At 39.9% G+C, this 57671-nt stretch carries 55 protein-coding genes, 4 tRNA genes and 1 pseudogene (1 of these 60 running past the window's edge); 34 read left to right on the forward strand and 26 right to left on the reverse strand.

The genetic code is table 11. The annotated features are described in order from the left end of the window. From infB to H5159_RS11095, 22 genes and pseudogenes are all read left to right on the forward strand, one after another. Positions 1-2135 (forward strand): annotated as a pseudogene (infB, locus tag H5159_RS10990) (translation initiation factor IF-2); the annotation flags it as partial. Between the two features lie 109 nt (positions 2136-2244). Beyond that, positions 2245-2727 carry a 30S ribosome-binding factor RbfA gene (gene rbfA, locus H5159_RS10995; RefSeq protein WP_002958487.1) on the forward strand — a complete coding sequence of 161 codons (483 nt, stop codon included), beginning with the start codon at positions 2245-2247 and terminating at the stop codon, positions 2725-2727. Then, the gene (gene truB / locus H5159_RS11000) at positions 2711-3670 is read left to right on the forward strand and encodes a tRNA pseudouridine(55) synthase TruB (protein ID WP_002958489.1); all 960 of its coding nucleotides are present in this window, start codon (positions 2711-2713) and stop codon (positions 3668-3670) included. Before rbfA ends, truB begins: the two co-directional genes overlap by 17 nt. Positions 3671-3823: 153 nt before the next feature. After that, positions 3824-4093, forward strand: coding sequence for a 30S ribosomal protein S15 (rpsO, locus tag H5159_RS11005; protein WP_002958490.1), 270 nt, complete (start codon positions 3824-3826; stop codon positions 4091-4093). A 620-nt stretch (positions 4094-4713) separates the two neighbouring features. Continuing rightward, positions 4714-6852, forward strand: coding sequence for a polyribonucleotide nucleotidyltransferase (pnp, locus tag H5159_RS11010; RefSeq protein WP_182780287.1), 2139 nt, complete (start codon positions 4714-4716; stop codon positions 6850-6852). A gap of 141 nt (positions 6853-6993) precedes the next feature. After that, on the forward strand, positions 6994-7872 hold the full coding sequence (gene nlpI, locus H5159_RS11015) for a lipoprotein NlpI (RefSeq protein ID WP_002958493.1): 879 nt from the start codon (positions 6994-6996) through the stop codon (positions 7870-7872). After that, positions 7859-9034, forward strand: a complete 1176-nt coding sequence (locus H5159_RS11020; protein ID WP_182780313.1) for a hypothetical protein — start codon at positions 7859-7861, stop codon at positions 9032-9034. Before nlpI ends, H5159_RS11020 begins: the two co-directional genes overlap by 14 nt. 215 nt (positions 9035-9249) lie before the next feature. After that, positions 9250-12042, forward strand: a complete 2793-nt coding sequence (locus H5159_RS11025; RefSeq protein WP_182780288.1) for a monovalent cation/H+ antiporter subunit A — start codon at positions 9250-9252, stop codon at positions 12040-12042. Further along, entirely contained in the window at positions 12042-12395 is a 354-nt protein-coding gene (locus tag H5159_RS11030) for a Na+/H+ antiporter subunit C (RefSeq protein ID WP_010554685.1), read from the forward strand. Before H5159_RS11025 ends, H5159_RS11030 begins: the two co-directional genes overlap by 1 nt. After that, positions 12392-13909: a monovalent cation/H+ antiporter subunit D gene (locus H5159_RS11035; RefSeq protein ID WP_024595965.1), complete on the forward strand. Its 1518-nt coding sequence runs from the start codon at positions 12392-12394 to the stop codon at positions 13907-13909. The genes H5159_RS11030 and H5159_RS11035 overlap by 4 nt, the downstream gene beginning before the upstream one ends. Continuing rightward, positions 13909-14445 carry a Na+/H+ antiporter subunit E gene (locus H5159_RS11040; protein ID WP_002958499.1) on the forward strand — a complete coding sequence of 179 codons (537 nt, stop codon included), beginning with the start codon at positions 13909-13911 and terminating at the stop codon, positions 14443-14445. The genes H5159_RS11035 and H5159_RS11040 overlap by 1 nt, the downstream gene beginning before the upstream one ends. Further along, complete coding sequence (locus H5159_RS11045; RefSeq protein ID WP_007378493.1) at positions 14439-14708, forward strand: K+/H+ antiporter subunit F; 270 nt, start codon at positions 14439-14441, stop codon at positions 14706-14708. Before H5159_RS11040 ends, H5159_RS11045 begins: the two co-directional genes overlap by 7 nt. Before the next feature lie 9 nt (positions 14709-14717). Next, a complete protein-coding gene (locus H5159_RS11050) occupies positions 14718-15050 on the forward strand; it encodes a Na+/H+ antiporter subunit G (RefSeq protein ID WP_002958501.1) in 333 nt (110 codons plus the stop codon). 130 nt (positions 15051-15180) lie between these two features. After that, complete coding sequence (locus H5159_RS11055) at positions 15181-15678, forward strand: DUF2059 domain-containing protein (RefSeq protein WP_024595964.1); 498 nt, start codon at positions 15181-15183, stop codon at positions 15676-15678. Between the two features lie 507 nt (positions 15679-16185). After that, positions 16186-16629: a MerR family transcriptional regulator gene (locus tag H5159_RS11060; protein ID WP_182693484.1), complete on the forward strand. Its 444-nt coding sequence runs from the start codon at positions 16186-16188 to the stop codon at positions 16627-16629. After that, positions 16619-18865, forward strand: a complete 2247-nt coding sequence (locus H5159_RS11065; RefSeq protein ID WP_182780289.1) for a heavy metal translocating P-type ATPase — start codon at positions 16619-16621, stop codon at positions 18863-18865. The genes H5159_RS11060 and H5159_RS11065 overlap by 11 nt, the downstream gene beginning before the upstream one ends. 20 nt (positions 18866-18885) lie before the next feature. Then, on the forward strand, positions 18886-19239 hold the full coding sequence (locus H5159_RS11070; RefSeq protein ID WP_008134637.1) for a cupredoxin domain-containing protein: 354 nt from the start codon (positions 18886-18888) through the stop codon (positions 19237-19239). 70 nt (positions 19240-19309) lie between these two features. Next, on the forward strand, positions 19310-19525 hold the full coding sequence (locus tag H5159_RS11075; protein ID WP_182755538.1) for a TIGR02450 family Trp-rich protein: 216 nt from the start codon (positions 19310-19312) through the stop codon (positions 19523-19525). 597 nt (positions 19526-20122) lie between these two features. Then, entirely contained in the window at positions 20123-20335 is a 213-nt protein-coding gene (locus H5159_RS11080; RefSeq protein WP_182780290.1) for a calmodulin, read from the forward strand. A 169-nt stretch (positions 20336-20504) separates the two neighbouring features. Then, complete coding sequence (locus H5159_RS11085) at positions 20505-20711, forward strand: hypothetical protein (protein WP_007585537.1); 207 nt, start codon at positions 20505-20507, stop codon at positions 20709-20711. Between the two features lie 80 nt (positions 20712-20791). After that, a complete protein-coding gene (locus tag H5159_RS11090) occupies positions 20792-21007 on the forward strand; it encodes an EF-hand domain-containing protein (RefSeq protein ID WP_182737175.1) in 216 nt (71 codons plus the stop codon). A gap of 220 nt (positions 21008-21227) precedes the next feature. After that, the gene (locus H5159_RS11095; RefSeq protein WP_182780291.1) at positions 21228-22175 is read left to right on the forward strand and encodes a PDC sensor domain-containing protein; all 948 of its coding nucleotides are present in this window, start codon (positions 21228-21230) and stop codon (positions 22173-22175) included. A gap of 36 nt (positions 22176-22211) precedes the next feature. On the opposite strand, the gene H5159_RS11100 is transcribed toward H5159_RS11095, so the two are convergent. Next, positions 22212-23831: a M28 family metallopeptidase gene (locus H5159_RS11100; protein ID WP_182780292.1), complete on the reverse strand. Its 1620-nt coding sequence runs from the start codon at positions 23829-23831 to the stop codon at positions 22212-22214. Between the two features lie 393 nt (positions 23832-24224). Beyond that, positions 24225-24464 carry an RNA-binding protein gene (locus tag H5159_RS11105; RefSeq protein ID WP_182694114.1) on the reverse strand — a complete coding sequence of 80 codons (240 nt, stop codon included), beginning with the start codon at positions 24462-24464 and terminating at the stop codon, positions 24225-24227. 255 nt (positions 24465-24719) lie between these two features. On the opposite strand from H5159_RS11105, the gene H5159_RS11110 reads away from it, so the two are divergent. Continuing rightward, positions 24720-26006: a VCBS domain-containing protein gene (locus H5159_RS11110; protein ID WP_182780293.1), complete on the forward strand. Its 1287-nt coding sequence runs from the start codon at positions 24720-24722 to the stop codon at positions 26004-26006. An 80-nt stretch (positions 26007-26086) separates the two neighbouring features. Here the strand turns inward: H5159_RS11110 and lipA are convergent, their stop codons facing one another. The 13 genes from lipA to leuS all read right to left on the reverse strand — a co-directional run bounded on the left by lipA (position 26087) and on the right by leuS (position 38835). Next, complete coding sequence (gene lipA / locus H5159_RS11115) at positions 26087-27052, reverse strand: lipoyl synthase (RefSeq protein ID WP_002958515.1); 966 nt, start codon at positions 27050-27052, stop codon at positions 26087-26089. Further along, positions 27049-27702 carry a lipoyl(octanoyl) transferase LipB gene (gene lipB, locus H5159_RS11120; protein WP_182780294.1) on the reverse strand — a complete coding sequence of 218 codons (654 nt, stop codon included), beginning with the start codon at positions 27700-27702 and terminating at the stop codon, positions 27049-27051. The genes lipA and lipB overlap by 4 nt, the downstream gene beginning before the upstream one ends. A gap of 19 nt (positions 27703-27721) precedes the next feature. Then, complete coding sequence (ybeD, locus tag H5159_RS11125; protein WP_002958517.1) at positions 27722-28000, reverse strand: DUF493 family protein YbeD; 279 nt, start codon at positions 27998-28000, stop codon at positions 27722-27724. 174 nt (positions 28001-28174) lie between these two features. Beyond that, entirely contained in the window at positions 28175-29338 is a 1164-nt protein-coding gene (locus H5159_RS11130; protein ID WP_002958518.1) for a serine hydrolase, read from the reverse strand. 99 nt (positions 29339-29437) lie between these two features. Then, positions 29438-30202, reverse strand: coding sequence for a septal ring lytic transglycosylase RlpA family protein (locus tag H5159_RS11135; protein ID WP_182695326.1), 765 nt, complete (start codon positions 30200-30202; stop codon positions 29438-29440). Then, the gene (rodA, locus tag H5159_RS11140) at positions 30202-31308 is read right to left on the reverse strand and encodes a rod shape-determining protein RodA (RefSeq protein ID WP_002958520.1); all 1107 of its coding nucleotides are present in this window, start codon (positions 31306-31308) and stop codon (positions 30202-30204) included. The genes H5159_RS11135 and rodA overlap by 1 nt, the downstream gene beginning before the upstream one ends. Then, positions 31305-33173: a penicillin-binding protein 2 gene (gene mrdA / locus H5159_RS11145; protein WP_154903378.1), complete on the reverse strand. Its 1869-nt coding sequence runs from the start codon at positions 33171-33173 to the stop codon at positions 31305-31307. The genes rodA and mrdA overlap by 4 nt, the downstream gene beginning before the upstream one ends. Before the next feature lie 9 nt (positions 33174-33182). Continuing rightward, positions 33183-33653: a 23S rRNA (pseudouridine(1915)-N(3))-methyltransferase RlmH gene (rlmH, locus tag H5159_RS11150; RefSeq protein ID WP_002958522.1), complete on the reverse strand. Its 471-nt coding sequence runs from the start codon at positions 33651-33653 to the stop codon at positions 33183-33185. Positions 33654-33690: 37 nt separating this feature from the next. After that, positions 33691-34008 carry a ribosome silencing factor gene (gene rsfS, locus H5159_RS11155; protein ID WP_002958523.1) on the reverse strand — a complete coding sequence of 106 codons (318 nt, stop codon included), beginning with the start codon at positions 34006-34008 and terminating at the stop codon, positions 33691-33693. 55 nt (positions 34009-34063) lie between these two features. Further along, the gene (gene nadD, locus H5159_RS11160; protein WP_024594705.1) at positions 34064-34699 is read right to left on the reverse strand and encodes a nicotinate-nucleotide adenylyltransferase; all 636 of its coding nucleotides are present in this window, start codon (positions 34697-34699) and stop codon (positions 34064-34066) included. Between the two features lie 17 nt (positions 34700-34716). Next, positions 34717-35754: a DNA polymerase III subunit delta gene (gene holA / locus H5159_RS11165; RefSeq protein ID WP_002958525.1), complete on the reverse strand. Its 1038-nt coding sequence runs from the start codon at positions 35752-35754 to the stop codon at positions 34717-34719. Next, a complete protein-coding gene (gene lptE, locus H5159_RS11170) occupies positions 35754-36245 on the reverse strand; it encodes an LPS assembly lipoprotein LptE (protein WP_024594704.1) in 492 nt (163 codons plus the stop codon). The genes holA and lptE overlap by 1 nt, the downstream gene beginning before the upstream one ends. Before the next feature lies 1 nt (position 36246). Then, positions 36247-38835, reverse strand: a complete 2589-nt coding sequence (leuS, locus tag H5159_RS11175; protein ID WP_182780295.1) for a leucine--tRNA ligase — start codon at positions 38833-38835, stop codon at positions 36247-36249. Positions 38836-39010: 175 nt separating this feature from the next. Between leuS and H5159_RS11180 the strand changes: the two genes are divergently transcribed. The 4 genes from H5159_RS11180 to H5159_RS11195 all read left to right on the forward strand — a co-directional run bounded on the left by H5159_RS11180 (position 39011) and on the right by H5159_RS11195 (position 42729). After that, a complete protein-coding gene (locus tag H5159_RS11180; protein ID WP_002958528.1) occupies positions 39011-39469 on the forward strand; it encodes a zinc ribbon-containing protein in 459 nt (152 codons plus the stop codon). A gap of 77 nt (positions 39470-39546) precedes the next feature. Further along, complete coding sequence (locus H5159_RS11185) at positions 39547-41970, forward strand: Lon protease family protein (RefSeq protein ID WP_024594702.1); 2424 nt, start codon at positions 39547-39549, stop codon at positions 41968-41970. A 2-nt stretch (positions 41971-41972) separates the two neighbouring features. After that, positions 41973-42449 carry an FKBP-type peptidyl-prolyl cis-trans isomerase gene (locus tag H5159_RS11190; protein ID WP_182769092.1) on the forward strand — a complete coding sequence of 159 codons (477 nt, stop codon included), beginning with the start codon at positions 41973-41975 and terminating at the stop codon, positions 42447-42449. A 25-nt stretch (positions 42450-42474) separates the two neighbouring features. After that, the gene (locus tag H5159_RS11195) at positions 42475-42729 is read left to right on the forward strand and encodes a hypothetical protein (protein ID WP_182780296.1); all 255 of its coding nucleotides are present in this window, start codon (positions 42475-42477) and stop codon (positions 42727-42729) included. Positions 42730-42873: 144 nt separating this feature from the next. Here the strand turns inward: H5159_RS11195 and H5159_RS11200 are convergent, their stop codons facing one another. Next, positions 42874-43398 (reverse strand): CIA30 family protein, encoded by a 525-nt coding sequence (locus H5159_RS11200; RefSeq protein WP_182694060.1) that lies wholly within the window; start codon positions 43396-43398, stop codon positions 42874-42876. A gap of 67 nt (positions 43399-43465) precedes the next feature. Continuing rightward, complete coding sequence (locus H5159_RS11205; RefSeq protein ID WP_182780297.1) at positions 43466-44242, reverse strand: hypothetical protein; 777 nt, start codon at positions 44240-44242, stop codon at positions 43466-43468. A 180-nt stretch (positions 44243-44422) separates the two neighbouring features. On the opposite strand from H5159_RS11205, the gene H5159_RS11210 reads away from it, so the two are divergent. The 5 genes from H5159_RS11210 (at position 44423) to H5159_RS11225 (ending at position 48084) form a co-directional block, all read left to right on the forward strand. Beyond that, a complete protein-coding gene (locus H5159_RS11210; protein ID WP_182780298.1) occupies positions 44423-45508 on the forward strand; it encodes an alkene reductase in 1086 nt (361 codons plus the stop codon). A gap of 152 nt (positions 45509-45660) precedes the next feature. Beyond that, the gene (locus H5159_RS11215) at positions 45661-46671 is read left to right on the forward strand and encodes an RDD family protein (protein ID WP_182780299.1); all 1011 of its coding nucleotides are present in this window, start codon (positions 45661-45663) and stop codon (positions 46669-46671) included. Between the two features lie 29 nt (positions 46672-46700). After that, complete coding sequence (locus H5159_RS11220; RefSeq protein ID WP_259398120.1) at positions 46701-47255, forward strand: alpha/beta hydrolase; 555 nt, start codon at positions 46701-46703, stop codon at positions 47253-47255. Further along, entirely contained in the window at positions 47201-47545 is a 345-nt protein-coding gene (locus tag H5159_RS21070) for a hypothetical protein (protein ID WP_259399106.1), read from the forward strand. Before H5159_RS11220 ends, H5159_RS21070 begins: the two co-directional genes overlap by 55 nt. 89 nt (positions 47546-47634) lie before the next feature. Then, positions 47635-48084, forward strand: coding sequence for a hypothetical protein (locus H5159_RS11225; RefSeq protein ID WP_039489341.1), 450 nt, complete (start codon positions 47635-47637; stop codon positions 48082-48084). 480 nt (positions 48085-48564) lie between these two features. Here H5159_RS11225 and lnt read toward each other — a convergent pair whose 3' ends face one another. The 5 genes from lnt to miaB are packed head-to-tail and all read right to left on the reverse strand — an operon-like array spanning position 48565 to position 54023. Next, on the reverse strand, positions 48565-50115 hold the full coding sequence (lnt, locus tag H5159_RS11230; protein WP_182780300.1) for an apolipoprotein N-acyltransferase: 1551 nt from the start codon (positions 50113-50115) through the stop codon (positions 48565-48567). Continuing rightward, on the reverse strand, positions 50096-50980 hold the full coding sequence (gene corC / locus H5159_RS11235) for a CNNM family magnesium/cobalt transport protein CorC (RefSeq protein WP_002958541.1): 885 nt from the start codon (positions 50978-50980) through the stop codon (positions 50096-50098). Before corC ends, lnt begins: the two co-directional genes overlap by 20 nt. A gap of 22 nt (positions 50981-51002) precedes the next feature. Beyond that, positions 51003-51461: an rRNA maturation RNase YbeY gene (ybeY, locus tag H5159_RS11240; RefSeq protein ID WP_002958542.1), complete on the reverse strand. Its 459-nt coding sequence runs from the start codon at positions 51459-51461 to the stop codon at positions 51003-51005. Positions 51462-51465: 4 nt separating this feature from the next. Further along, complete coding sequence (locus H5159_RS11245; protein WP_002958543.1) at positions 51466-52524, reverse strand: PhoH family protein; 1059 nt, start codon at positions 52522-52524, stop codon at positions 51466-51468. A gap of 50 nt (positions 52525-52574) precedes the next feature. Continuing rightward, complete coding sequence (miaB, locus tag H5159_RS11250; RefSeq protein WP_002958544.1) at positions 52575-54023, reverse strand: tRNA (N6-isopentenyl adenosine(37)-C2)-methylthiotransferase MiaB; 1449 nt, start codon at positions 54021-54023, stop codon at positions 52575-52577. Positions 54024-54279: 256 nt separating this feature from the next. On the opposite strand from miaB, the gene H5159_RS11255 reads away from it, so the two are divergent. Beyond that, positions 54280-55449 (forward strand): FAD-dependent monooxygenase, encoded by a 1170-nt coding sequence (locus H5159_RS11255; RefSeq protein ID WP_259399107.1) that lies wholly within the window; start codon positions 54280-54282, stop codon positions 55447-55449. 154 nt (positions 55450-55603) lie between these two features. Next, positions 55604-57187 (forward strand): bifunctional diguanylate cyclase/phosphodiesterase, encoded by a 1584-nt coding sequence (locus H5159_RS11260; protein WP_002958546.1) that lies wholly within the window; start codon positions 55604-55606, stop codon positions 57185-57187. A 41-nt stretch (positions 57188-57228) separates the two neighbouring features. On the opposite strand, the gene H5159_RS11265 is transcribed toward H5159_RS11260, so the two are convergent. The 4 genes from H5159_RS11265 to H5159_RS11280 form a co-directional block, all read right to left on the reverse strand. Beyond that, positions 57229-57303, reverse strand: a tRNA-Gln gene (locus H5159_RS11265). A 40-nt stretch (positions 57304-57343) separates the two neighbouring features. Further along, positions 57344-57428, reverse strand: a tRNA-Leu gene (locus H5159_RS11270). Between the two features lie 71 nt (positions 57429-57499). Then, a tRNA-Gln gene (locus H5159_RS11275) sits at positions 57500-57574 on the reverse strand. A gap of 39 nt (positions 57575-57613) precedes the next feature. Further along, a tRNA-Leu gene (locus tag H5159_RS11280) sits at positions 57614-57671 on the reverse strand (it continues 27 nt past the right edge of the window).

The raw sequence follows: 57671 nt of genomic DNA on the forward strand, positions 1-57671 counted from the left end.
AGTCTGAGAAATATCGCATAGAATCTGAGCGTCCGCAAAAAGAAGCAGAAGAGGCCGCATTGAAGAAAGCTTAATAAGAAGCGAAACGCCAAGCAGTAGAGGCAAGAAATCTAGCTGAAGAGAATTCAGCACGCTGGAAGAAAGAAGAAGAAGAACGTAAGAAACGCGAAGAAACAGCGGATCACCATCTTACGACTTCAACTTATGCACGTGAAGCAGAAGATGTTGCCGATGCTCGTGATGAGCAAGGCACTCGCCGTGCTAAGAAAAAGAAAAAAGCGCCAGCAAAAGATAAATTTGCAGCGTCAAGAGGCCGTAACAAGTCTAAATTAAAAGCACCAGCATCGCTGCAGCATGGTTTCCAAAAACCAACTGTTGATGTTAAAAATGAAGTGCGTATTAGCGAAACAATTACAGTAGCTGAGCTTGCATCACGCATGGCTGTTAAAGGCGCTGAAGTTGTTAAAACAATGATGAAAATGGGTGACATGGTTACTATTAACCAAGTGATTGACCAAGAAGCTGCACAACTAGTTGCAGAAGAAATGGGTCACAAGGTTATCATTGTTAAAGAAAACGAATTAGAGCAAACAGTACTTAACGACCGCCATGAAGATGGTAAGTCAGAGCCTCGTGCTCCAGTAGTAACTGTAATGGGTCACGTTGACCATGGTAAAACATCGACTCTAGATTACATTCGTTCTGCGAAGGTTGCTTCTGGCGAAGCCGGTGGTATTACACAGCATATTGGTGCATACCATGTTGATGTAAACGGCAATATGATTACCTTCTTAGATACTCCAGGACATGCTGCATTTACATCAATGCGTGCTCGTGGTGCTAAAGCGACAGATATCGTAATCTTAGTGGTTGCAGCAGATGATGGTGTTATGCCACAAACTAAAGAAGCGGTACAGCACGCACGTGCAGCTGGCGTTCCTTTAATCATTGCTGTAAACAAAATGGATAAAGAAGGCGCAGATCCAGATCGCGTTAAAAACGAACTAGCTCAGCTAGACGTTATCCCTGAAGAATGGGGCGGCGATACGCAGTACGTTCATATCTCAGCTAAAACTGGTCTAGGTATTGATGACCTTCTTGAAGCCGTACTTATGCAATCTGAGCTTTTAGAGCTTTCTGCCCCTACCGAAGGTATGGCTGCAGGTGTTGTTATTGAATCTCGTCTTGATAAAGGCCGCGGTCCAGTTGCATCAGTACTTGTTCAATCTGGTACGCTTAACCAAGGTGACATTGTATTATGTGGTCTTGAGTATGGCCGTGTTCGTGCAATGCGCGATGAAAACGGTAAAGACATCAAGTCGGCAGGTCCATCTATTCCAGTGGAAATTTTAGGTCTTTCTGGTATTCCAGCTGCGGGCGACGAAGCAACTGTTGTTAAAGACGAGCGTAAAGCGCGTGAAGTTGCTTTATACCGTCAAGGTAAGTTCCGCGATGTTAAACTAGCACGTCAACAAAAAGCTAAGCTTGAAAACATGTTTACTAACATGACTGAAGGTGATGTTTCTGAAGTTAACGTGGTACTTAAAGCAGACGTTCAAGGTTCTATCGAAGCAATCTCTGATTCACTAACTAAACTTTCTACTGATGAAGTGAAAGTGAAGATTGTAGGTTCTGGTGTTGGTGGTATTACTGAGACTGATGCGACACTAGCTGCAGCGTCTAACGCAATTGTAGTTGGCTTTAACGTTCGTGCTGATGCTTCTGCTCGTAAAGTGATTGATACTGAAAACTTAGACCTTCGTTATTACAGCGTAATTTATGCCTTAATCGAAGAAGTTAAGCAAGCAATGTCAGGCATGCTAGCACCTGAGTTTAAACAAGAAATCATTGGTCTTGCGCAAGTTCGTGACGTATTCAAGTCTCCAAAAATTGGCGCAATTGCTGGTTGTATGGTTACTGAAGGTGTTATTAAACGTAGCGCTCCAATCCGTGTACTACGTGAAAACGTGGTTATCTATGAAGGTGAACTTGAGTCACTTCGTCGCTTTAAAGACGATGTTGCTGATGTTCGTAACGGCATGGAATGTGGTATCGGCGTTAAGAACTACAATGACGTACGTGTTGGTGACCAAATCGAAGTATTTGAAACAGTTGAAGTACAACGTACTCTTTAATTGTTAGCTCGCTAAACTAATAAATGGGGGCTTAGCCCCCATTTGTGTATCCATTATTTAATTAGCTTATTATTAAATTTCAATAAGTTATGATTTTAGGACAAATGCAATGAGAGAATTTTCTCGCACTGATCGTGTTGCACAGCAAATCCAAAAAGAAATTGCTGTAATTTTACAACGCGAAATTAAAGATCCACGCTTAGGTATGGTGACAGTGTCAGCGGTAGAAGTATCGCGTGATTTATCTTATGCCAAAATTTTCATCACTGTGTTTAACACACAAGATGAAGATGCAGCTAAGCAAAGCGCTAAAGTACTTAATGAAGCAACGGGTTATATTCGCTCGTTACTTGGTAAGCGTATTCGTGCTCGTATAATGCCTGAGTTAAAGTTTGTAGTTGATAATTCACTGATGGAAGGTATGCGTATTTCTAATTTAGTGGATTCTATTATCCGCGAAGATAACGCAAAGCATGTCGATGAAGATGTAGAAAGTGTTGATGCTGATATTTCAGATAGTGAACAAAGTACTAAGCACGTAGAAGATACAGATAGCGAAGAAGGCACTGATACAGATGGCAAAGCGCAGTAAAGGCCGTGCAGTTGACGGTATTTTGTTGTTAAACAAACCGCAAGGCATTTCATCAAATAAAGCTCTGCAGCAAGCGAAAGGTGTTTATTTTGCACAAAAAGCTGGCCACACTGGGGCTTTAGACCCGCTTGCTACAGGTATGCTGCCAATTTGTTTTGGTGAGGCGACTAAGTTTACGCAGTTTTTACTCGATACAGATAAAACCTATATCGTTCGTGCAAAACTGGGTGAGCGTACAACAACATCAGATTCTGATGGCGAAATCGTAAGCACGAAAGATGTGAATGTGACGCGTGAGCAGTTAACAAAAGAAATTGCAGCTTTTGTTGGAGAGTCAGATCAATATCCATCAATGTACTCAGCACTTAAGTATCAAGGTAGACCATTATATAAGTACGCACGAGAGGGTATTGAAGTCCCTCGTAAATGCAGAAAAATAAATGTGTTTAGCTTATCGTTTGACGAATTTGATGAACAAAACAACGTATTGCAAATGACGGCTCATGTATCAAAAGGGACGTATATTCGTACAATCGTTGATGATTTGGGCGAAAACCTAGGGTGTGGCGCACACGTTATAATGCTTCACAGAACTGCTGTTGGTCAGTATCCGGCAGATAAAATGGTTTCGCTTGATGAAATTGAAGCGTTGCTTGCTAAAGCGAAAGCAGAAGAGCTTGCGCCTTCTACTTATTTAGACTCGTTGTTATTACCTATAGACACTGCTTTAACTGATTTACCTGTTATTGAAATTTCGAAAGAGCAGGGCAAAGTATTTAGTCATGGGCAAGCAGTCGAGTTACCTGAAGCTTTACCTGAGGGGGCAATTAAAGTTGTTGCGGATGGTGTGTTTATTGGTACTGGCGAGCGCAACTCAAGTGGCCATTTAAAGGTTAAACGTGGTCTTGCTAGCCAGCAAGATGATTACGTAAAGCCTGAATAAGCAATTAGTGTGCCCAGCAGTGGCTTATTAGTTGTAGATGGGAATAATTAACTTGTAGTTATTCCCACAGTTGGTAGAATACGCCGGCTTAATCGTTTTGGCTGAATTAGTGATCGGCTAAGACACCTTTTAAATTTAATTTTTGGAGTTACTATGTCACTAAGCAATCAAGAAAAAATCGATATCATTGCTAAATTTGCACGTGCAGAAGGCGATACAGGTTCATCAGAAGTACAAGTAGCATTACTTACTTATGATATCAACAAGCTTCAAGGTCACTTTGCTGATCACAAGCATGACTTCCACTCACGTCGTGGTCTGCTTCGTAAAGTAAGCACTCGCCGTAAACTACTTGATTACCTTAAAGGTAAAGATATCACTAGTTATACTGCACTAATCAAAGAACTTGGCCTACGTCGTTAAGAACTAGATTATAGAAATGGGAGCTTTTTAGCTCCTTTTTTTGTGCCTAAAATTTGTGTTTGAAAATAAAACAAATTTATAAACTTATCGAATTATATTGTAAAACTCCTATTTCATAGCTTATCAAGCATCGTTGTATTTACCCACTCATTAGCCCAGCTTAAATCTAGTAGCTAGTGTGTGTTGACCTTTCGTGATTAATTTTGCAGCTGTATGTTTGGTCTTTAGGCAAGGCAGCGCCTATGTAGTGTGGTTATTCGCCATAAATAGGCGATAACGCAGCATTAATGCCAAACATGCGCTGCCCTGCGGGTTCATCCTAGGGGCGATTAACTCTTTGTTACTCGATTTTTACTTAGCCCACTAGGTTACAAATCTCGCGCCGTGATTAAATCGCCCCTAGATTGAACAAATTTCAATCCACAAAGATCAACACACCCTAGACTCGCATTTTGAAGTAGCTTTGGTATATACTATGCGCGTAGGTAAAAAGGTTTATCTGCAATTATTCACATCATTGCCAATTGTAGTACTTAATTGATTTCCAACTGAATACAATTATGTACTGTAATTGGTACTTTGATGACAACTTATTAGAATACATTTAAGGAATATTTTAAGTGCAAGCAATTATTAAAGAATTCAAACTAGGTCAACATACAGTGACTCTAGAAACTGGTGCAATCGCTCGTCAAGCAGATGGCGCTGTACTTGCAAGCATTGGCGACACTTCAGTTTTAGTAACTGTTGTTGGTAAGCGTGAAGCACAACCTGGTCAAGACTTTTTCCCACTAACAGTTAACTACCAAGAGCGTATGTACGCTGCTGGTCGTATCCCTGGTGGTTTCTTAAAGCGTGAAGGTCGTCCTAACGATGGCGAAACTCTTATTGCACGTCTTATTGACCGTCCAATTCGTCCACTTTTCCCAAGCGGCTTTGTAAACGAAGTACAAGTTATTGCTACTGTTGTTTCTGTTAACCCTGAAATCCAACCTGATATGGTTGCGATGATTGGTACTTCAGCAGCACTTGCTATCTCTGGTATCCCATTCAGTGGTCCAATTGGTGCATCTCGTGTTGGTTACATCAACGGCGAATACGTACTTAACCCTACATTAAAAGAGCTTGAAGAAAGCCAACTTGATTTAGTGGTAGCCGGTACTGATAAAGCGGTACTTATGGTTGAATCAGAAGCTAACGTACTTGCAGAAGACGTAATGCTTGGCGCTGTTGTATATGGTCATGAGCAATCTCAAGCGATCATTACTGCAATCGAAGAATTTAAAGCAGAAGCAGGCAAGCCTACTTGGGATTGGACTGCACCTGAGAAAGATGTTGCACTAGAAGATAAAGTAGCAACTATTGCTGCTGAAAAAGTAGGCGCAGCTTACTTAATCACTGATAAAGTAGCGCGTAAAGAAGCTCTTGGTGAAGCTAAAGATGAAGTTGTTGCAGTATTAACAGCTGAACTTGCTGAAGGCGAGTCTTTAGACAAGCAAGAAATTGGCAAAATCTTCGGTTCACTTGAGAAGAAAATCGTTCGTGGCCGTATAGCTGCTGGCGAAAAACGTATCGATGGTCGTGAACCAGATATGATTCGTGCACTAGACGTAATGACTGGCGTATTACCGCGTACTCACGGTTCTGCTATCTTTACACGTGGTGAAACTCAAGCGTTAGTAACAGCGACACTTGGTACAGAACGTGATTCACAGTTAATCGACGATTTAACTGGTACTCATAAAAACCACTTTATGCTTAACTACAACTTCCCTCCATTCTGTGTAGGTGAAACTGGTTTTGTTGGTTCTCCTAAGCGTCGTGAAATCGGCCATGGTAACCTTGCTAAGCGTGGTATTTCAGCTGTAATGCCTACACTTACTGAGTTCCCTTACTCAATCCGTGTAGTATCTGAAATTACTGAATCAAACGGTTCTTCTTCAATGGCGTCTGTTTGTGGTACTTCTCTAGCACTTATGAACGCGGGTGTACCAATTAAAGCATCTGTTGCCGGTATTGCGATGGGTCTAGTTAAAGAAGACGATAAATTCGTTGTTCTTTCTGACATCTTAGGTGATGAAGATCACTTAGGTGACATGGACTTTAAAGTTGCCGGTACTGCTGCAGGTATTACTGCACTTCAAATGGATATCAAAATCGAAGGTATCACTCAAGAAATCATGCAAATTGCGCTTAAACAAGCAAAAGCTGCACGTTTACATATCTTAGAAGTGATGGATGAAGCGATTTCTGCTCCTTCTGAAGAGCTATCAATGTTTGCTCCTCGCATATACACAATGAAAATCCCACAGAAGAAAATCGCTGAAGTTATTGGTAAAGGTGGCGCAACTATTCGTCAGCTTACTGAAGAAACTGGTACAACGATTGAAATCGGTGACGACGGTACAATTAAAATTGCCGCTACAGATGGCGAAAGTGCAGCTAATGCAATTAGCCGTATTGAGCAATTAACAGCTGAACTTGAAGTAGGTACTATCTACGAAGGTAAAGTTGTACGTATCGTAGACTTCGGTGCGTTTGTAAACATTCTTCCTGGTAAAGATGGTCTAGTACACATTTCTCAAATTAGTACTGAGCGCGTTAATAACGTGGCTGATCACCTTTCTGAAGGTCAAGAAGTTAAAGTTAAAGTACTAGAAGTAGATCGTCAAGGCCGTGTACGTCTAAGTATTAAAGAAGCAATGGAATCAGCAGCACCTGCAGCTGACGCGCCAACTGACGCGCCAACTGACGCGTAATTGCTAACTTATTAATCTAGTTATATTAGCTAGATAGTAAAAAAGGGGCTGTTTAGCCCCTTTTTTTATGCTTTAATGAAACCTTATTGGACAAGGTCTGTCTTATATTAATCGCGATATATCTTGGTATTAAGGATTTTAATGATACTCAAACATTTAGCTTTGGCATCTTTTGCTATTTTGTCTTTAAGCGCTTGCCAAACTACAACAGAATCAGAACCAACCCCGATTGTTAATGTGCCATTTACTGCACCTTTAGCTTCTGACTTTAGAAGTGAAATTGCTATTGCACGCTACTCAGAGCTATTAAATAGAGCCGACTTAAGCGAAGAACAACAAGCTAAGCTTTATTACGACCGTGGTGTACTTTTTGATAGTCTAGGTATGACAACTCTTTCGCGTATTGATTTTAATCGCGCAGTAAAGCTTAAGCCTGATTTAGCTGAAGTGTATAATTTTTTAGGTATTCAACATACGCTTATGCAGCAGTATGAAAAAGCCTATGAGTTTTTCGATTCTGCCCTAGAACTTGATGAAGAGCATGAATACGCCTATTTAAATCGTGGTATCGCACTGTATTACGGCGACAGAGCAGGCCTTGCTAAAAATGATTTTAATGAATTTTTAGCTCGCTCTCCAAAAGATCCGTACCGAGTTTTATGGGTTTATTTAGCACAAGCACAAGAGGATAAAGCCGTTGCGCTTGATGCACTTAAACAAAATGCCACTGCGCTTGATGAGTCACAATGGGCGTACCAGTTAATTTCTCTTTATACGGGGGATATGAGTGAACATGCATTTTTATCTGGCATTAGTGATGGTGTTAGAACTGAGCAAGAATATGCGCAGCGTTTATGCGAAGCTTATTTTTATTTAGCTAAAATGCATCAAGCAGCAGGTGAGCTGTATTTAGCATCAGACTATTTTAGGCTTGCGCTAGCAACTAATGTACACGAGTTTATTGAGTACAAATATGCGCGTTTAGAGCTTGAGTTGATGCAAGGTGTTGACGCAAGTTAAGCGTTTTAAATTAATAGGTGTATTACTATGTTGTTTGTTAGTTACAGGCTCGAGTAATCACCTAGGCGCTATTGGCTTTTGGCATGTTTTAAACGCAAAAGCTAATGTGCTACAAAGTTATTGGAAATCACCTGGTTATTTTTCTGATCATTTAGAGCAGTTACCAAATACCTCTTTAGCTATACTAGCCCGCAGTAAAATTTCTTCAGCCCAATATATGTATTCTCTTAAGCTTATAAAAAACAGTCAGAGCGATACTGCAAAACAATTTTGGCTCACAGCATTAAATGACTTAACAATCCCAGAGCGTAAAATATTAGCAACAAAGTTACTTGAGCACTCACGTTGGAGCGATTTAAAGTTACTCGCTAGTAAAAACAAATTACCAGCAGGGGATGTGCTAAATCATTTAAAACTTCAGTTAAAAACACCACAGAGTAAAGTATCTAGTGAGTTTATCCACGCCCTTGGTTTTTCATCTTTAATAAATATAAGTAAACCTAATAAGCAATGTATGTTTAACGTGCTGGCTATGAGCGATCATCGTAGTGGCTTATATAAACTCACAGAGTTTATTAATGCTTATAATAAACAGCCAGAGCCCCGTGAAAATATTTTTTGCTTTTCAAAACCAGTTTACGTTGCAGGTATGCTTGAGTGTAAAAGTAGCACTAATCAAATAGCAAAGTGTGACTGGCAATCAGCTAAACTAAATAACCAGCTTCCTAACAATTTTGATTTTATAGTAATGATGCCAAAAGATGGAACGGCTAATGTTACTAAAGGAACAATGCTAATAAACTCAAAAGCAAAATACAGTGTGTTTTTGCATGAGTTGATGCATTTTAACGGTTTTGAAGATGAATATGCTTTGCCTAAAACTAAACAAGCATGGTTGTGTGCAAAAACAGGTTTTGTGGCACCTAATTTATTTATTTCTCATGATGAGTCGCCCCCAATAGGCTGGCATAAAGCAAAGAGTTGCCAGATAGGTGGTGTTGCATATAAACCTAGTGAAAATTGGTCTATTATGCAATATCAGCAGTTAGGGCTCTCGGCGCAGTATAGAGAGATTTGGTTGAAGCATTTAGATATGACCAATGGTAATTCTTATCGCCACTCCAGCGCGCTTACATTTGCAAATAAGGCCATATTAAATTAACAATTATCACTATTAATTAATTGTTTTTGTAGGCTTAATAAATTGTTAGTTCATGTTTAAAAAACACCCATACAGAACCGCTTTTTATAGACAAAATCAGTGTTTTTCAGTATAACTATAGTCATTAATGTCGTTTAAAAACAGGCAGTAAAAGCATCCCTTAGTATTAAAAAGAGATGCCCTGATAAACTTATGATTATAAAAGGCCCTACATTATGACTTTGCTCTGGATACCCTTGTTATCCTTAATTGGCAGTGTTATTTCTGCATGCACAGGTAAGTTATCCCGCAATTTAAGCACTAGTTTAACGGCTCTTGCGCCTTTAACGGCTTTGGGAATAACTTTATACCATGCACCTGCAGTTTTAGCGGGCGAAACCATTCGTTACTCTTTCGCTTGGATCCCGTCAATAGGGCTCGACCTATCTCTGCGGTTAGACGGCCTCAGTTTATTGTTTATGTTTATGATTTTAGGCATAGGCTTGCTCGTTATCCTCTACACGCGTTACTACCTCAGTGCCAACGACTCAATGGCTAAGTTATATAGTTATTTAATGCTGTTTATGACCGCAATGCTTGGCATTGTTATGTCTAACAATGTTATTCAGCTGTGGTTGTTTTGGGAATTAACGAGCATCAGCTCATTTTTATTAATTAGTTTTTGGTGGCATAAGTCTGAAGCGCGAAAGGGTGCTCGTATGGCTCTTGCTGTAACAGGCGCGGGCGGCTTAGCGTTACTTGCAGGCTTAATGCTATTAGGTGATATGGTTGGTAGTTATGACCTAGATGTTATCCTAGCGAGTAAAGCGATAATTCAATCTCACGATTTATACGAAGTAGCATTAGTATTGGTGCTATTGGGTGCGTTTACTAAATCGGCACAATTTCCATTTCATTTTTGGCTTCCTCATGCAATGGCAGCGCCTACGCCAGTGAGCGCGTATTTACATTCTGCAACCATGGTAAAAGCCGGTATATTTTTATTAGCACGTTTTCATCCTGCTTTAGCTGGCACCGATACGTGGTTCTTACTTGTTGGGTTAACAGGTTTAGCTACGCTGTTGTTTGGTGCTTACATAGCATTATTCAAACACGATTTAAAAGGATTGTTAGCTTACTCAACAATAAGCCATTTGGGTTTAATAACGCTATTACTCGGGCTTGATACTGAGCTTGCGACTGTTGCTGCTATATTTCATATAATTAACCATGCAACGTTTAAAGCGTCGTTATTTATGGCCGTTGGTATTATCGATCATGAAACAGGCACGCGTGATATGCGTAAATTAAATGGTATGTGGCGATACTTACCATACACTGCAACGCTTGCAATGGTCGCGGCGGCTGCAATGGCAGGGGTTCCATTGCTTAATGGTTTCTTGTCTAAAGAGATGTTTTTTGCAGAAACGCTGCATCAGCAAGTGCTTGGTTCTATGTCGTGGTTAATTCCAGTACTGGCAACGGTTGCAGGTGCATTAGCTGTTGCGTACTCCGCTCGCTTTATTCATGACGTGTTCTTTAATGGTGAACCAATTGATTTACCTCGCACGCCGCACGAACCGCCACGTTATATGCGTGTACCAATAGAAATATTAGTTGTGATTTGTTTGCTAGTGGGTATGTTCCCACACTTTACAATTGATGGCATTTTGTCTGCGGCCTCTTTAGCTGTACTTGGAAAAGAAATGCCAGTTTACGAATTGGCTATTTGGCACGGGTTTAACTTGCCTCTACTAATGAGTGCAATGGCGATTGCTGGCGGTTTATTTATTTATATTAATCGTAAATATCTATTTCAGTTTCAAGCATCATTACCACCTTTAAATGCTAAAAAAACGTTTGAACGTGTAATTTTAAGTGTTGTTGCCTGGTGTCAGTCAAAGGTAAGCAGTATCGAAAATGGATCGCTGCAGCGCTACCTAGTAATTATGTTAGCGGTAGTCTTACTGTGTGCCGGTTGGCCATTATTTGAAATGCAACAACTTGCTGGCAGCATGCCACTTACCCCTGTTGATGTGCACAATGCAATTGGTGCGGGCTTATTGATTATTGGTGCTCTTGCTACCGTTATTTGGCATCGCTCTCGAATGGTATCGTTGTTAATGCTCTCAATCGTAGGGTTAATGGTATCGGTTGTGTTCACACGTTTTTCTGCTCCAGATTTAGCGCTTACACAGTTAACTGTTGAGGTTGTTACTATTATTTTACTTATGCTGGCATTGTTTTTCTTGCCCCAGCATACGCCAAAAGAATCAAGTTCATTACGTGTACTTCGAGATTTAGGAATTGCCTCTACTTTAGGTGTAGTTATAGCGAGTATCTGTTATGCATTACTTACACGTCCATTAGATTCAATCTCAGACTTCTTTATTGCTAACGCTAAAATTGGTGGCGGTGGTACTAATGTAGTTAACGTTATTTTAGTCGACTTTAGGGGCTTTGATACGCTTGGTGAAATTACCGTATTAGGCATTGCCGCATTAGGTATATTTAAAGTACTTTCTCGAATCCCATTATTTATGCCAGCAAGTGACAGCGAAGGGCGCCCATGGGCACGAGAGCGCCATCCAATCTTACTGGCGAGTATTTCACAAAGTTTATTACCGCTTGCGTTATTGGTTTCTGCATATATTTTCTTACGCGGACATAACTTACCTGGCGGTGGCTTTATTGCTGGACTGGTAACGTCAATCGCGTTTATTTTGCAATACATGGCGCATGGTACAGCATGGATAAACGGACGTTTTGATGTTAATTATCGTAAAATCATAGCTTCAGGCATTGGTATTTCACTGTTCACTGGTGTGGGTAGCTGGTTCTTTGATAAGCCATTTTTAACAACTTGGTTTGACTACTTTGATATTCCGTTTGTCGGTAAAACAGAGCTTGCCAGCGCGATTGCATTTGACCTAGGTGTTTACTTAACGGTTGTAGGCGCTACGCTAATGATTTTGGCAAGCTTAGGTAATATGACGGCAGATACCCAGAAAAAAGAGGTAAATATTTAATGGAATTATTGTACGCATCTTGCGTTGGAGTATTGGTCAGTTGCGGTGTGTTTTTACTGCTAAGAGCTCGTACGTTCCCTGTAGTACTTGGGCTTACTATGATTTCATATGCTGTTAACTTATTTTTGTTTTCAGCAGGTCGTCTTACTATTAATAAAGCGGTAGTGCTTGGTACTGGTACAGAATACGCCGATCCTCTACCTCAAGCTTTAGTGCTTACAGCTATTGTTATTGGTTTTGCGATGACCGCATTCGTGGTTATTTTGGCAATACGTGGACGCGCCGATTTAGGTAGCGACCATGTTGATGGTTATGTGCCCAACACCTCTGCAGATAATAAGGAGCAAAAATGATCCAACATTTAGCTTCGCTCCCTATTTTATTACCTATGCTGACGGCTGTTATTTTATTGCTGCCACCATGTGGTAAAAGCGTTAAAATTCGCCGCTTAGTTTCAATTGTAATGGCAATAGCTACTTTTGCCATTAGTGTGCTTTTACTTGTACATGTTAATAATACAGGTATTAACGTTTACGCTATTGGTAATTGGTCTGCACCATTTGGAATAGTCTTAGTAGCCGATATGTTGTCTACCTTATTGGTTACGTTAACTTCATTTTTAGGTTTGGGCGCTATTTTATATGGTAGTGCTGGCGATGATGAAAAAGGCAGCTTTTATCACCCACTTGTTCACTTTTTGATATTAGGTGTAAATGGCGCGTTTTTAACTGGCGATTTATTTAACCTATTTGTATTTTTTGAAGTGCTACTGATTGCATCTTATGCATTGTTAATGCACGCAGGTGATAAACAAAATACTCGCGCGGCATTGCAATATGTAATATTGAATTTAGTTGGCTCAAGCGTATTTTTAATTGGTTTGGGTATTTTGTATGGTGTGCTTGGTACGCTTAATATTGCAGACATGACGCAAAAGGTATCACTACTTACAGGTGATGATGTATATCTAGCAAAAGCAGGCGGCTTACTGCTATTAATAGTATTTGCTTTAAAAGGCGCACTATTACCTCTGCATTTATGGCTTCCAAATACTTACGCAAGTGCTAAACCTGTGGTTGCTGCATTGTTTGCGATTATGACTAAAGTAGGCGTTTACGCTATGCTTCGTGTTTATACGGTGATATTTGGTGAACAAGCCGGAGCGCTTGAACACATGGCGCAACCTTGGCTTTGGGGCTTAGCAATTGCGACCATTATAGTAGGTGCAATTGGTGTGATGGCAGCACAAGACTTACGTAAACTCACCTCTAACTTAGTATTAGTATCGGTAGGTACGCTGGTTGCGCTAATAGCATTGCAAAATGTAAATGCCACTGCTGCACTTTTATATTATTTAGTGCATTCAACACTTGTTAGTGCCGCACTATTTTTACTAGCAGACTTAGTTTCAATCCAGCGCGGTAAAGTTGGCGATAGACTAGTAGCAGGTCGCTCTGTAAAACAGCCATTTTTATTAGGTGTGTGCTTTATTATTGCGTCTTTAACGGTAGTTGGTATGCCACCACTGTCAGGCTTTGTAGGTAAAATTTGGATACTTAAAGCGACATTAAACAGTGAGCAAGCTTTACTATTTTGGCCAGTATATTTAGTAACAAGTTTTGCGTTGTTAGTTGCGCTTTCGCGCGCTGGCACAACTTTGTTCTGGGAGCATAGAAGCAAAAGTAGCGAAAATGCCGATTGTGCAAGTGCACACCCGTTGCAGGTAACTGTAATTATAGCTTTACTTGCATGTTCGCCATTGCTCGTTATTTTGGGCGGACCAATAAGTGAATATATGCTAAATGCTGCTACTCAGTTACATGATCTAAGCGGCGGTATTAATGCTGTACTTAAAGGAGGCATGTGATGAGATTACAAGCCCGTTTTCGTTGGTTACCAACGCCATTTCGTAGCTTATTTTTGTTTATGGTTTGGTTATTGTTAAACAATAGCGTATCGGTAGGGCACTTAGTATTAGCGACTATTTTTGCGATACTTATCCCTATTTTAAGTTTTTCGTTTCGAGACCCTCAGCCACTGATTTTAAAGCCAGGCTTGGCGCTTAAGCAGTTACTTATAGTGCTGTACGATATTGTTGTTGCAAATTTACAAGTGGCTTTACTTATACTTGGACCATCAAAAAAATTGCGTCCGGCATTTATAAAAGTACCGATAGATTTAACACACGACATGCCAATTACCATATTGGCCAGCTGTGTATCGCTTACACCTGGTACTGTGAGTGCAGAGGTTTATCCAATTGCTGAGTCGTTACCTGAAGGTGAAGAGCCAACGCAACGCTACTTATTAATACATGTGCTTGACCTTAAAGATGAAGAAGCACTTATCAAACAAATAAAACAACGCTACGAAGCTCCACTAAAGGAGATATTTCAATGTTAGATACTGTATTACTCATTGTTTTTTCGATGATTGGCTTATCATTATTGCTTAACTTATGGCGATTGATCATCGGTCCGTCAGTGCCTGACCGTGTTTTAGCGCTCGATACTATGTACATTAACGTCATCGCACTGATTATTTTATACAGCATTAGTATGGATACAGGGCTTTATTTTGAAGCTGCACTGCTTATTGCCATGCTAGGTTTTATAAGTACGGTTGCAGTGTGTAAGTATTTACTACGTGGCGATATAATTGAATAAGGTGAAAACATGATCAGCGAATGGGTTGTATCAATATTATTGTTATTTGGTGGTACGTTTATTTTAATTGGCTCAATAGGTTTAATTAAACTACCTGACTTTTTTATGCGTTTGCATGGACCAACTAAAGCAACCACGTTAGGCATGGCGAGTATGTTAATTGCGGCTATGGTTTATTTTGCAAGTTCAGAGCATGGCCTAAGTGTTAAAGAAATACTCATTACTATATTTTTACTAATTACAGCACCGATTAGTGGTTACATGCTAATAAAGTCAGCTATTCATCATAAGCTAAAAGCCAAAGAAGGCACTAAAGGCCTAGATAATGTAGAAGACGACTAACGCAAAAAGTAATTTATAAAAGGCCGAATAAATTTATTTTATTCGGCCTTTTTAATGATTGCTTGTACCCTTTACAATACAAACTATTCATGTGACTATAAATTAATTATTTATATGAAAGGATATTATTATGGGTAAGGTACTACTTTTATCATTACTGATTTTTTCTAGTAGTTTATATGCTGAACAAAATACTAAGCAGCAAAAAATAGATGAACTCATTAGTGTAATGAATTTAGATTCAATGGTTGATTCTATGTACGGCCAGGTTGAAGGTATGATGAAAGGCATGTCAGACCAAATGGGTGTTAAGCCTTCTGAGCAAGCAATTTTTGATAAGTACTACGGCGACATGACGACGGTATTAAAAACTGAGATGAGTTGGGCTAAAATGCAGCCAATGATGGTCAATGTATACGACAAGCATTTTAGTGAGCAAGAAATTGCCGATATGTTAGCGTTTTATAAAACAGATACAGGGCAAAAAATACTCGAAAAAATGCCTGTTGTAATGCAAGAGTCTATGCAAATGTCACAAAGCTTAATGAAAGATGCTATGCCTAAAATACAAACTTTGGCGCAGCAACTAAGCGACGAATTAGAGCAAAGCCGTAGCGAATCAAACTAGGGCAGCGCATGTTTGGTATTTATGCTGCGTTATCGCCTGTTTATGGGGGATAACCACACAACATAGGCTCTGCCTTGCCTAAAGACCAAACAGTCTGCATAAATTAAATCACCAATGATTAACACGCCTTAGATTAATACGCGCCTTACTTAGGCGCTTCTCTGCTAAATTACATCCCCTTCAGATAATACACGGCCAATATCAGCTTAAGTTAATTATGTTTGTGTCATTATGCCAATGAGCAACAATACTTAATCAATTTGAGGGATTAAGTACGGCGCTAACTGCGTTAAACATTTTTGAGATACGACTGCATGGATGCAGGGGCAATTAATAATAACAACTAAATAACGAAACCTTTGCTCTGTTATCCACTCGATTTATTGTCTTAAATAGAGCACTTAATTAAGCCAATTAGTATTATTTTGTTACTTTCAAAATAGCCATTGACCTATGTGTTGCACCTAGGTTTATTATGAAGCTATTGAAACACGACGGAGCTAAATTATGTATGTTAAACAACTTGCCAAGTTAATGGGCGTGACTGCAGATACTGTTCGTCATTACACACGAATTGGGTTACTTCATCCAATACGCAGTGAAGAAAATGGTTATCAAGAATATACAAAGCAAGACCAGCAGCGTTTAAAGTTTATTATTAGCTCTCGTCAACTTGGTTTTTCACTCAAAGATATTCAACAAATTATAGGCGAGTCTGAGCAGGGGAATTGTCCTTGTCCGTTAACGCGTAAACTCATTACTAAACGCCTAGAAGAAACCGAAGCACTATTTCAAGAAACATTAAAATTACGAAATAGAATGCATGCAGCTCTGGCGCAATGGGATACATCAGCCGATGGTGCAAATGCCAGTGACGTGTGTAGTTTAATAGAATCTTTTGTTGATCCAATAAACGATTCTGCAAATAAGGAGCAGCGTAATGACGACTAATACAAAAGACACCGCGCAAAACTTTATTATTGAAGGCGCTAATTGCGGCAGTTGTGTGGCTAAAATTGAAAAAGCCCTTAATAGCGTGCAAGGTGCGCAAAATGTAGAAATGAACTTTGCACAGCGTACAGTACGTGTAGAAGGTAAAGCCCGCGAAAGCACGCTTATTAAAGCAGTCGAAAACATTGGTTATTCAGCTAAGCCAATGAGTAACGAGTCTGATCAAGATGCACTTGATGAAAAAGCAAAATCGGATGAGGCACATTACAAAAAGCTAATGCGTAATATGATATTAGCGTTAGGGTTCGGTGCACCGTTAATGATATACGGGCTTATTTTTGATATGAGTGTGACCACCGACACACAACGAATAGCCTGGTTTTTAGTGGGTATAGTCACGCTTGTGGTTATGGCTATATCAGGTAAACAATTTTACAACGGTGCATGGCAGGCATTCAAAAACCATGCTGCCAATATGGATACATTAATAGCGCTTGGTACAGGTACTGCGTGGTTGTATTCAATGTTTGTGGTAATAGCACCAAACTTATTACCACAAGTCGCAAGACACGTATATTTTGAAGCATCATCGATGATCATCGGTTTAATTAGTTTAGGGCTCGCTTTTGAAGTAAAAGCACGTGGGCGCACCTCACAAGCAATTAAACGCTTAATTGGCCTGCAACCAAAAACTGCACGCGTAATTCGTGATGGTCAAGAGCAAGACATCGACATTAGTGATGTTGTAAAAAATGATGAAGTACGCGTACGCCCGGGTGAAAAAATCCCTGTGGATGGCGATGTTATTGAAGGCAGCAGTACGGTTGATGAGTCAATGCTTACTGGTGAGCCAATGGCTGTAAGCAAAAAAACGGGCGACAAAGTCGTTGCCGGAAGTATTAATAAAAGTGGCACTTTATTATTTAAAGCCACGCACATTGGTAGCGAAACCACACTTGCCAATATTATCAATATGGTAAAGCGTGCACAAAACTCAAAGCCATCAATAGGGCGCTTAGCTGATGTTATATCAGGAATATTTGTACCAACAGTCATGATTATTGCGGTGCTTGCAGGCCTTGTATGGTTAAACTTTGGACCTGAGCCATCAATTGCTTATGCCGTTGTTGCAGTTACCACTGTACTTATTATTGCTTGTCCTTGTGCGCTAGGACTCGCAACCCCTATGTCGGTTATGGTGGGTATTGGTAAAGCTGCAGAGTCAGGAATATTAATTCGAAATGGTGAGTCGCTGCAAACAACATCTAAAATCACCACCATGATTTTAGATAAAACAGGCACTATTACTCAAGGCACACCGCAAGTTACCGATGTAGTTACCTTTAATAACAGTGATGAAAATACAGTAATGCAACTTGTTGCAAGCCTTGAAAGTAGCTCAGAGCATCCACTAGCCCAAGCAATTACGGCACACGCTAAAAAGCAGGGCTTAGCTTTAAGTAAATTAGCCGACTTTAATGCAATTACAGGTAAAGGTGTCACTGGCAGTGTTGACGGGCAAACATTGTTGTTTGGCAATAAAGCGCTAATGGATAAATACAACGTGGCCGTTGATGATGCCACCGAGCAAGCTCAAACACTTGCCAGTGATGCTAAAACGCCCATGTATTTTGCAAGTAATAATAAGCTCCACGCTATTATTGCAGTAGCCGATCCAATTAAAGAGGATTCAGTTGAAGCTATTAAACGCCTGCAAGATAAAGGTATCCACCTAGTTATGCTAACAGGTGACAACAAAGCCACTGCACAAGCCGTTGCTAAACAAGTTGGTATTGATGACTTTATTGCAGAAGTAATGCCCGATGACAAAGTAAACGAAGTAACAAAACGCCAAGCAAATGGTGAAATAGTGGGTATGACAGGTGACGGTATTAACGATGCTCCCGCACTTGCACAAGCCGACGTAGGATTTGCAATTGGTACAGGTACCGATGTTGCAATAGAAAGTGCAGACATTACCTTAATGCGTGGTTCGTTACATGGCCTTGCTGATGCAATTGCAGTGAGTAATGCAACTATTTCAAATATTAAACAAAACCTATTTGGTGCCTTTATTTATAACGTGGCGGGTATTCCGATTGCAGCCGGCGTGTTGTATCCATTTTTTGGCATCCTACTTAACCCTGTTGTTGCAGGTGCAGCTATGGCACTTTCATCGCTTACAGTGGTAAGTAACGCTAATCGCTTACGTTTTTTCAAACCAAATAAATCGTAATTTAAGCTAAGGAGTACATTATGTTGATGATTAATATAGGTGGTGCACTGTTAATAGCTGCAATTATTTATTGGTTTTGGCTATACAAACCAGAGCAAACACAAAGTGATGACAACAAAGAAACAATAGTCGTTGATAACGGTGTTTATAAGCCAGGACACATTAAAGTGGCAGCCAACAAAGAGGTTGTACTTACCTTTGATAGAAAAGACAGCGCGCCGTGCGCCGAAACAGTGGTATTTCCACAGCTTGATATAAGTAAAACGCTGGCAATGGGTGATGGCAATACGGTTAAACTACCTGCGCTTGAAGCCGGTGAGTATGACTTTCATTGCCAAATGCAAATGTACAAAGGCAAGCTAGTTGCAGAGTAGTCTGAACTAAGTAGGTGTTGGGGTCGTATAGTTGCCTTATATAAGCTATGAGTAGGAGTGGTTACATTAAATGAATAAACTAAACCCTAAAAAATTATTGAATAGTAAATGGACCGCAATACCTGCTATAAATAAAGAAAAACACTTCATTATTGTTGAGGTGGAATTTGATGAAGACGGCAATGTAATTGAATGTATTACTGAGGCTGTTATGTCAAAAAATCAATATCCAATTAGTTGGCGAGATTTAAAAGATAACCAAAAGTGGCTGCAAGGGTGGAAGTAGTTTAAATCTATATAATTTACTTCACTCCAATAGCTGGCACACGATGTAGGTTTGCTTAATTTAAGCGAACCTGTGCTTTACAGCGCATTAAATTAGGAGTTGAATGCTACAACTTAGCTTTAGCATTGAAACCTTCCTAAATAAATTCGCCATTTGGCAACAAAACAGTTAATTTCAAAATATCTTTCCAAAATTTTTATAATAAATTTCAAAAACAATATAACTTACTGATTATAAATAAATTAATTATTTAATAGCCGGAAATAAATCCTATGTAATTTCCATGTTCATATTCAGTTTATTTTGAAGGCTAACCTAAACGCCCCCTTATTGGCTTTTTAGCAAAAGTGTGTCTTTTTAATTAAACTTAACCAATTGATTTATAATGGTTTATTATTTTTAGTTAAATGACTGTTGCTAAATAGCAACAATAACACCTCCGCAAATTAAGCTTTTCTCGCTTTATATCATTTAACACATTGTTTTTAAATAATAAATAAAAAGTGGCACCGAAGTTGTAATACCTACAGTGTATTAAGCAAAACGTGATGAAAGCCAAAGGCCTTAATCGCAACAACCCAATGAAGGAATACTATTATGAAAACATTTCAATCAACATTAGTACTAATGGCGCTAGCTTCTTCATCAGCGGCTTTTGCAGCAACAGATTTTGATACGCTAGACGTAGATGGTAATGGCGCAATCAGCCAAGCCGAAGCTTCAGTAGATGCTGAGCTTTTAAGCAAATTTGAAGAACTCGATATAAACCAAGATGGTGAGCTATCTGAAGATGAGTTTTCTAAGGCCTAAAATTAAAGCCTTAAGCAGTTAATGCTCTGTGATGTTATCTAAATTCTGAGTTGCCAAAGACAACCTAAGTAGGCAAGGGAGCCTACTAAAAAGAATAACCAGGAAGTGACTAGAGAGCACTATAGAGCAAATTTATTTAGGACACCGCATACTTTTGAAGGATTAAATTATGAAAAAGCTACAATCAACATTTGTACTTATGGCTATTGTTTCTTCGTCAGTAGTATTTGCAAACACAGACTTTGAAACACGCGATGCAGACGACAACGCTTCAATTAGTCGCTCTGAAGAATCGGTGCAAGTGATAGAGCAATTTGACGAGCTGAATGTTCAAAGTAGCGGTGGTCCGACAGAAAATGATTTTTTTGAATATTAATTTATAGACATTTTACTCCTAAAGGATCTTTGAAAAGGACTTCTTACCCCTAATCAGGCCCAAAGCCTAAGGAAACGATTATGAAAACATTACATAAAACTCTAGCTCTTGTAGCCCTAGCTTCTTCTTCAGCGGCGTTTGCTGCGGTAGATTTTGATTCTTTTGATACAGATGGCGACGGCGTAATTAGCAAAACAGAAGCCCAAGTAAACTCGCAACTAGTACAGCTTTTTGAACAATTAGATACAGATGGAAATGGCGAGTTATCTAAAGAAGAGTTTTCGAAGGTTCAGTAATAAGCTCTATGTAGAACCTTACCAGTCATACTCACAAAGCAGCTAAGTAATTAATACTTAGCTGCTTTTTTGTGCATTTAATTTAATATATTACTATTTAGTCACCAAAGTAGTGCAAAACTTGAGTTTGAATAGTGTCAAGTTACTGATTGTTAAGTTATTTTATTGTTGGTTTTAAACTTGCAAATCTATTTATAACTTAGGTTAATGAGTATTTAAAATGGCGCGAATGAGTTATATCAGTAGTGTTGAGCGCTACCACGAATATGAGCATGTAATACACAGTTTACTTGAATCTATTTTAATGAGTATTGAGGACGGATTAACTAAAGAACGTGATACTCGCTATCTGATTAAGCAGTACCCATTTTTAGAATTACAATATTGTTTAAATGCAGAAGGTTTGCAGCAGGGTAATAACGTCTGCTTTAAACGCGCATACAGCAAAAAATTAGGTGAAAGTGGTAATCAACAAGATTTAAGTGAGCGACCCTATTTTTTGAACGCTAAAGCAAGTGATAAAGTGTGCTTTACTGATCCCTATATTTCTATAGCGACTAACCATTTATGTATATCGGCGATTAAAGAGCTAAAAAAACCAATTAATAATCAAAATTACTTGGTTGTTGATGTGAGCTTAACGCAGCTTATTGAGTTTGTAATGGGTGATACTGCGCGCGCTAATATGTCGCCTTACTTCAAGGCGGGTTACGGTATTATTGTGGCGTGCTTATTTTGCTTAGTATTATTTTTACTAAATATCGTTTTTAGTGATATATACGCTCTATTAACTCATGTAGATACCTCATCAGACCCACTTGAACCCTTTAGTATCATTATTTACATCACCCTAGCATTAGCAGTATTCGATTTAGGTAAAACAATACTCGAAGAAGAAATCCTGATGCATAAGGATATTTTTAGGCACTCGTCTACGCGGCGCACTATTACACGGTTTATCTCTACTGTGTTGATTGCTATATCAATTGAGGCGCTGTTAACTATGTTTAAAGCGGCGTTGGGGCAATCGGAATATTTAATGCCTGCCATAGCGATGATGCTGGCAGTGGTAGGGCTTTTAATTGCACTGGCTATTTATGTTTATTTAGGGGCAAAGGCCGAAACGCTATTAATGCGCGCTCGTTTAAAACAAAAATCCTCCAAGTAGGAGGATTTTTATATTACATAACTATTTAATAGCTATTTATTGCTTATCTTGTGCGCGTTTGGCTTTAAAGTCAGACTCGCTCGTCCACTTTGGCCAATCGCCATTATTTGCAAGCTGTGTGGCTATATTAACAATAAGATCTATATCTTGCTTAACACCACCTAACGACCAATCAGCTGAGTAGTCGTCTGCTTCTTTATGGTATTTATGCGCAATGTACTCAGGATCGGTATCACCCAGACTCATAAATAATAAACTAGGCACGCCTTGCTTAGAAAGCGAGAAATGATCTGATCTAAAAAACAAGCCATTTTGCGGGCGAGGATCCATTTTAACAACACGGCCTTGTGATTTTGCAGCCTTTGCTAAATAGTTTTCCATTGTCGATAAATCTTTACCGTATTGTAAAATGTAGTCAGTGCCATCAAGCACGTTCATGCCATCAATATTTAATAGACCGACCATTTGTTTTGTAGGTACAACCGCACCTGATGCAAATTCTTCAGAACCAATTAACCCCGTTTCTTCTGCTGTAAAGTTAGCAAAAATAATTGAGCGTTTAAATGGTTTTTGCTTGTTCATTTTGCTCATTATACGTGCTATTTCAAGCGTGGCTGCAGTGCCTGAAGCGTTATCTACCGCGCCGTTATAAATCTTAGGGCCGGTATCAGTTTGTTTAGTACCAAAATGGTCCCAGTGAGCGCTAATAACAACGTATTCGTCAGGTGATTCGCTACCTGTAATTTGTGCAACTACGTTATGCGATTTGGCATGTGATACTTCGTTTTTAAAGGCAAGGTTTGCTTTTAAGTTAAGTGGCGTCGCTTTAAAGTCATCATTTAATGCTGCTTGTTTTAAATATTGGTAGTTAAGCTTTGCGGCGTTAAACATTTTCTCAGTCGCATCAAGTGTTAGCCAGCCCATAACCGGTAATTTAGACGCGTTTAAATTGTTATCCATTAACGTGTATTTAGTGCCGGTGTTTGAACTTTCAACTACGCCCCAAGGATATGCCGCAGGTGCTGTTTCATGAACAATAAATACAGCCTTTGCACCTTGGCGAGCGGCTTCTTCATATTTATAAGTCCAACGACCGTAGTAGGTCATTGCATTACCAGTAAAAAGGGCGTCGTTTTGAGTAGCAAAGCCTGGATCGTTAACTAGCACAACCACAGTTTTACCAGTTACATCGATATTTTTATAGTCATTCCAGTTATATTCTGGTGCATTAATACCATAGCCAACAAATACAACGTCAGAATTGCGTACATCAATTAATGGCTGAAGTTGCTCGGTACGTGCGGTAAAGTCTTTACCTGATTCAAAGCTTAAATCACCTACCTTTAACTGCATATCCTGATTAGCTGTCACCATTGCCATTTTTACAGGCTGTAAGTATTTACCTTTATAAGCACCGGTTAAACCCAGCGCTTTATATTGCTCGCTTAAGTAGCCTACGGTTTTTACTTCACCATGAGTAAGCGGGCCTCGGCCTTCAAAGTCATCAGAGGCTAGCGTTTTAATATGCTGTTTAATATTGCTAAGGCTTACACCTGCTGTATTTTCTAATGGAGTTTTCTCGCTTGCAGGCTCTGAGCAGCCAAAGAGTGCAACTAGCAAGCTCAGGCTAGCGCTTTTTAAAAGAGTAGATGCCATAGTCTTCATATTGTTATTTAATTAGGCTTTCAATATAAAGGAAGCACCGCAGCGATGTCGAATTTTTATAGAGAACTTTTCATTCAATTGCAGATTGATTTTATAAGGCGTATAAATAACGAACAATCTAAAGGAGCACATAATGGGCCAATGTAAAAAAGTGGGTATTTATAGCTAGTGGCATTGCATTTTTTACTGCTGCAATATTAGCTGAGCAGGAGACATTTTTTGTGCTGTCTGCTTCTTTTATAATACTGGGCACTATAAGTATAAAAAAAGCGATTTAATAACCGCTTAGTTTTTTTAGCTAAATATAAAGCTTAAATACAATACTTGGCACTAAAAGCAAAAAACCAGCATTAGCTGGTTTTTTCGCATAGGTTGCAGTTAGCTTTATGCGTCTGCAAGTTTTACGCGGATCTTACTTTTATCAACATTAGATTGGTTAAGTGCAGTAATTGCGCTTTTACTTTCTATGTCGTTTGGCATTTCTACAAAGGCAAAACCTTTAGATTGGCCAGTTTCTTTATCAAGTACCAAGTTACAGGTAGTCACTTTACCGTGCTCTGCAAATAAAGTACGAAGCTCATGCTCAGTGGTAGCACGAGACAAGTTACGAACTAATAGTTTCATAATGAACCTAAATAATTATGTCAGTATTAATTATCTCAAGTAACTCAGGTTTAACCTAATTTTATTTTAAAACAAATATAAATAAACACTCTATAGAAATATTTTTATGTATCACTTTGAAAATAATAGATTTTATAATTAAATTTAAAATATCATTAAATTGGTAATGTTAATTGGTAATTGAATTGTGGTTATTTGCACAATAAATTGGTAAATTCATATTTAATTAACTTACTATTAACCACAGAACTACTCATGTCTAAATATACCCTTAAACCCTGTAATACAGTTACAGCTATACTTCTATCTTGTTTAGTTACTGGTTGTGGCAGCTCAGGCTCTGATCCTACGGCGCAAAATAATGAAGCGATTTCTTCACAAACTCCTGCAACAATTGCTGGTAACACTCTAGGTGAAGTTATTAGCGATAGTAATGATGCAATAACAGGCTCGTTAACTATTACGGATCAACAATCAGGTGAAGCTGCTTTTGTAGCACAAGAAAATAGCGCTACAAGCTATGGTTTTTTTAGCTTAAATGCTGGTGGAGATTGGTCATACACACTTGACGATTTAAACGCATCAATAACATCTTTAAGTGAAGGTGAAACACTACAAGATACAATAACAGTAAACTCTGTAGATGGTACTAGCGCACAAATTATCATAACAATTGTAGGTGCACCAATAGCTCAAGCTGATGGCTTTGAGAAAATATCACACGTTTTATTGCGATCAGATGGCGTTAATTCGGGGTTTGACGCATACACACTTATTGAAAATGCCTTCGGCGAAGGGTCAATTGAATCTCCAGACCTATATGCTGGCAATCATCAAAGTGTTGTCCATATTCTTGAAGATACCGATACGATAATTGGTAACCATTTTGTCTTTTTAGCTCACCGAGATGATGACCAAGATAAAGACAAAGGCGTAAGTGATAGACAACGTAACGAAATAAAGACCTACGATAAATCACCACAAGAAACACTGGCGTTTGAGGGTGAGACATTTCAATATAGCTGGAAATTTAAAGTAAGCAGCGAGCTTGAGCTTACGAGTAAGTTTAGCCATTTTTTTCAAATAAAAGCCCGAAATGATAGCAACGACAACACCAATGGTAATGACGACCAGCCTATTATTACGCTCTCTGGGGCTCAAAAAAACAGCACAGGTAATCAGTTGCAAGTGCGATATAGTGCAGGCTTTGATGAAAACGGTAACAGCACAGGGCTTGATAAAAACCTCATTGAAACCGACTGGTCACTCATTACAGATGAATGGGTCGAGGTATTTGTACAAGCTACATTTAGTGAAAATGGCAAGTTTGATATGACGTTAACGCGCTTAAGCGATAATGCAGAGATATTTAATATAAGCGAGCAAAACATAGATATGTGGCGCGGCTTTAGTGATGATGATTTTGCTCGTCCTAAGTGGGGAATTTACCGCTCAATTGTTGAAACCGACAGCCTTCGCGCTGATGAAGAACGTGTTAGGTTTGCTGATTTATCTATTACAAAAGGTAAGATAGCGCAGTAAGCTATTTTATCAATTAGCATGAAAAAGCCGTTAATGATTATGCATCATTAACGGCTTTTTTAATTTTTTGATAAAAGTGATTACTTCACTTCTTTACCCGCTGCTTGTTGATCAGCATGGTAGCTTGAACGTACAAACGGGCCAGAAGCCGCGTGAGTAAAGCCAATTTCGTCTGCATACGCTTTTAAGCCGTCAAACTCTACTGGTGGCACGTAGCGCTTAACCGGTAAGTGATGCTTAGAAGGTTGTAGGTATTGGCCTACAGTTAGCATGTCAACGTTGTGAGCACGTAAATCGCGAAGTACTTCTTCAATTTCGCTAATTTCTTCACCTAAACCAACCATTAAGCCTGATTTAGTTTTTACTTCTGGGTGAGCTTCTTTAAAGCGACGAAGTAACTCTAATGACCATTTGTAGTCAGCACCTGGACGAGCTAGTTTGTATAAACGTGGCGCAGTTTCAAGATTGTGGTTAAACACATCTGGTGGCGTCTCGATTAATATCTCTAGTGCGCGGTCCATACGACCACGAAAATCAGGTACTAAAATTTCGATAGTGATAGTTGGATTATGTTTACGAATCTCGCGAATACAATCTGCAAAATGCTGTGCACCACCATCACGTAAATCATCACGGTCAACTGAAGTGATTACAACGTAGCTTAGCTTCATATCTTTAATAGTAAGTGCTAGCTTTTCAGGTTCAGTGGCATCAGGTTTTAATGGGCGACCGTGAGCAACATCACAAAATGGGCAACGACGAGTACAAATAGCACCTAAAATCATAAAGGTAGCTGTACCGTGGTTAAAACATTCAGATAGGTTAGGGCACGAAGCTTCTTCACATACCGAGTGTAAGCCATGCTTACGTAGCGCTTTTTTAATACCGTCAATACGATCGGTTGATTTAGGTAAGCGAATTTTTAACCATTCTGGCTTACGCAACATTTCAGTTTTTTCTGTAGGTAAAACTTTTACTGGGATCAACGCCATTTTTTCTGCGTCGCGTAGTTTTACACCTGGTTCCATTTTGACTGGTTTATTCATTCGTTTTCAAACCCTTCAGTATGCTTAATCTGTGTTGCATTAAGCTTCTTGATCATGTGTTTCACCAATCCTTCACCCGCACTTTCTAGGTTTTGAGGACCATCTAATTCTTTAGTTTGCACCATATTCATGCCCGCATAACCACATGGGTTAATGCGTAAAAATGGACTTAGGTCCATGTTAACATTTAATGCTAAGCCATGAAACGAGCAACCACGACGAACCCTTAAACCAAGGGATGCAATTTTACTGTCATTAACGTATACACCTGGTGCATCAGCTTTAGCATAAGCTTCAATACCATACTCGGCGAGTGATTCAATAATGCACTCTTCAAGCCAAGTAACCAGTTCACGTACACCAATCTTTAAACGACGTAGATTAAATAATACATACATCATTTGCTGGCCTGGGCCGTGGTAAGTTACTTGCCCGCCACGGTCAACTTTAATCACCTCAATGTCGCCAGGAGCTAGTAAGTGTTCGTCCTTACCAGCCTGACCTTGGGTGAATACACTCTCGTGCTCTACAAGCCAAATTTCATCTGGCGTATTTTCATCACGGGTGTCGGTAAAGTCCTGCATTTTTTGCCAAATTGGCATATAACGCTGACGACCCAGTTGGCGTACGATCAAAGTGTTTTCGTTCACAACAAATCTCAACTATGGATTAAAGCATGTGGCGTACGTCATCAATATTGCTGATCACGTTGTAAATTTCTTCAATGTGTTTGCCACTAGTAACTGTTGCTACAAGGCTTACTGACTCGTAATTACCTTTGCTGCTTGGTTTTACTTTAGGGGCGTAATCGCCAGGTGCTATTGGTTGTAACTTAGCTAAAATTTGATCAGTTAAGTTTACGTTAGCTAAACCCATTATTCTGAATGTAAATGGGCAAGGGTACTCTAGGTACTCATCAAATTTAGTATCTTTAACAGGTTGAACCACGACGGTGACTCCTCATACAAAAGTGTGGACTCTATGCAAGCTTGAAGCTTAATACAGATAGGCAATTAGCAGTCTTGCTTATATGGGGCGCATTCTAACATTTTTCAAGCAAAAAAAAACGCCTCACAGTGGAGACGTTTAAATTAGTTACCTAGTTAATAGGGGAGATATAAATTACTGCATGATCTGTAAGCGTAAGTAATCATAAATTTTGCTAAAGAAGCTGCCTTCTTCCACTTCTTCAAGTGTAACTAGTGGGTATTGAGCAATATCTTCGCCCTCTAGTTGTAAGAATAACGTGCCTACTTTAGTACCTTTAGCAAGTGGTGCTTCAAGCGTATTATCTAGCTCAAAGTTAGCTTTAAGGTTTTTATGCTGACCACGTGGGATAGTAATTGGTGTATCTTCTAAAATACCTAAAGATACGTTCTCTTTGTTACCCATCCAAATACGTTGTTCTGCAAAGCTATCGCCTGCTTTGTACGGAGTAATTGTTTCATAAAAACGAAAACCATAGTTAAGTAGCTTTTTACTTTCTACTTTACGAGCTCGTTCGCTTGAAGTACCCATAACAACAGCAATTAAACGCATATCGTTTTTAGTAGCTGAGGTAACTAGGCTGTAACCAGCTTCTGATGTATGCCCTGTTTTAATGCCGTCAACATCTAAGCTTTCATCCCATAATAATGAGTTACGGTTATATTGCTTAATGCCGTTATAAGTAAATGACTTTTGCTTATAAAGTGCATATTCATCTGGCACATCACGAATAAGAGCAGCACCAAGTGTCGCCATATCGCGTGGAGTTGTGAAGTGCTCGTCAGTATCAAGGCCGTGGCTGTTGATAAAGTGACTGTTGCTCATGCCTAATTTAGCAGCATGGGCATTCATTAAATCAGCAAATGCGCTTTCGCTTCCAGCAATATGCTCAGCCATTGCTACACATGCATCATTACCTGATTGAATAATAATACCGTGGTTAAGCTCATCAACACTAATTTGTTTACCTACTTCAATAAACATCTTTGAAGATTCTGGAAAGTTTTTAGCCCATGCTTTTTCGCTTACCGTTACCATATCGGTAGTGGCAATATTACCTGCTTTAATTTCAGTACCAATTACATAACTGGTCATCATTTTAGTTAAACTTGCAGGTGCTAGCTGTGTATCGGCTTCACCTTCAGCAATAACTTTACCAGTTGTAAAGTCGACTAAAAAATAACCTTTCGCATTAACTTGAGGTGGTGCCGGAATAATTTGGGCGCTGGCTGAGAATACGGCGGCTGTACAAACTAGGCCGCATACACCTTTGAGGATTTTATGTTTAATAGATTTCATCATACTCATTAATGGTTAAAGTTAAAGATTCGCGTTACGCCATTTTATACCCAAACTACCCCGAGATGCGAGCATCTTGGGCTGGTTTGGGTATTAGTCTTACTGAGTGTAAAGCAAGAACGCGTTTTGAAATTGATTTTGTTTTAATTTTTTTAATACTTCGTCTGCATGAGGGGTGTCTTTTATTGGCCCTAAATGCAATCTGTAAATATCGTCTTTTTGCACAATATTTGTTGGTAATTTGTATTGCTCTCGCAATGTGCTGGCAAGTGCTTCAATATTAGCAAGTGTACTACCTGCAGCTACCTGAATATAGGTTTGACGCGCAGTTGCGCCCGCAAGCGTAACGGCCTCTAGCTTAACCTTTGCTGTACCATGGGTGTAGTAGCCAAGCTTATAAGCGGCTGCGTACGAAAGATCAATTATTCTATCGTCATGAAATGGGCCACGGTCGTTCACGCGTACGATTACCGATTTACCATTTGCTGTATTGGTTACTTTAACAAAGCTAGGTAGTGGCAGCGTTTTATGCGCTGCGGTCATGGCAAACATATCATACGTTTCACCATTTGAGGTGTGATAACCATGAAATTTACGACCATACCAAGAGGCAATGCCTTCCTCACTATAACCCGTCTCATCAAGCATGGGCGAATAGCTTTTACCAAGCACTGTGTATGGGCGGCTAGCGCTAGCACTTTTAGTGGTTTCGGTAACTATAGCGTCTTGCATCTCAAGTGTAGTTGGAGCTCTTAATGGCGCTGCATCATGACGCATACTATAACGGCTACTTGGCCCACTACTACAAGCACTTAAAAGTAAAATTAATAATGTAGTAAATATAAACTGATTCGTGTGTCGCATTATTTTAAAAGCATCCTTTTATCTGTCGCGATTGACATAATAATGCCAAATCCTGCCATGAGCGTTACCATTGATGTGCCGCCATAACTAATCAGTGGTAGTGGTACGCCTACAACAGGTAATAAACCCGATACCATGCCTATGTTTACGAATACATATACAAAAAAGGTGAGGGTGAGTGCGCCTGCGAGCAATTTACCAAATGCATCTTGTGCATTAACAGCAATGTATAAACCACGACCAATAATAAATAAGTACAGGCTAAGTAAAACACATACGCCGAATAAGCCAAATTCTTCGCTTAAAACCGAAAATATAAAGTCGGTGTGGCGCTCTGGCAAAAACTCTAATTGCGATTGTGTACCAAGCAACCAGCCTTTACCTTCTATGCCGCCTGATCCAATAGCAATTTTCGATTGAATAATATGATAACCCGAACCAAGCGGATCGCTCTCAGGATCTAAAAAGGTGAGTACACGTTGTTTTTGATAATCGTGCATACCGTAGTGCCAAAATGGCCATGCAGCAAGCGCTACAATCGAGCTTAAAAACCCTATTAAACGCCAACTCAACCCAGACAAAAATAATACAAATATACCTGAGCTTGCAATAAGTATAGCGGTACCTAAATCGGGTTGTTCTTTAATTAATAATGTAGGGAGCATTACAATCATAAAACCAATAATTAAATGTAGCGGGCGAGGTGGTAAGTGATTTCTACCTATATACCAAGCTACCATCATCGGGACTGCCAACTTCATTAATTCTGCAGGTTGAAACCGTGTCACCCCTAAATTGAGCCAACGCTGCGCGCCTTTTGAGCTTACTCCAAATAAAAGTACACCGACTAGCATTAATAACCCAACACAATAAAGTGGGATCACTAACCGCTTTAACGTGGCAGGCGAAAACTGGGCTAAAACAATCATAGCAACAATCGCACCGCCCATGCGGGTCATATGCCTAATCATCATAGAAGACTCTTGCCCGCTTGCGCTGTAAACAACCATTATGCTGCCAGCCATCATTATAAGTAGTGCAATAAGCAGCGGTAGGTCGAGGTGCATACGCATCCAAATAGAGCGTTTATCGTGCAAAGCGGTCATGGTGTCTCGTTCCTTGCAAGATTAACAGGGTTGGCTGCAAAGTAGTAATCCATAAGTTGGCGAGCTATTTGAATGCCGCCGTGGTTGTTTTCTAATACAACAGAAACCACAATTTTAGGATCGCTATAAGGTGCAAAGCCTACATAAATTGTATTATCGCGTTGGCGTTCTTTAAGAGATTCTGCATCGTAACGCTCACCTTGGGCAATACTAACTACTTGCGCGGTACCGGTTTTACCAGCCGAGTCGTAGTTAGTCCCTTTAAATGCTTTGTGGGCTGTGCCTGATATTTTTTGTACTGTATTATGCATTGCATCTAACGATACTTGCCAATGGCGCGGATCTTTTAAAATAACAGGAGGTTTTTCTTCGTTGTTAATTTGCGTTATGTCGCTATCTTTTTTTATTACTTGCACCAAATGAGGGGGATGATTAATACCACGATTAACTAATATGTTAGTTGCATTTGCAATTTGAATTGGTGTGGCAGTCCAGTAACCTTGGCCAATGCCTACAGAAATTGTGTCACCAGGCCACCAAGACTCTTTAAAGCGTCCTTCTTTCCATTCTTTTGAAGGTAGAATAGCAGTAGTTTCTTCGTGAATATCAATACCTGACAAATCACCGTAGCCAAAACGGGCCATAAAATCGCTTATTTTAGTAATGCCTAATCGATAAGCCGCATCGTAAAAATAGGTATCGCACGACTCTTCAATGGCTTTGTATACATCTACATGACCATGGCCCCAACGTTTCCAGTCACGCCATTTATGCTCTACGTTTCGTATTTCAAAAAAGCCTGGATCCCACATTGATGTTGTTTCATTTACTATATTTTCTTCAAGCGCTAATACAGCCATTAAGGGCTTTACCGTAGAGGCCGGCGCATAACGACCTTGCGTAGTACGGTTTATTAATGGCCGGTCTTGGTTAAGCAGCGCTTTATAATTTTTGCTGCTAATGCCGTGTACAAATAAGTTTGGATCGTAACTTGGGTTTGAATAAAGTGCCAGCACGCCGCCATCTTTGGCGTCCATAACTACAACAGCGCCACGCATATCTTTAAGCGCATGTTGTGCTATTTGTTGCAAGCCCACGTCTAAAGTAAGTACTAGGTCGCTACCAGGTTGCGGTTGGGTCATGCTCAGGGTGCGTATTACACGGCCACGGTTATTAACTTCTACCCGTTGTGAGCCTACTTTACCGTGCAGTGTTTCTTCGTAATATTTTTCTATGCCGAGTTTGCCAATGTCGTGCGTAGCGCGGTAATTGGTTGCACGGTCTTCTTGTTCTAATTGGTTTAGCTCTTTTCTATTAAGCTTGGCAACGTAACCGAGCGCATGCGTTAGTGTGTCGCCAAATGGGTAGTAGCGTGCAAGGCGTGCCTCAATGCTAAAACCAGGGAATTTATGTTGATTAACCGAAAACTTCGCCACTTCTGTTTCGTCTAAGCGAGCTTTTAATACTTGTGATTTAAAACGACGGGTGTGTTTTATATCTTTTAAGAAGTCTTGTTTGTCTTGCTCTGTAATCGCAATTATTTTACTTATTTGATCAAGCGATTCGTCAAGGTCGTCTACCTCTTCGGGGATGACCTCAAGGTTGTAAACAGGTTTGTTTTCAGCAAGTAGCACACCGTTACGGTCGTAAATTAAACCACGGTTGGGTGCAATAGGAATAACTTTAATGCGGTTATCGTTGGAGCGGGTTTGGTAGTCTTGGTGATCTTCGACCTGAATAGTATAAAGATTAGAAAGCAATACTGCGACTAATCCTAATACAAAAACAAAACCCACGAATGCTCGCCTAGCAAATAAGTTTGCTTCTGCGGAGTGGTCACGAATAGTGGGTCTATGTTTTAGCATGGCAAGGGGTTACTCGCGATGATAAGGATGGTTGTTATTTAAGCTCCAGCCTCGGTAAAGGCTCTCTGCAACAATTATACGCACCAAAGGATGCGGCAATGTTAAATTAGATAACGACCATTTTTGCTCAGACGCTGCAATACACTCTGGAGCAAGTCCTTCAGGTCCGCCAATAAGTAAACTTACATCGCGGCCATCGAGTTGCCATTTTTCCATATTTTTAGCAAGTTGGTGAGTATCCAGTGCTTTCCCTGTTACCTCTAACGTTACAATACGATTGCCTTTTGGAATAGCCGCTAATGTTTTTTCACCTTCAATGTGTAAAATACGCTTTATATCTGCATTTTTACCACGTTTACCGGCTGGAATTTCGATTAACTCTAGCGCCATATCCTTAGGGAAACGGCGCTGATATTCTGCAAATCCCGTTTCTACCCATGCTGGCATTTTAGTACCAACAGCAATCATTTGTATTTTCACGTATTACTTCCAAGCATTGTCTAAAATGAGTGAGCGTTTAGCCCCACAGTTTTTCTAGATCGTAATAGCTACGTGCTTCGTTTTGCATCACGTGTACAACCACATCACCTAAATCAACCAGTGCCCATTCGCCGTCGCCTTCACCTTCATAACCTAGTGGCTCTGAATCTGCATGACGCGCTTCTTTTGCTAAGTGATCGGCAATTGACTGTACGTGGCGTTTAGAAGTACCAGAACAAATTACCATGTAATCTGTAATATCTGATGTTTCAGTTACGTCAATATGAACGATGTCACGCGCTTTCATATCGTCAATTTTGTCCATAGCAAAGGCGAGTAGTTGTTTTGAATCCAAGGTTTTGTCTCAATTTAAAAATTTAATGGCGCGCATTTTAACACGCTAGGAGTTTTTAAGCATCAATTTGATAGAGCTGATGCACTTCTATGTAATGACTCACTGCATCGGGCAATAGTTCATTCTTTTTATTACTTTTTTTTAGCTGCTTGCGAATTGTACTTGAGGCCGCATCGAGCATTTCGCCCGGTAAAAAATAAAGTTTACCTGCAAGTGAGTGTTTAAGTGCCGCTACTTCGCCAGCATTTGCGTGTTGCATATAGCTTTTGAGCTCACCTTTTACAGTGCAATGTTGAGCTGGGCGCTGGTACACCACAATATGGCAAAGCTGTGTTATTGCCTTCCACTCAAACCACTTATCGAGATTGTTAAACGAGTCCATACCAATTAAAAATAAAATAGGTGTAGTGGGGTGCTCTTTACGAAGTTCTTGCAAACTAAGTAGCGAATACGATGGACCAGCTCGGTTAAGCTCTCTTAAATCGAGTTCAAAATGAGGATAAGGTGCAATAGCTGCGTTGAGCATATTAATACGGTGCTGCGTACTAATTCCCGGAGCTGCTTTATGTGCAGGGAGTGCACAGGGCATAAAATAAAGCGTATCTAAATTAAACGCATTAACGCATTGCTGCGCCATATTTAGATGGCCTAAATGGACGGGGTCGAAAGTGCCACCAAAAATTGCGATCATTTAACACCCATTATTTATTAATTAACCGCGTGGCACGGCATAGGAATGTTGAGCGGCTGGCAAAATTTAATACAAATATGAGCAAGCGCTTGGTAAGGTGCAATTAAATTACCTTGCTTGTAACTGGCATCAAACAACGCAACATCACTGTTTATTTGTTCCAGTGTGTGCATATTTAAACGGTTAATTGCGTTTTGAACTGGACCTTGTTGGTTTTTCCAAATTGCTTTTTGTTTAAATAAATTTGCTATGGGTTCGCCATTTAATAAACCAAGTTGCACACTTATAAGTGTATTAAGCTCTTTGGTTATAGCCCACAAAATACTCACCACTTCGGTGTTATCGCTGGCAAGTTTGTTTAGTACTTTTATAGCTTGTTTAGCGTGGCCATTTAATAGTGCATCGCTTAAATCAAAAATATCAAACTTGGCTTGATTTAACAGCCCTTGCATAACTAGTTGCTGAGTAATTAATGCATTGCCGTGTAGTAGCGAGAGCTTTTCAAGCTCCTGAAAACAGGCTAATAAGTTGCCTTCAGTGGCATTTATTAAGCTTACTTTGGCGTCGCTTTGCATATTAAGTGATAAACGTTGGCATTGCTCATCAAGCCATCGTTTTACATGAGAGCCGGTAAGTGGGTAGCAAGGTACGAACACGCCTAGTTTATCAAGGGCTTTAAACCATGCACCACGTTGTACTTCTTGACTGGCTTTAGCGCCTTTAACAATTAAAATAGTATCGGGATTAACCAGCTCAACTACTTTTTTAAAGGTATTGCTGCCAATAACGCCAGGCTTTTGTTGGTTTAAATCAAGCTCAATAATAGTGCGGGCGCTAAACAGCGACATGCTCTGATACTGGGCTATGATTTCTTGCCAATCGAATCCTTGCATTAAAGTAAACTTAATTACTTCATCAAAACCTTGTTGCTTAGCACAGTCGCGAATTTGTTGTACGCACTGCGCTTCTTGAAAAGGCTCTTCACCAAATACTAAATAAAAGGGCTTTAGCCCTTTATTTAATTCACTCGGTAGTTGATTAGCGTAGCAGCGCATTATAGTTGCGACAGCTCTCTAACAATACGACGACTGGCTTGCTCACGAATCTCGCTAATGAGTAGCTCAAGCTCTTTTGCTTTTGCTAATGCATGATCCGGATCGTCTTGGTAATTACGGTAAAGCTCAAAACGTTTTTCTATCGCTTTTTCGCCTGGGAGTTTAACTACATACGACACGCCATAAGCAAGTTCGTATTCAGCAACCTGACCATTTTGAAACAGCGAAAGAGTTTGGCGTTCAATACTTTCTTTGCGTAAATACAATTGGGCTTTATCTTTAGCTGACGATACTAGCTCTACGTTACTGGCTTTAAGCTCTTTTTTAAGCTCAGTAAATAAAGTCGATTTTTCATCATCGCCTACAAGTGTTAGCTGTTTTAAGTTATCAGGCAAGCTAGAGGCTTTTTTTAAATGAAAGCCACAGCTTGATAACAAAAAACAGACTAGCACTAAGGCTAGTCCATTTTTAATGGCGTTAAATGCAGCCATATTAGTTAGCTACCACGTTAAGTAGTTTACCTGGAACGTAAATGATTTTACGAATAGTTGCGCCATCCGTAAATTTAGTTACGTTAGATTCTGCAAACGCAAGGGCTTCTACTTGCTCTTGAGTGGCATCAGCTGCCACTGTTAACTTAGCGCGAAGCTTGCCGTTTACTTGTACGATGATTAGTTTTTCATCTTCAACAAGAGCCGACTCGTCAACTTTTGGCCACTGCGCATCTAAAATCTCGCCTTCTTTACCAAGCTCTTTCCAAAGCTCATGTGATAAATGCGGAGTAATAGGTGCAAGCATAATAACTAATGCTTCAAGTGCTTCGTTAGCAATCGCTACATCTTGTTTGTCGCTCAGTGGTGCTTTTAATAACTTATTAGAAAGCTCCATAATGGCTGCAATAGCGGTGTTAAAGGTTTGACGACGTTCAACATCATCAGTCACTTTAGCAATTGCTTTGTGTAAGTCGCGACGTAATACTTTTTGCGGGTTAGTGAGCGCTGATTTATCAAGTGCTTGGTAACCTACTGTTTTAACGTCTACTGCGTATTTCCATACACGTTTTAAGAAGCGATGTGCGCCTTCAACACCTGAGTCTGACCATTCAAGCGTTTGCTCTGGTGGTGCTGTAAACATCATAAATAAACGCACTGTATCTGCACCGTATTGGGCAATTACTTGTTGTGGGTCTATACCGTTGTTTTTAGACTTCGACATTTTACTCATGCCTGATGAGAATACCGGCTCACCGTCTTCTTTATGCCATGCTTTAGTTACGCGGCCTTTGTCGTCGGTTTCGGTATTTACATCGCTTGGCGAAATCCATACATCGCCGCCTTTTTCATCTTTACGATAAAATGTTTCAGCAAGCACCATACCTTGACAAAGTAAGCGGTCGAACGGCTCGTCTGAATTTACTAAACCAAAGTCACGTAATAATTTATGGAAAAATCGCGAGTACAATAAGTGTAAAATAGCGTGCTCAATACCACCAATGTATTGGTTTACTGGTAACCAATAGTTAGCAGCCGCTGGATCTAGCATGCCTTCGTCGTAGCGTGGGCTACAGTAGCGTGCGTAGTACCAAGATGATTCCATAAAGGTGTCAAACGTGTCAGTTTCGTGAAACGCAGGTGCGCCATTTACTGTTGTTTTAGCCCATTCAGGGTCTGCTTTAAGAGGTGACGTTACACCATTCATTACCACATCTTCTGGTAAGCGAACTGGTAGCATATCTTCTGTTGCTGCAAGTTCTTTGCCTTCTTCGTCGCTAAGCATTGGGATTGGAGAGCCCCAATAACGCTGACGGCTAACACCCCAGTCACGTAGACGGAAGTTTACTTTACGCTCCCCAACACCGAGTGCTTCAAGCTTGTCGGCAATGGCTTTAAACGCGGCGTCAAAATCAAGACCATCAAATTTACCTGAATTTACAAGTACGCCTTTATCGGTAAATGCTTCTTGCTCAAGGTTTACTTCAAGACCTGAGCCTTCAACCGGTGCAATTACTTGTTTAATATCTAGGCCGTAAGCCGTTGCAAATTCAAAATCGCGTTGGTCGTGTGCAGGTACCGCCATAACAGCGCCTGAGCCGTAATGCATTAATACAAAGTTAGCGACCCAAATTGGTACTTGCTCGCCCGTTAATGGGTGAGTTGCGTAAAAGCCTGTTGCTATGCCTTTTTTCTCCATTGTTGCCATGTCTGCTTCGGCAATTTTGGTGTTTTTGCATTCTTCAACAAACATTGCAACAGCATCGCTATTTTTAGCGGCTTCTTGTGCAATAGGGTGACCACCAGCAACAGCAACATACGTAACACCCATAAAGGTGTCTGGACGAGTTGTGTATACACTAAAAGTTTCGTCGTTATCGGTGCGTTTAAATTCAATATCACACCCTTCAGAGCGGCCAATCCAGTTACGCTGCATTGTTTTAACTTGCTCTGGCCAATCTTCCAACTTGTCTAAATCGTCAAGTAGTTCTTGTGCGTAGTCGGTAATTTTAATAAACCACTGTGGAATTTCTTTTTGCTCAACCACAGCGCCTGAACGCCAACCGCGACCGTCAATAACTTGCTCGTTAGCTAATACTGTTTGATCCACTGGATCCCAGTTAACCGTCGACATTTTTTTATACACTAAGCCTTTTTCGTAAAGCTTAGTGAAAAACCACTGCTCCCACTTGTAGTATTCTGGATGACACGTCGCTATTTCGCGATCCCAGTCATAACCAAAACCTAATTGCTTAAGCTGTGTACGCATGTAGTCAATATTTTCGTATGTCCACTTAGCAGGTGCTGTTTTGTTTTTAATAGCAGCGTTTTCTGCAGGTAAACCAAACGCATCCCAACCCATAGGTTGCATTACGTTTTTGCCTTGCAGGCGCTGGAAACGAGAAACAACATCACCAATGGTGTAGTTACGTACATGACCCATATGCAGTCGACCACTCGGATAAGGAAACATAGAAAGGCAATAATACTTTTCTTTGCTCTCATCTTCAGTGACTTTAAATACCTGGTTTTCTTCCCAGTAGCTTTGTACTTTTGACTCTATATCTTGCGGGTTATATTGCTCTTGCATCTATGGTTCCAGACTTCTTGCAAACTAATAAAAAATTGCCATTAGGATACCCCAAATAAAGTGCTATTCACAGCGTCAAAAACGCGGTTTTGATAAATTCTAACCTTCAGTTCAGGTTAACCTATACTTATCTAAGTTATAGGGTGATTTAACAGCAATTTTGAAGGAGTAAAAAATGGCAGATTATAAAGCATGGCTTGGCGATTTAACCAAATGGCTAAAAGATGTAAAAGATCATGAAGTAAAAGACGCAGTTACTCGATTTGTTGAATCTGAGCAGGCACTTAAAGATTTAGGGCAAGAAAGATACGCTTTATATAAAAGTTATTTACAGCGCGATATAGAACATGTCCAAGAAAACGAATCGCACTATAATTCGCTTGCATGGCAAGAGCTTAAAGAGTCCTTATGGTTTGAGCTTTCGCACATAGAAGATAAAACTCAGCTTGAGTGGCAATCTCTTAGTCAAGATTTTAAGCACAATGGTGTGTATCACGCAGGCGAATGGATAGCCATGGGCACATTAGTATGTAAGAATTGCACCCATAGTTACGATGTTTATCACGCGACACAAATTACACCGTGTATTGAATGTGATGGAATCTATTTTAGTCGTAAGGCGCTGCACCCTTAAATATAATTATTAAGTGGCTGCGGGCCACTTAATACGCCCAAAGGCCAGCGAATATGTTGGTAAAAAAAGAAGTTAGAATGACGAAAAAATTGCTGCCACTATCTGTTTCAAAGCTCGCACCGAGTATTTCTACTAATCACGTACATACGTGTATGAGCAATCCATACCCCGAGCAACTAACATTTATAGGCCAACAACGCGCCCAAAGTGCCTTAGATTTCTCTTTAGGGATGGAACTACCTGGTTACAACGTTTATGTAATGGGCGAGGCTGCCCATGGGCGCTTTACGCTTGTTAAAGATAAACTTAAGCAACACGCAAAAGACCGCCCAACCCCAAACGAATGGCTATACGTAAATAATTACGATGACCACAGAGAGCCTATCGCGCTGTTTATGCATGCAGGGCAAAGTAAGCAACTTAGTGACGACATAGATTCATTTTTAGATGAAGTGCTCGACACATTTCCTGCTGCATTTGATAACCCAGGATACCAACGCAAAAAAAAATCAATCGACCGTGAATTTAACGATGCCTACGACAGCGCTATTACTGCAGTAGAAATTGCGGCATTTGAGCAAAGTGTTGCATTAGTCGAAGAAAAAAATTCAGTTGGGTTTGCACCGCTTGTAGATGGTAAACAATTAAGCGATAGCGAATTTGGCGAACTTGAAGAAACGTTACGCGAAGAGTTTTTTGAAAAAATTGAAAAGCTAGAAGATGCATTAATAGAAGCGTTAATTGAGCTGCCACGCTGGAAGCGCGAATCAAAAGAAAAACAGCGTAATCTTAAAAAGTCGACTGCAGAGCAGGCCACCAAACCGCTTTTAAAAGACTTAGAACATAAATATGCAACTCATATTGGTGTACTGCGTTATTTAAAAGATATACGCGTTGAAATTATAGACGCGGTACTTGAGTGGCTCGATGACGAAGACGAAAGCGAAGAAAGCAAAGAAGACTTTGATCGTAAAGGCATGCTTACCGACTTTTTTGCACCTAATATTTTAGTTGAGTTTAAAGAAGACGATGCAGCACCCGTTGTGTACGAGCCCAATCCAACATTTGGTAATATATTTGGTAAAATTGAGTATTCCACATCGCAAGGGTCTTTAATTACCAGTTATCGCTCTATTCAGCCGGGAGCATTGCACCGTGCTAATGGCGGTTATTTAATTATGGATGCTGAAAAGGTGATGGCTAACCCTCAAGTGTGGGATGGTTTAAAACTTTCGCTTAAAACGCATCAAATTAAAAACGACTTACCGTATCAAGATAGCTCAGTAGGCAGTAGTTTTACACTTCGCCCGCAGCTTATACCGCTTGACGTGAAAATTATTTTATTAGGCTCGCGTGAACTGTATTACACCATAGGTGAATACGATGAAGAGTTTGCAGAGTTATTTAGAGTATTAGCTGACTTTGATTACTACTTACCAAGTAGCGATAAATTACAGTACCAATTTATAACTAAAGTTACCGAGTACTGCGAGCAAACATTAAAGTGCACTACCACGCAAGCTGCTATGGTGCGTTTACTTAAGTTTAGCTACCGCCAAGCAGAGCATCACAATAAGCTTTCTGCGCGCTTTGCTGATGTACTTGAATTAGTTGCAGAGGCAAGTTACTACGCAAAACAAGATAAATTAACTGTTGTAGATGCGCATCATATTGATGAAGCCATTGAAGGTAAGCAATACCGTACCGGCCAAATTAGTGAAAACATGCTAAGCGATATAAAAGAAGGTCACACACTTATTGCAACCGACGGCCAAGCCATTGGTAAAGTAAATGGTTTAACCGTATTACACATTGGCGATACCTCATTTGGTACCCCTGCGCGTATCACGGCAACGGTTTATGCTGGCGCCGATGGCGTAATAGATGTTGAACGTGAAGCCGAGCTTGGTAAAGCAATTCACTCAAAAGGGGTAATGCTACTTACCGGTTATTTAGGTAATAAATACGCGCAGCACTTTAGCTTAACGCTTAGCGCTAATATCGCTATTGAGCAAAGCTACGGTTATATAGATGGCGATAGTGCATCTTTGGCAGAGTTGTGTGCGCTTATTTCGTCTATTACAAGCCTACCTATTAGCCAATCAATTGCACTGACAGGCTCTATTAACCAACATGGTGATGTACAGGCTATTGGTGGCGTAAATGAAAAAATAGAAGGCTTTTTCAAACTGTGTAAAATGCGTGGCTTAACAGGTTCGCAAGGCGTTATCATTCCTAAATCAAACCAAGTTAACTTAGTGCTTGATGATGAAATACTTAATGCAGTTGAAGCGGGTAAATTTAATATTTACGCAGTTGAAACCGTAGACCAAGCGCTTAACCTGTTAATGGATATAGAAGCTGGCGATATTATTGATGACCAGTATCCAGAAAACTCAGTAAACGGAATTGCGCTTGCTCGCCTTAAAGAAATTGCCGACATAGTTAATGGCGATAACGATGACGAAAAAGACGAAGAACTAGATAACGAAAAAGGTTAATAATGATCAATATAATTTTGGCGGTGGTTATCGCCATTTTTTGTTTTTTAATATTTCAAAATAGTAAAAAAGCAAAACAACAAGCAGGCATAAATGCACAAATAGGGGCCGATTACTTAGCCGCTAACGCAAAAGTAGAAGGTGTAGTAGAAACAGCTTCTGGCTTGCAGTACAAAATACTGCATAAAGGTGAGAGTGAAAACACACCAAGCCCAACAAGTATGGTTAACGTGCATTACCACGGCACACTAATCGACGGCACTGTATTTGACAGCTCAGTAGAGCGTAAAACACCGATTAGCTTTGGCTTACACCAAGTGATTAAAGGTTGGACTGAGGGCTTACAACTGATGAGCCCAGGTGATAAATACATTTTTTATGTACCGCACCAATTAGCATACGGCGAAAAACGTGTAGGGAGTATTCCTCCTGCCTCAGTACTTATTTTTGAAGTAGAGCTACTGGCAATTGAGTCTTAGTGATTAAATAACAAGGAAGTAAATTATGAATAAAGATGAATTACTTAAAATAGCCAAAGGTGATATTAACTTTACCTTTCAATCTATTATTTATGCATTAGCGCTATGCTTACTAGTTGCAGCTGTTTTTTTACTAGAGATGAGCGTTAACCTACAAATGGGTTTAATAGTTTGTATTATCGGTGTGTTTGGAATGACTATTTATAATAATTTAAATACTCGTCTAAATGCGGCGCTTGTACTTATTGCGCTCTCACAAGATAACCAAAGCACTAAGTAAGCAATGAGTTAGTTTAATAAATTGGTATAAGCCCTACTTTAATAAAGTGGGGCTTTTTGCTAGTAGGGCTAAATAGTACACCGAAAGTAGCGCAACCATTCGCGCTCATGATTACACCGCTCAATGCCAAAGCTTGCTGCTTGATTAGCTTTTAAACTCAATTTTACCCACTTCAAGTTTAAACTTACCTTCTTGCTTACCTGCAATCATAAAGCCTAGCTGTTTTATATCGTCAAAATCAATAATCGGTTGTTGCTCAAGCACGCGGCCGCGATACGTTAAAGTAAAATCACTCGGAGCAAAGTTTATATCTACCCATTCATTTTTTACTGTTTTAAATGAGTGAGTGTACGCTGCGCCATCAAGGTAATTGGTAGTTCTGAGCCTAAGCTGATAGATTTGTCCATCACCTTTAACACGCAGCGCTATAGCTTTAGTATTTTGGCTTTGTGTACTTAGCTCTGTACGTATTGATGCAAAACCGCCGTTATTATCAAGCGAAACATTGCCTGTAAAAAGCAAACTTTCTTGAGTTTGTGTTACTTGGCTATTAGATACACCGCCCATTACTGAGTCGTTAACAACGTACCAGCGCTGGTTTGCATTAGCTTGTGCACTTACAACTAATAAATTAAATACAAAAAGTGAGGATAGTTGTTTGGTGATCATGGCTTACTCCTAATTACTTTAAGCTTATCAATACGGATAAACATATTATTTGTTCACTTATTTAAAGTTAATTATTTTTACGGCTCCATTTTTTCATGATTTTTTCAAACATAATTTCTTTATCAGTTTTATCCTCAGGACAGGGTTTACCGCTACCTTGAGGCATGCCATTACTACCAAATACGGTTGAAGTATCAATTAAATAGCATTTACCGTTAAATTTTTCTAATCGTCGTGTGCCTGTTGTATTTTGGTTAATAACTTCTGAATTATCAGATTTTACTGGTGTTTTAATTGTGGGCTTATTGTTTATCTCTTCATTTTCAGAGCTTTTATCTTCACCAAAGGAGACCATTTTTTTATGAGTCATATTATTTACAGGAGAGCCAAATAGCGGCGCGTATGGATTTAGCTTTTTAAATGTTTGAGAAGCTTTTGTCGTAGGCTCTGAAGGCGCCGCTACCAGGGTTTCAACAGGTTTTACAGGGTCTTTTTTAAGCTCTGTTTGTGCCTTTGGTAACGTGATGGTTTTGGCTTGCGTTTTTTTAGTTACCCTTACTTTGGCTTTTGTAGAATCTTTTTTTATAGGTGTAGTGTTAGAGGTTGCTGAATTTGGTGCATCAGTTTTAGTGTTTACAGGTTTTATATCAGGCGCATTGGTTGTTGTAACAACTGAGCTTGGCTTAGGTAGGCTTGCTAAATTAACCGTAACATAGGCCTGTATTATTGCGTTTTTTTCCTCCTTTGGCGGCGCAACTTTAATAGATTGCGAAAACAAAAAGTACAACACAATAGCGTGTATACACAACGAGATAACCCACGGCCATGCATTCCCTTTATTCACATCAAACCCTCAACTTAATAGTGCTGTTAAGAGTCAATAAAATACATTTAGTTCACCTAAAGTTAATGTGTTTTACTTTGTGGCTTTATTGCAGATACAACAAAACTATTTTGCAGTTTTTGTTGTTTTTGCATGTGCTTGGTTACGTTATTATGAGCGCAATCAAACTTAGGAGGCATTATGACATTACTTTTTGAACCAATAGAACTTGCAGGTAAAACATTAAAAAACCGTATTGTTATGCCCCCAATGACTCGCTCGCGTTCAACACAGCCTGGCGATATAGCTAACGACTTAATGGCAACATATTACGCACAGCGCGCAAGTGCCGGGCTAATTGTAAGCGAAGGCACACAAATTAGTCAGCTTGGTAAAGGTTACGCTTGGACTCCGGGTATTTATTCAAATGAGCAAGTTGCAGGCTGGAGTAAAGTAACAAACGCAGTACATAGCGCTGGTGGAGTGATGTTTGCTCAGCTTTGGCATGTTGGCCGTGTTACCCACAGTGACAACACTGGTGGCGTGCAGCCTATTTCTGCATCGGCCATTGCCGCAAAAGACGTAAAAGTATTTGTAGATACAAACGGCGCACCGGGGTTTGTAGACACCCAACTCCCACGCGAAATGAGCAAACAAGATATTACGCATGTCATAGGCGAATTTCGCCAAGCAGCTAAAAATGCAGTTAATGCAGGGTTTGATGGCATAGAGCTTCATGCTGCAAATGGTTACCTTATTAATCAATTTTTAGACTCAAAATCAAATGCTCGCACCGATGAATATGGTGGCAGTGTGCAAAACCGTATACGCTTTTTAATTGAAGTGGTACATGCTGTTAGCGACGAAATTGGTAGCAGCAAAGTAGGCGTAAGACTTGCCCCGTTAACAACTCTTAATGGCACAGTAGACGAAAACCCTGAAGAAACTTACTTAGCGGTTTCTGAGGCACTAAATAAAGCCGGTGTAGGTTACATGCATATAGCCGAAGCCGATTGGGATGACGCACCTTTAATGAGTGTTGAATTTAAAAAATCGATTCGCAAAGCCTACAGTGGAGTATTAATTTACGCAGGTAAGTACACCAAAGAGCGCGCAGACAAAGCACTTAGCGAAGGCTGGGCCGACATGATTGGCTTTGGTCGCCCGTTTGTATCAAACCCAGACTTACCAGCACGCTTAAAGCAAGGCAAGCCACTTAACAGCCACAACCCCGACACTTTGTTTGGTGGCGCAGAACAAGGCTACACCGATTATCCAACGGTATAATTGCTAGTAAGTAATTAACATTGAGTAAAAACATGAAGGGCTGCATTTTATGCAGCCCTTTTTTGTGCATTGATTCTAATAGCTTTACCTTGAGCAAAAAATAAAAAACGCGTAAGTTAACCGGGTTACCTATTTTAATAACAAGAAAATAAATGAAAGCCAAAGAGATAGAACAATTAGAATTATCAAATTCTGAAACCCGAGAAGTTATTACACCCTACGCCTTTAAAATTGACAGTGCTTTACTGGGCTTGCCTTTAGCTACACCTATTCAGCGTGCACTAGCGATTATTATTGATGTTGCACTGATATTTTTAGCAGCCAAACTCAGCGCGGCTTTAATAGCATTTGTTGCTGCAATGGCTTTTTATAAAGGTACAGCTCAGCAATACCTTCCGAAAATGTCGAATGTGTGGCGAAGAATCTTAAAAATAACGGCAGCAAGTATTTTATTTGTAAGCGCACTTACTGTGCTTTCAATTGGCATTGATTACCTAGAAGACGATAACACTGTTCAAGGTTTAGCTGTTCAGGGCGTAAAAATACAAGATGAAATTCAGCTTACTCCCACAGAAAAACAACAGGTAAATACTTATTTAGCGCAAACAGCCGATGACAGCTGTGAGCAACCTTGCCAACAAAACGCGCTTGATAATTTAATTGGGCAAGTTCCCAAATTAGCAGAAATGGATGACCTACAAAACCCACAACTTGCTACCGTACTTTTACAATTATTAGTGCTCAGTGAAAATAACGAAATAAAGCCTGCACAGTTAATAGAAGAAAAACCTGCACAAACAAGCACAAATAGTATTTTGCAGTGGAGCAAAGGCATTATTCAAGACTTAGGCTTAGGTTTTGGCTGGGCTGCTGTTTACTTTACGTTGTTCTCGTTACTTTGGCGCGGCCAAACACCGGGTAAAAAGGTATGTAATATTCGTGTGGTTGCCTTAAGCGGTGAGCCATTAGGTTTATTAGATTGTTTTGGTCGCTACGGCGGCTACGGCGCAGGCTTTGCCACAGGCTTGTTAGGGTTTTTACAGATATATTGGGACCCAAACAGACAAGCCATTCAAGATAAAATATCAGCAACAGTGGTTATTAAAGGCAACTTGAATCAAGTTGTAAATTTTGAAACGGTAGAAGAGACTGTAAAAAGTTAAGTTTGCTCTTATTAATTACAAGGATGGTTATGAAAGCTTTATTAATGGCGTTTAGTTATCTGTATTTTATTACTGCTTCGTATGCGTCAGAAAATATTGTGTTAGCAAAAAAACATCAGCTTAAGTCTATTATTTTAGGTGAGCAGCGCAGTTATAGTGTTTATTTACCGCCAAGCTACAAGCAAAACCTCGAACTAGTATATCCTGTTATTTACTTGCTTGATGGCGACCCAACCCATTTAAAAGCCTTAGCGGGGCTTGTTGAAGCACTCAGTACTGAGCGGCTAGAAAAACAAATTCAACAAGCAATTATTGTCGCTGTTCCTAATAGTAAAAATGCGATAAGAGAGCGCGACTTTACCCCTACCAATGTCGATTGGACTTTTAACGGCAAGCTACTCGAAAAATTTGAAAACATTGGCAATGCCGCAAACTACACCGCTTTTTTTGAAAAAGAACTTATTCCCTTCATTAATAAAAATTACCGTACATCAAATAAGCAGGTATTAATTGGGGAATCTTCGGCGGCTTGTTCGCAAGTTATGTTTTACTTACCAATCACTCTTTATTTACTGATTACTTAATTATTGATGCAACCTATCTTTGGGATAATAATTATCTCAATCGTTATTTTGACGAGCAACAGCTTATAAATAAGCAGCTTAAAGGCAATGTATATTTTACTTTTGCTAATAATGCAGCTTTTGGTGAAATTGGAGAGGCTAATTATAAATGGGGCTTAGAGCTTGCTAAAAAAATAAAAGCGCACCCGAGTAACAGTTTATATATAAACTGTTACTTTGAAGAAGAAACTCATGGCACGGTGGCAGCGCTTAGTTGGTACTATGGTTTAAAAAGCTTATTACAAAAATAAGTCTTAATTTATATACTAGGTTAGTGAAAGGAGTAATTTTGGGTATATTGTTAACGAAATTTAGTAGTGAAAAATTAAAAGGGAATTAAATGAGTAATAATTTTAATGAGGCTATAAAGGGCTTTTTTTGGGGGATAGGGTTTGTAATAGCAACACTCGGTGGTATCAGTGTGTACGCGCTAACAATAGCCGCAGAAGTTGATAGTGGCTTTAAAGAGCAGGTATCAAATAAAGCATTGGAGGGCACTGACGACTTAAATAGTGATTATAAACTTACCCTTTCTGATATCTTTAAAGAAAATGGGCGAGTAAGAATAACTGCCGAGTTAAAAAATATCACCAATGAAAGCATATATGCAGGTGGTGTTATAGCATCTACATTCGATAAAAACGGAAAGTTTGTTGGTAATTGTTTAGGTAAAAGCGATGATATTTTTATAGAACCAAATAAAAGTAGCTATATTGATATTCATTGTAATCTACTGAGGCCACAGGTGAGCAGAGTACACTCAGCAAAGCTAAAGTTTAAGTGGTTTTGATAGTTGCTGTAAACTACCCCCATAGAAAGCAAAAAGCATAACGAGTAGTTATGACTAAAAAGTTATTTAGTTGGGAGCGAGGACGCCAATAGTCGGGTTACGATAAAATGTTACTATGCTGTATGCTAACCTCATTTAAATTTGATACTTAATTAAACTCCCGCAAGTAAGTGAAATAAAGTCGCATACCGATAAAGTTAAAGTCGGTCGGCATTTAGGCTCAATCTCAATATTGTATTGATGTACGCCGTTAAAGGTGGTGAGTTTATCTGTGAAAATCCAATTATAAATTACAGTCGAGTTTAACTTTTTAAACCTGATATTGAGCAACACCAAGCATTAAAAATAGAACAAAGCTCGTTATATTTTTAGCATAGGCTAGATTAAAAAGTAAATTTGCGTAGGTTGGGTAGAGCGAAGCGAAACCCAACAATAAACACTTTTTTAAATAGCTGTCCACCGACAGCTATTAATTTTAATTCACTTTCTCAACCTAACCCCAAACCCAACAACTCCCATCAACAACACAAATCCCCACACAAACACATTGCCGTATTGGCTGTACACGCTGTCGCCTTTTATAAGCTTAATGTTGGCTTTCAATATGGTAGCTTCAAACTGAGGCATGGTTTGTTGTGTGTGGCTTATAGGGTCGTATACGGCGCTTACACCATTGTTAGTAACACGCACTAGAGGGCGTTGTAGTTCGAGCGCGCGCATACGGGCTATTTGCATGTGTTGCAAAGGCCCAATAGAGTCACCAAACCAGGCATCGTTACTTACTGTAAAGAGTAGGTCGGAATCGCTTTTGTAATTACCGCGTACTAAATCTGCAAAAACAATTTCGTAGCAAATAGCAGGGAGTAGGTTATAGCCATTGGCGCGCAAGTTGTTTTGCACTTTGTCGCCACGGGTAAACGATGACATAGGCAAATCGAATAATGGGGCAATAGGGCGCAAAAAGTCTTGAAACGGTACAAATTCGCCAATAGGTAGTAGCTGGTGTTTTTGATAGCGGTTTTTATCAAGGTAATGGTAATGCCCATGCTCGTCGCCACGTTCTTTATTACCGACCACAATAAGTGTGTTGAATATATTTTTGGTGTCTCGCTGGTAGTCAACAATACCGGTTACAAGGGCGGTTTGATTAAACGAGGCGGCACTGTCTAAATTGGCTAGGTAGGAATCGGCAAGCATTTCTATTTCAGGCACTGCGGCTTCTGGCCATACTATTAAGTCGGCATCCCAATGTGGACGTGTCATGTCTTGGTATTTGCTCATTGTGGTCCAAAACTCACTTGGCTCAAAGCGCAGGTGTTGCTGTATGTTCCCTTGTACGAGCAATACTGACATGTTTTTATCTGTGTAATGAATGCTGCCTGTGGTATTTGCACCTGTAAAAATAAGCGCAACAGCTGTCGCAGTAACCGCCGGGGTTTTAAAATCTTTTTGGGTAAGTTTATATAGTGCAAAGCCAATAGCGATACACACGAGGGTTAAGCCAAACTCGCCAATATAAGGGGCGAGCAGCCTTAAAGGTCCGTCGGTTTGTGTGTAGCCAAAGCTTAACCACGGGAAACCGGTAAGTACGGTGCCACGTAAATACTCACTAATTGCAAAGCAGGCAATTAGTAATGCGCCAAAGCTTTTAGGGCCACTAGCAAAGCGTGTAGTTGCCCAAAAGGCAAGTGCGGGAAATAATGCTAAGTATGAGCACAAAAAAGCCATTAACGAGAGCGACGCTATAAGCGGCATACCGCCAAAGGTGGCAATAGAAACATGTACCCAGCTTATACCTGCACCAAACCAGCCTAGGCCAAATATAAAGCCATATTTAGCGGCGGTTTTTGCGTGTGCTTTACCGGTATTATTGGGATTAATGCAAAAAATTATGGCGCCAAGACTAATAAATACGATGGGCCAAATTTCAAAAGGGGCATAGCCAAAAGTTAAAACAAGGCCCGCAACGAGTGCGAGCCATGCTTTTTTATCTTTTGCTAATAGGGTAAGTCTAGTTAGCAGTTTCTTCACTGTCGTTATCATCAGCCTTAGGAACGGTGACTTGCAGTTGCAAAATACGACGATTGTCGGCGTTGGTTACTTTAAATTGGTAACCTTCTATGTCAATCGTTTCACCACGGCTTGGCATATGGCCAAATGCGTGCAGTACAGTTCCGCCAATAGTATCGGCTTCGTCTGTGCTGTAGCCTGTTTTAAAATGCTCGTTAAAGTCATCTACAGGTGTGAGTGCTTGCACTACGTGGACATGTTTAGCAAGTTGACGAATATCTTGATGTTCTTCTTCTTCGTCGTGCTCATCTTCGATTTCGCCAACAATTATTTCAAGAATATCTTCAATCGTTACTAAGCCCGATACGCCGCCGTATTCGTCAATAACAACAGCCATATGGTAGCGTTGCTGACGGAATTCGTTTAGCAATGTATCAACACGTTTGCTTTCAGGTACTACCATTGCTGGGCGTAAATAATCGCGTATTGATGGTAAATGCTCGTCTTTATTTAAGATCAGTGGCAATAAATCTTTAGCGAGTAAAAAACCTTCTACATGATCTTTGTCTTCAATCACAACTGGAAAACGTGAGTGAGTTGAGTCAACCATCATTGGAATTAGTTCTTCAAGCGGGCTGTCGATCTCAAGAGTGATCATTTGTGAGCGCGGAACCATTATGTCTCGCACTTTAAGCTCAGACACGCCAAGCACACCTTCTATCATCTCTTTTGTTTCTGGATCGATTACGTCTCGTTCTTGCGCATCGGCAATAACTTCGACCAGCTCTTCTCTATTCTGGGGTTCCCCTTGCAACATTTGGGCTATTCTGCCCAACCACGTTTTGCCAGAAGAACCCTGGCTAGATTGCGAGTTACCGTCGCTCATTGCGTCTAATTGCTCCGTTAATTTAAATATCGTCCCGGTATGGGTCTGCTATGTTTAGCTCTGCAAGTAATTGCTTTTCGATGCTTTCCATCTCTAAAGCATCGTCACTCTTTATATGGTCAAATCCAAGCAAATGCAAGCATCCGTGAATAACCATGTGAGCAAAGTGGTCATGAAATGACTTCTCTTGCTCAATTGCTTCAGCTAATACAATGGCTGGGCAAATAATTAAATCACCAACCAAGGGAATATCTATGCCTGGTGGTGCTTCAAATTCGAACGACAGTACGTTGGTCGGTTTATTTTTACCGCGATAGTCGTTATTAAGTTGTTGCGATTGCGCTTCGTCGCTAATAACGATACTGAGTTCGGACTCGTCACGGTATTGGCTAAGGGCTTTGTCGGCCCATAGTGCAAATTGTTCTTCGCTTGGGAGGTTGTCAAACTCACAGGCTATTTGTAAATCAAGTTCGGTTGTCAAAGTATTACTCTTTAGTAGTAGGCTGTTGAAGAGCAGCGAGTGCGTCTTTTGCATTTTGCTTTTCAATGCGCTTAAGTCGCTCGCTTTCGTCGTTACGCTCGTAGGCTTCAACTATGCGTGCTACAACAGGGTGGCGTACTACGTCGTGGGCTTTGAAGTAGTTAAAGCTAATTTCGTTTACGCCATCAAGCACTTCAATTGCATGGCGAAGGCCTGAGCGTGTGCCACGAGGTAAATCGACCTGTGTAATATCGCCTGTAATCACCGCTTTTGAGTTAAACCCTATACGGGTTAAAAACATTTTCATTTGCTCGGCGGTGGTATTTTGGCTTTCATCTAAAATAATAAAGGCATCGTTTAAAGTACGTCCGCGCATGTAAGCAAGCGGTGCGACTTCGATGATATTTTTTTCGATGAGTTTTTCTACTTTTTCAAAACCTAGCATTTCAAAAAGAGCATCGTAAAGAGGGCGCAGGTATGGGTCTATTTTTTGACTTAAATCACCTGGTAAAAAGCCAAGCTTTTCGCCAGCTTCTACAGCAGGGCGCGTTAGTAATATACGGCGTATTTCTTGGCGCTCAAGAGCGTCGACGGCGGCTGCAACTGCAAGGTAAGTTTTACCAGTACCTGCAGGGCCAATACCAAAGGTAATGTCGTGGTTTAAAATATTTGCCACATAAACACCTTGGTTGTCGTTACGTGGTTTAATAACACCACGGCGGGTTTTAATAACCATTTCTTTGCCATAAGCGCTGCTGGATGCATCTTGCTCTAAGGCTTTTGATTCGGTAATAGCTAAATGAACGGCGTCGGGTTCTATTTCGCCTAAAACACCACGAACAGGCTGAGTATCAACATAAAGGTTTTTTAAGATTTCTACAGCGCCGGCGCAGTTGTGTAGTTTACCGGTTACTTTAAAAAAGTTGTCACGGTGAATTATTTCAACAGCCAGGTGGCGTTCAATTTGTTTGATGTTTTCGTCAAACGGGCCACATAAAGAAGAAAGGCGTTTGTTATCGGCAGGTTCTAAATAAATCTCTAATGTTTTTAACTGATTACTCAAAATTGCTTCCTATAGTACTGCGCCAGCGTTAACTGGCGCTAATTGTGTGACTAAGGAACGAAAGTAGCTACGCCAATTTCGTTAACAGTGTCTGGTTTTGGCTCTGCAGCTGCAGCTTTAGTTAAAATAGCTGAAGGAGCTACTTCACGTCGTAAGTTCATTTCTGATTCTGTACGAATTAAGTCACCACGTAAAGAGTTAGGTAGTGCTTCGGTAATACGTACATCAACAAACTGTCCGATCACTGTGTGCGGGCCAACAAAGTTTACTACACGGTTGTTTTCTGTACGGCCACGTAATTCCATAGGGTTCTTCTTAGAAGGACCTTCAACAAGTATACGTTGCTCTGTATCGAACATTTGACGACTAATTTGCTGCGCCATTTGTGTAATACGGTTTTGTAGTAAGTATAAGCGCTCTTTTTTCTCTTGCTCTGTTACGTCATCCGGCAAATCTGCCGCTGGCGTACCTGGGCGTGCGCTGTAAATAAAGCTAAAGCTCATATCAAAACCTATGTCGCTAATAAGCTTCATGGTTGCTTCAAAGTCTTCTTTGCTTTCGCCTGGGAAACCAATAATGAAATCTGACGACATGCTTAAGTTAGGACGAATTTTACGTAACTTACGAATTGTCGATTTGTATTCAATTGCCGTATGACCACGTTTCATTAGGTTTAATATACGGTCTGAACCACTTTGTACTGGTAAATGTAAGTGATCTACAAGCTCTGGTACATCGGCGTAAACGTCGATTATATCTGGGGTAAATTCTACCGGGTGCGATGTGGTGTAACGAATACGGTCAATACCATCAATAGCTGCAATAAGACGAATTAAATCAGAGAAGTAACAAATTTCGCCATCGTGCGTATCGCCGCGGTATGCGTTTACGTTTTGACCTAAAAGATTTACTTCACGTACGCCTTGCTCTGCAAGTTGTGCAACTTCAAGTAGTACGTCATCTACTGGGCGACTAACTTCTTCACCACGAGTATAAGGTACAACACAAAAAGTACAGTACTTAGAACAGCCTTCCATAATTGATACGAAAGCAGATGGGCCATCTGCTTTTGGCTCTGGCAGGCGGTCAAATTTTTCAATCTCTGGGAATGAAATATCAACAACCGATGAGCCTTTGTCGCCTTGCACTTGTTTAATCATTTCTGGTAAACGGTGTAGCGTTTGCGGACCAAAAATAACATCTACAAATGGTGCACGTTGGCGAATAGAGTCACCTTCTTGTGAGGCAACACAACCACCTACACCAATGATTAAATCTGGCTTGTCGTCTTTTAATAACTTCCAGCGACCTAATTGGTGAAATACTTTTTCTTGTGCTTTTTCACGAATTGAACAGGTGTTAAGTAAGATTACGTCGGCATCTGTTGCATCTTCAGTTAGCTGGTAGCCGTTGGTGGCATCTAAAAGTTCAGCCATTTTCTGAGAGTCGTATTCGTTCATCTGACAACCCCAGGTTTTAATATGCAGCTTTTTGCTCATTGAAATATAGCCTCGTGTTCAATTCGATAGTGGCACAAAAATGTGCTTGAAACAGGATTAAGGAGCAAGCATGCTCACTTAAAGGAGGCGTATTTTAGCTGGATACCCGTCCAGATCCAAGTATAGTTTTCATGTTTGTGATCTCAAATCAATACGAGGCGAGTTTAATCAGCGGTTAGGGATATCCTCTGGTATAAAACAAATTAATTTTGATACAATCAAAACAGACTCAAGTAATAATAAAATGATGAAAAACATGACTAAAAATAATGTGATAGTAGTTGGTGGTGGCATGGTTGGCGCGGCTATGGCGATAAAGCTTGCTCAACAGGGCTTTGGCGTACGTATAATTGAAAAACACCTAATAGACCCATCACAGATTCTTAGTAGTGATAAGGTTGATATTAGAGTGTCGGCTATTAATCGTTTTTCAGAAAATTTACTTGATGAATTAGGAGCAATGCCGCTTTTAAGGCAAAACCGCATAGCGCCTTATCAACAATTAGAGGCATTTGAGCGCGGTGGTGATAATTTATTGTTTGACTGCGCCGATATAAACACCACGCATTTAGGCCACTTAATTGAAAATAGTTTAATTCAAGCAAGTTTATGGCAGCAATTTGATCATTATAAAATTGAGGTTATTAAGCAAGCCACACCTATTACTAAAATAGAGCAAACGGATGATTTAATTACGCTTGTGTATGGAGCTCAAACCTATACCGCTGATTTAGTGATTGCAGCCGATGGCGGACAATCGCAGCTGCGTGCTAAAGCTAATATAGGAATTACCGGCTGGCAGTATCAGCAGCATTGCATGGGGGTATTAATTAAACTCGATGCGCCGCAACAAATAAAAACATGGCAGCAGTTTACGCCAAGTGGGCCACTCGCATTTTTGCCAATGCATGCACCATACGCTAATTTAATTTGGTACGATGATGCAAATACACTGCAAGCATTTAAAGGGCTAAACCCAGCTGAGCTAAAAATGCACATACTTAATAAATTTCCTGAACTTGCTGGAGACTTTGAAGTACAAACTCATGCAATATTTCCGCTTACTCGCCAACATGCTAACAACTATTCACAAGGGCGCTTGGTTTTAGTCGGTGACGCTGCACATACAATAAATCCGCTTGCAGGGCAGGGTGTAAATTTAGGTTTTCAGGATGTAGTGGCACTTGCTGAAGTTTTAGACAATGCAGGGGATATAGGGCGCCCGTTAACGCTTAAAGAATATGAGCGAGCTCGCCGTAAGGCTAATTTATTAATGATGAGCATGATGGATGCCTGTTACTTTGGCTTTTCTAACCAAGTTGCGCCACTTAAATGGGCACGTAGCCAGTTTTTAAAAATGGCTAATAATACAGGCCCTATAAAAAACTGGGTTTTAAAATACGCAATTAGCGGTGATTTAGGCTAAATTTAAAGTAGAGATTAAAAAGGCTCATTTATGAGCCTTTTTTTATGTCTGTTTTTAAGTGGACAAATAGTGACCCAGTTATATTAAATAAAATTTTAATTTGACTAGGGTTATATCACTAAACCGCAATTTAATAATTTTAAAGAGCCTATGTGTGGATAATTTTTTTTCAGTAATAATTATTTTAGGTGCGCTACTGCTAGTTGCTAGCTTAAAAACAACCTTTAAAGTTTGTAAAAAAACATCGCAAAGAGCGTGGAGTGTACTGTTATGCGCTATTGTCTGTTTTATTTTAGGGTATTGGTGGATACTTTATTACTTTTCAAATTACGATACGGCACCAATAATAAGAAATGCAGTTGCCACAATATTATTTGGTGGTGCAGGGTTTGTTTTCTTAGTTGTCAAACTGAGTTTGAAAAGCATCCTTAAAATAGAGCAAGCAACGCAGTATCAAAAATATCAAACTGAGCACGATAACTTAACAACCTTACCCAACCGCAATAACTTTTTTAAATCCTTGAGTAAACAAGTCGATTACCCTTCTTCATTTGCATTATTTTATATTGATTTAAATAATTTTAAACAAATTAATGATGCGTTTGGTCATCAATGTGGTGATCAACTACTGGCTGCTTTTGCTAATAAGTTAAGCAAAGAACTATGTGGCATTGCTAAGTTATATCGAATAGGGGGGGATGAGTTTGCGTTTTTACTGAATACCGATACTGATGAAAGCATGGCTCACTGTGTAAATATTATAAACTCAGCCGTTAAAGCTCCGTTTTGTACACATGAGCAAATGGTTAAAATACAATTAAGTATAGGCGTAAGCCGTTTCCCAGATGATAGCCGATTACCCGACCAGTTACTAAAAAAAGCCAACTTGGCACTGCATGAAGCAAAAAAGACATTTCAACCTTTAGTAAATTACTCATCTGAAATAGGTAAACGAGCTGAGGACTTTTTTGATTTATCAGTCAAAATTAAAGCCGCGTTACACAAAGGTGAGTTCGAGCTTTATTTACAACCAATAATGAACTCCAAAGATATTCAATTGCATGGCCTAGAAGCGCTGATCCGATGGCCGCAAGCTGATGGTAGCTTTATTAGTCCTGAAAAGTTTATAAGTGTAGCTGAGCGTACAGGGCTTATTTTTGTTTTATCGAAATGGGTTGTACAAGAAGCAGTTAACCATATTAGAAAACTTAAACTGTTTGGGTTTACCGGTACTATTCATGTCAACTTATCAACGAAAGATATTGAAAGCAGCGAGTTTTACGAATTTATAATTAGCTTACTTACTACTGACCCGACTTTAAGTGATTCACTAATATTTGAAATTACAGAAGGGGCAATGATGACAAACATACCCGCAGCAAGAAAAATGATGCAGCAGTTAAGTATGCGTGGATTTAAATTTAGTGTTGATGATTTTGGTACGGGGTTTTCGTCACTGTCGTTATTAAGGGAGTTGCCCATAAACCAGATAAAAATAGATCAATCGTTTATCAAAGACATGCTCATTAATCCGCCTGATTACGCTATTGTAGAATCTACGTTGTTTTTGGCGAGCCGATTAAATTGCGATGTAGTAGCTGAAGGAATAGAAACCAAAGAAGTAGAGCAAGCGCTATTGAGTATGAACTGTGATTATTTACAAGGGTATTTATATAGCAAACCAATAAATATAGACGAATTTATAAATGTATATTTAAGTACAGAAAAAGTAAGCTGAATTTAATGAATATTGAGAAGTTTTAGAGGAGGAAGTCAAATTGGCTGGGATACCAGGATTTGAACCTGGGAATGCCAGGATCAAAACCTGGTGCCTTACCGCTTGGCGATATCCCAACTATAAATTTGATATTAATTTTAGTTCTTAATAAGAACATGGTGCGGAAGGAGAGACTTGAACTCTCACATCCTAAGATACTGGAACCTAAATCCAGCGCGTCTACCAATTCCGCCACTCCCGCATCACTAATGTGCTCATTTAACCTCTAAGCTAGAGTAATTCTTTTATTCAACTTTCCTTGGTAGAAGAAGTTGGCTGGGATACCAGGATTTGAACCTGGGAATGCCAGGATCAAAACCTGGTGCCTTACCGCTTGGCGATATCCCAACAAAGAATTCTTTTATAATTTTAGTTCTTATCAGAACATGGTGCGGAAGGAGAGACTTGAACTCTCACATCCTAAGATACTGGAACCTAAATCCAG

Source organism: Pseudoalteromonas sp. SG43-1, from assembly GCF_014164415.1.
GTDB classification, from domain to species: Bacteria; Pseudomonadota; Gammaproteobacteria; order Enterobacterales; family Alteromonadaceae; genus Pseudoalteromonas; species Pseudoalteromonas distincta.

Bases quoted from the DNA above. Each gene is read 5' to 3' on its own strand.
- rbfA (WP_002958487.1), top strand. From the start codon at position 2,245: ATGAGAGAATTTTCTCGCACTGATCGTGTTGCACAGCAAATCCAAAAA.
- truB (WP_002958489.1), top strand. From the start codon at position 2,711: ATGGCAAAGCGCAGTAAAGGCCGTGCAGTTGACGGTATTTTGTTGTTA.
- rpsO (WP_002958490.1), top strand. From the start codon at position 3,824: ATGTCACTAAGCAATCAAGAAAAAATCGATATCATTGCTAAATTTGCA.
- nlpI (WP_002958493.1), top strand. From the start codon at position 6,994: ATGATACTCAAACATTTAGCTTTGGCATCTTTTGCTATTTTGTCTTTA.
- H5159_RS11025 (WP_182780288.1), top strand. From the start codon at position 9,250: ATGACTTTGCTCTGGATACCCTTGTTATCCTTAATTGGCAGTGTTATT.
- H5159_RS11030 (WP_010554685.1), top strand. From the start codon at position 12,042: ATGGAATTATTGTACGCATCTTGCGTTGGAGTATTGGTCAGTTGCGGT.
- H5159_RS11035 (WP_024595965.1), top strand. From the start codon at position 12,392: ATGATCCAACATTTAGCTTCGCTCCCTATTTTATTACCTATGCTGACG.
- H5159_RS11040 (WP_002958499.1), top strand. From the start codon at position 13,909: ATGAGATTACAAGCCCGTTTTCGTTGGTTACCAACGCCATTTCGTAGC.
- H5159_RS11045 (WP_007378493.1), top strand. From the start codon at position 14,439: ATGTTAGATACTGTATTACTCATTGTTTTTTCGATGATTGGCTTATCA.
- H5159_RS11050 (WP_002958501.1), top strand. From the start codon at position 14,718: ATGATCAGCGAATGGGTTGTATCAATATTATTGTTATTTGGTGGTACG.
- H5159_RS11055 (WP_024595964.1), top strand. From the start codon at position 15,181: ATGGGTAAGGTACTACTTTTATCATTACTGATTTTTTCTAGTAGTTTA.
- H5159_RS11060 (WP_182693484.1), top strand. From the start codon at position 16,186: ATGTATGTTAAACAACTTGCCAAGTTAATGGGCGTGACTGCAGATACT.
- H5159_RS11065 (WP_182780289.1), top strand. From the start codon at position 16,619: ATGACGACTAATACAAAAGACACCGCGCAAAACTTTATTATTGAAGGC.
- H5159_RS11070 (WP_008134637.1), top strand. From the start codon at position 18,886: ATGTTGATGATTAATATAGGTGGTGCACTGTTAATAGCTGCAATTATT.
- H5159_RS11075 (WP_182755538.1), top strand. From the start codon at position 19,310: ATGAATAAACTAAACCCTAAAAAATTATTGAATAGTAAATGGACCGCA.
- H5159_RS11080 (WP_182780290.1), top strand. From the start codon at position 20,123: ATGAAAACATTTCAATCAACATTAGTACTAATGGCGCTAGCTTCTTCA.
- H5159_RS11085 (WP_007585537.1), top strand. From the start codon at position 20,505: ATGAAAAAGCTACAATCAACATTTGTACTTATGGCTATTGTTTCTTCG.
- H5159_RS11090 (WP_182737175.1), top strand. From the start codon at position 20,792: ATGAAAACATTACATAAAACTCTAGCTCTTGTAGCCCTAGCTTCTTCT.
- H5159_RS11095 (WP_182780291.1), top strand. From the start codon at position 21,228: ATGGCGCGAATGAGTTATATCAGTAGTGTTGAGCGCTACCACGAATAT.
- H5159_RS11100 (WP_182780292.1), bottom strand. From the start codon at position 23,831: ATGGCATCTACTCTTTTAAAAAGCGCTAGCCTGAGCTTGCTAGTTGCA.
- H5159_RS11105 (WP_182694114.1), bottom strand. From the start codon at position 24,464: ATGAAACTATTAGTTCGTAACTTGTCTCGTGCTACCACTGAGCATGAG.
- H5159_RS11110 (WP_182780293.1), top strand. From the start codon at position 24,720: ATGTCTAAATATACCCTTAAACCCTGTAATACAGTTACAGCTATACTT.
- lipA (WP_002958515.1), bottom strand. From the start codon at position 27,052: ATGAATAAACCAGTCAAAATGGAACCAGGTGTAAAACTACGCGACGCA.
- H5159_RS11130 (WP_002958518.1), bottom strand. From the start codon at position 29,338: ATGAAATCTATTAAACATAAAATCCTCAAAGGTGTATGCGGCCTAGTT.
- H5159_RS11135 (WP_182695326.1), bottom strand. From the start codon at position 30,202: ATGCGACACACGAATCAGTTTATATTTACTACATTATTAATTTTACTT.
- rodA (WP_002958520.1), bottom strand. From the start codon at position 31,308: ATGACCGCTTTGCACGATAAACGCTCTATTTGGATGCGTATGCACCTC.
- mrdA (WP_154903378.1), bottom strand. From the start codon at position 33,173: ATGCTAAAACATAGACCCACTATTCGTGACCACTCCGCAGAAGCAAAC.
- nadD (WP_024594705.1), bottom strand. From the start codon at position 34,699: ATGATCGCAATTTTTGGTGGCACTTTCGACCCCGTCCATTTAGGCCAT.
- holA (WP_002958525.1), bottom strand. From the start codon at position 35,754: ATGCGCTGCTACGCTAATCAACTACCGAGTGAATTAAATAAAGGGCTA.
- lptE (WP_024594704.1), bottom strand. From the start codon at position 36,245: ATGGCTGCATTTAACGCCATTAAAAATGGACTAGCCTTAGTGCTAGTC.
- leuS (WP_182780295.1), bottom strand. From the start codon at position 38,835: ATGCAAGAGCAATATAACCCGCAAGATATAGAGTCAAAAGTACAAAGC.
- H5159_RS11180 (WP_002958528.1), top strand. From the start codon at position 39,011: ATGGCAGATTATAAAGCATGGCTTGGCGATTTAACCAAATGGCTAAAA.
- H5159_RS11185 (WP_024594702.1), top strand. From the start codon at position 39,547: ATGACGAAAAAATTGCTGCCACTATCTGTTTCAAAGCTCGCACCGAGT.
- H5159_RS11190 (WP_182769092.1), top strand. From the start codon at position 41,973: ATGATCAATATAATTTTGGCGGTGGTTATCGCCATTTTTTGTTTTTTA.
- H5159_RS11195 (WP_182780296.1), top strand. From the start codon at position 42,475: ATGAATAAAGATGAATTACTTAAAATAGCCAAAGGTGATATTAACTTT.
- H5159_RS11200 (WP_182694060.1), bottom strand. From the start codon at position 43,398: ATGATCACCAAACAACTATCCTCACTTTTTGTATTTAATTTATTAGTT.
- H5159_RS11210 (WP_182780298.1), top strand. From the start codon at position 44,423: ATGACATTACTTTTTGAACCAATAGAACTTGCAGGTAAAACATTAAAA.
- H5159_RS11215 (WP_182780299.1), top strand. From the start codon at position 45,661: ATGAAAGCCAAAGAGATAGAACAATTAGAATTATCAAATTCTGAAACC.
- H5159_RS11220 (WP_259398120.1), top strand. From the start codon at position 46,701: ATGAAAGCTTTATTAATGGCGTTTAGTTATCTGTATTTTATTACTGCT.
- H5159_RS11225 (WP_039489341.1), top strand. From the start codon at position 47,635: ATGAGTAATAATTTTAATGAGGCTATAAAGGGCTTTTTTTGGGGGATA.
- corC (WP_002958541.1), bottom strand. From the start codon at position 50,980: ATGAGCGACGGTAACTCGCAATCTAGCCAGGGTTCTTCTGGCAAAACG.
- miaB (WP_002958544.1), bottom strand. From the start codon at position 54,023: ATGAGCAAAAAGCTGCATATTAAAACCTGGGGTTGTCAGATGAACGAA.
- H5159_RS11255 (WP_259399107.1), top strand. From the start codon at position 54,280: ATGACTAAAAATAATGTGATAGTAGTTGGTGGTGGCATGGTTGGCGCG.